Genomic DNA, 45,888 nt, shown 5'->3' on the forward strand with positions numbered 1-45,888 from the left:
TGGAGGCCAGCGTGGCGCGCATCAGTTCGGCGGTGTACGCCTCCTTGGTCGCGACCACCTCATAGATATAGGCCCGGCCGACCGGTTTGCGGCGGAGCAGACCCTTGGTGTGCAGCTTGTCCATCACCGTCATGACGGTGGTGTAGGCGATGGTCCGCTCGCGGCGCAGGTCTTCGAGGACGTCCCGCACCGAGGCGGGCCGACGATAGGACCACAGGCGGTCCATGATCGCGGACTCCAGATCTCCCAGAGGGCGCATCGTACGGAACTCCCAACTACCTGCGGAATACCGTGATACTACCGGCCGCCGTAGATGCTCAGCCATCGGTCAGCCCCACCCCATGCGATGACACAGGCATATGACCACAGGCGTGACGTCACAGCCCCCACCGCCGCATGACACATGCCACCCCCTTCAACGTGAAGCGCACTTCAAGTCAAGCGGGTGGCCGTGGCCGGGCGGAGCGGACGAAGCGCCAGAAGTCCGGGCAGTCCACCAGCGGGTCGTGCAGGCAGACGGAGGCATGCAGAAGACTGTCGCGCATGAGGGCGAGCTGGGCGATGCGCTCCTCCAGGTCGGCCGCCTTGGCTTGGAGGCGTTCACGCAGCGCGCTGTCGGCAGGCTTGGCGGAGAGGAGCTCGGCGATCTCCGCGAGAGTGAATCCGGCGTTGCGCGCGGAGGTGACCAGCGCCAGGCGGTCCACTGTCGCCGGGTCATACCTGCGACGCAGCCCGTTACGGCCTGCCGCGCTGATGAGCCCCTTCTGCTCGTAGAAGCGCAGCGCCGAGGGCGCCAGCCCCGAGCGCTCGGCCACTTCGGCGATGTCCAGCATGTCCTCGTCCACGATCCCCCCTTGACTTGAAGTGCGCTTCAAGTTGAAGGATACGTCGCATGATGAACAACACGCGCGACCGCGCCCGCACTCTGGGCCTCAACCACGTCAACCTGGTCGTCGCCGACGTCGACCGCTCGGTCCGCTTCTACACCGACAGCCTCGGCATGAAGATCGCCGGTGTCACCCCGGAGATCACCTTCCTTACCACCCCCGGCACCGGTGACCAGCTCGCGGTGCAACAGGCCGGCGGGGGCCTCGACCGCGCCACCGGCAAGGCCCGGACCGCGGGCGACTCTGGGGGCGTGGACCACATCGGCTTCGACGTCACCGACGCCGCGACGCTCCAGACGCTGATTGATCAGGTCCAGGGCGGCGGCGGCGCGCTGCTCATGCAGTTCCCCGACGAGAACGGCCTGCCCACCGCCTTCGTCACCGACCCCGACGGCTACGTGCTCCAGCTCACCGCCCGCCGCACCTGACCTGCCACCTCACCCCGGCAGACCCGGACGGGGTGCTCCTGTCACAGGCTCACGCCCCGTCCTCTCCTGGCCGCGCCTCCAGGTAGCCGCGCCGGCGGGCCGGCACGGATCCGGCCGGCGCGTCCGCCGGGACCTTCGGGCGCCGGCGGTGTTCAGCTCCCGCAGGATCGCCACCGCCTTCAGCGGGCCGGTGGCCGTGGACGACTTCTGAGCGGGCGAACTCAACCGGTAAGAAGACGCAGACGGAGGGTGAGGCGACCGGTTTCATTGTCCCGTCAACGATTCGACCATCAGACGGGGAAATCCACATGTCGTCCGTACACCGCCTTGTCGCCACCCTGGCGATCATCTCAGCCGGCCTCATGGCCGCCGCTGCCCTCACGATTCCCGCGCAGGCGGCGGCCGGCGCGTCCGTGCACGTCAGCGGGCGCACGCTGTTCATCGTCGGCACCTCCAGCGGCGAGACGGTCAACATCGGGGTGTTCCAGGGCAAGATCACCGTTGACTCCACGTCCGGGGTGAGCGCGGGAGCCGGCTGTACGCAGTCCGGCGCCAACGTGGCCCAGTGCGTGGGGGTCGGGAGCGGAATCCAGTTCATCGACGCGTCGCTGCTCGGGGGCAACGACACTGTCACCAACTCCACGTCGTTGCAGTCGTCGATCCTCGGCGGCGCGGGTCTGGACACCCTGAACGGCGGCTCGGGCCGGGACGGCCTCAACGGCGGCTCCGAGGACGACACCCTGATCGGCAACGGCGGTCTCGACGTCGCCAACGGCGTCGGCGGATTCGACGTCTGCAACGCCGAGACCGAGAACGGCTGCGAGGCCTGACGAGGAACGGCCACCCGGCACCGCGTGTGCCGGGTGGCCATCAGACCAGCTGTGGACCGGCCCGCCCTCTGCTGCCGCGCATCCGCGACCGGCAGGAACTGATCTTCTACCGGCCGGACGAGCGCACCCGTTTGGTTTCTGGATGAGTTTGGGTGTTCAGTGCGTAACAGGGCCTGAGAAGGTCAGGTAGGGATGTTCCGCATTCACCCACCTGCGGTCCAGCCGCACCCCTGTAGCCAACTCGATGCCCGTCAAGAAGCCCGCCTGCCAGTCCCAGTTGTCGTCTCCCCCAGTCCAGGCGGTGTCCTCGTAGTCGAGGAAGAAGCCGTTGATCGCCGTCAATTCCGGCCACCATGTCTCGATCCCGCAGCAGCGCCCGTGACGGCTCAGGGCTCCCGAAGACATCCCGCAGTGCTAAGCCGTCAGGCGAGCAGCCCCCTGCCGGCCGATCTCGGATGATCGGCCGCCGGGCTGTCATCGGTGCTGAGCAGGAAGCGCCCCTACGGGCGTGACGGTGTGCGCTCCGGAACCCGCGCAACGCCAGTCGGCCGCTCCGCGTTCCAGGTCGGCGTGCAGGCCCAGGCGGCGCATCTGGCACAACCGCCGCACCGGCCACCCGATCACTGATCGCCTGCGACCGCTGACTGAGCGTGCCAGAGGGCGGCAAGCTGCCGGGTGGCCAGCCGGGACGGTACGGCGCGCAGCAACGCGTCGCGTAGCCACGCGGCGACGCCGGTCCGGGAGGTCAGCCGCGATTGCCGGGACGCCGCCTGCATGATGCGGTTGGCGCGGGGCCTGCGCTCGGCGTCGTAGCGCTGGAGCCGCTGGGCGGCCTCCGCCGGCTCGGCGCCGCTCAGGTGGCGGGTCAGTGCGGCCGCGTCTTCGAAGGCCTGGCTGGCGCCCTGGCCGAGGTCGGGTGGCATGGCGTGCGCGGCGTCGCCGAGGAGCGCGATCCTGCCGGCCGCGAACGAGGGAAGGGGTTCGGCCAGGCGGGCGATCGGGTCGACGTAGATGTCGGAAGGCGGGGTGGCCTCGATCAGTGCCGTGACGAGGGGGTGCCAGTCGGCCATCAGGGACAGCATCTGTCGGCGCGCCTCGTCGGCGCCGGGCGGTGTCCCGTGCAGGACGGAGTCGGTGAACCAGTACAGGCGGTGCTCGCCGACGGGGAACAGGCCGAACATCGCCCCGCTGCGGCGGTCGACCAACTGGCTGGCGAGCAGGTCTGTCACCAGGCCGGGCGGGCGGGGCAGCATGCCGCGCAGGTCCATCCGGCCGGTCCGCCGTAGCCCAGGGTGGCCGGGAATGAGCTGTTCGCGCAGCTTGCTACCGATGCCGTCGGCCGCGATCACGGCGTCCGCTCTCGCGACGGGGTTGCCGCCGCTGATCACTGTCACCCCGGCGAGGTCGGGCTCCAGGCGCTCGACCGGGGTCGCGGTTCGCACCAGGTCGGCGGGCAGCGGGGCGCGCAGCGCCCGGTGCAGTTCCGCCCGGTCGATGATGGCGGGCGTCCCGACCTCCTGCTGCACCTGGACCGCATCGGTGACCAGCAGCGGCCGTCCGCGCCGGTCCCGCAATCCCGCGCGGGCGGCATGCATGACGTGCCCGCGGAAGCCTTCGGCCAGTCCCAGCGTCTCCAGCGCGCGGAGCCCGTTGGGCATGACCACGATCCCGGCGCCCACTTCCCGGAGCTCGGCTCCCCGCTCGAAGACTGTCACCTCGTGGCCCAGGCGATGCAGCCCCACAGCGGCCGCCACTCCCCCGAGCCCGGCGCCGACCACCACGATCCTCATGAGACCACCTCGCGATTCACTACGATCGTACTAGTACAGCTATTGGATATCATGGCCGCATGCCGCCCACCAATCCGGCCCGTCGCCGGGCCCTGATCGACACCGCTATCGAACTGCTGGCGTCATCGGGCGTGCACGGACTGACCCACCGCGCGGTGGAGAAAGAAAGCGGACTTCCGCCGGGAACGGCCTCGAACTACTTCCGCAGCCGGGAAGCGCTGTTGGTGGCCGCGGCCGAGCGCATCGCCGAGCTGCATCACGCCGACACCGACCGGGCCGTCGAGCAGCCCGCGACGCTGGTCGACCTGCTGACGGAATCGCTGCTCGCAGCGGCAACCACACTGCGCAACCGCTATCTGGCAGTCTTCGAACTTCAACTGGAGGCCGTGCGCCGGCCGGTGCTCGCCTCGACGCTCGCGGGCCTGCAGGACACGTCATTGCAGATCACCGCCGGGCACCACGACACACTCGGCCTCACCATCCCGCGCGAGAAAATCCCCACACTGATCGCGCTCTACGGGGGTGCGCTGTTCACCCTGGTCACCGCGCCACCAGGGAGCGTCAGCAGGGACGTGGTCCAGAACGTGGTCCAGGTCATCGTGTACGGCTGCGCCCTACACGATGACAGTCCTGAAACGGCGCAGCAGGACCGCTGAACCTACACCGCCCGGGCGTGATCCCCGTGTCACGCTCCGCCCTTCGGGGTACGGGGCAGGGTTCAGCAGTTCTTGTAAGCGGTGCCCCTGGTGCCATCTCGGCAAGCGCCGCTGGGAGCGCGCGCTCGCCGGATTCGAGCACCGCGAAGCCGTACACGTCCGCTGGCGCAGCTTCGAACTCGATCCCCACGCCTCCCGCGAGGCCCGGCCGACCATCCCGCAACGCATGCGGCAGGACCTCGGCCTCTCAGCCCGCCAAGCGGCCGAAGGGGCGGCCGGGCTGACCGCTCTCGCCGCCGGCCTGGGTCTGACGTATCGCCTGGAGCCGGCCCGGCCGGTCAACAGCTTGACGCGCACCGCCTGCCGCACGCGGCCGTCGAGCGGAGCCGAAGCGCGCCGCCGCGGCGTGAGCGGCGTGCCGTCCTTCGTCATCGCGGACGGAGATGTCGTCTCGGGCGCGCAGTCCCCACAGGCGCTCCTTGAAGAGCTCCGCCTGGCCTGGCGCCGAGCGACCGCGATCGTCCTGACCGGCCACCCCGCTCGCGCGGTCGTCGATGGGCGGGAGCTCTCGTTCTGCACCCCCACCGGCCTGAAGACGCTTCTGAAGGCCCGCGCCGCCGCGGCCGGAGTGAGCTTCCAGCTCTGCCATGCGCGGGGCCTGCGACGGGTGCCGACCATCACCGGCCTGGACGCCGCCTTCCCCGACTCCCCTTGACCGGGCCACGGTCCCACGAAAAGGAGACCGTGCCACAGCGCTGAAACGCCGGGCCCTTGACTTCTCGCCTGTCAGCAAGGCTGAGCGGTGTTGATGCCGTGGACAGCCGCAGCCTCAAGCGGCTTGTCGCGTCCTATCCGACCTTGAGGGCCAGCTTCCCGACATAGTGATCGTTCAGAGCGTGATGCGCGTCCTTGACTTGACCCAACGGGAAGGTCCGGGCGACGTGGACCTCGAAGGAGCTCGACGCGATGATCGCGTTCAGCCGATCGGTGGCGGCGCGGCTTCGATCCCCGTCATAGTAGGACACCGTCGCGCCCGGCGAGGATGCAGGCATGGGCAGGACGCCGTTCGGCCAGGCGATCCGCCCCGAACTCCTGATCGCGCGGAGGGACCGTTCCGCAGTCTCGCCTCCCGCGGTGACCAGAGCCGCATCGAGCCCGCCTGGCGCGAACTCGGATGCCGCGGCCAGCACATCGTCTTTGCGGCCGTCGATGGCCTCGTCGGCGCCCAGCCGCCGGGCCAAGGCGACACCGTCGTCACCAGAGGCCACGGCCAACACGCGGATACCGCTGTGCCGCGCCAGCTGTACGGCCAGGTGCCCGATACCCCCGCTGGCCCCGAAGACCATGAGCGTCTGGTCCGGCCGCAGGTCGAGCAGGTCGAGGCCGCTCAGTGCGGTCAGGGCATCCCAAGCCATCGCTCCGGCCTGCTCGGTCGGCATCCGGTCGGGTACGCGCGCCACGAACTCCGCCTCAACGAGGCCGTACTCGGCGTAGAAGCCACCCCGCGGCACCGGCATCGTCGCAGCGTAGACACGCTCGCCCACGTCGAACCGGGTGACGTTGCGGCCGACCGCGGCCACCGTGCCCGCCGCGTCCCAGCCGAGGACATAGGGGAAGGCCGACGCGACGCCGAAAGCGCCGTCGTAGTCCCCCTCCCGCTCGACCGCGTCCCAGGACCCGACCCCTGCGAATTCCACCCGGATGAGGACGTCGTCATCGCCGACCTCCGGGAGCGGTATCGGGCGTGACGAGAGTTCGTCGACGCCGCCGAACCGGTCAAGGACGACCGCGTTCATCTGCGGCACCACGATCGCGCCGTCCGCTGTGCGCTCAGCCCTGCTGTCCATCGACTCCCCTTCGTTACTTGAGTGAATCAAGGATTCATTGGACCACATTTGCTTGAGTGAATCAAGTAACTCCTCTAGACTGGCACCATGGCGCTGCCAAACGGACCCGTAACCACCTCCTCCAAGGCCGAGGCTGTTCTGTTCGACCTGGTCGACGTGTACGACCGCGCCTACGAGGCGGCGGCGGCGGAGCTGTCGCTCAGCTCGGCGCAGGCATGTGTGCTCGGGCGGCTCGACGAGCGACGCGGCATGGGCGCCTTGGCCGAGGAGCTCGGCTGCGACGCCTCCAACATCACCCAGATCGTGGCGCGGCTCGAAGGGCTCGGCCTCGTGGCCCGCGAACCGAATCCCCAGGACCGCCGGGCACGACTCGTCGCGCGGACCCCCCGAGGAGACGAGATCAACCACCGGTTCGCAGAAGCCTTCGCTTTCGCCCGCACGGCGGTCGGACGACTTTCACCCGACGAGCAGGACCAGTTGACGGCGCTGCTGCGAAAGGCGCTGGGCTGACACCGGAGCCGGTGACGGCCGACGGGAAGATCATCCAGCGTTACTCCAGGCTGGATCTCCGAGATTCCGCATCCCAGGGCCTCGGAGAGGCTCCAGCCTGCTCCCGCGATTACGAACATGATCGGCTCATGGCCGCTCCTGGCCGAATCTCGGCTGGACCCGGGGGTGAATACCGGTTGGAGGCGGGTCAGGCAATTGTTGCGGGCAGTCTGGTGCAGAGGCGTTGGGTGGTGTACGGGCGCCAGGTGGGCCGGCCGGCGAGGGCGAGACGGGGCAGGCGGGTGGCGAGGACGGTGAGGGCGGTGGCGAGCTCGATTCGGGCCAGTTGGTTGCCGATGCAGGAGTGGACGCCTTCGCCGAAGGCGATGTGTCGTGTCCGGCCGGTGCGCCCGGGGTCGAAGGTGTCGGCGTGGGGGAAGGCGGTCTCGTCGCGATCTGGGCCCAGTCGGTGGGGGTGGTCTTGGGGTAGAGCGGCGCGAAGATACGCGCCGGCATCGCGGCGAGCTGATCGAAGTCCTCGTCGGGGATCCCGAACACGGTGGCCGCAGCGCGCTGGGTGAAGGGCAGGGAGTACTCAGCGTGCAGGTCGGCGCTGCCCTCGGCGGCCAGCCTTGTGGCCAGTTGCTCGGCCAAGTTTTCGGCTGTCCGCCTCATCCGCTCACCGGCCCGGGCGAGCAGGCGTCGGTCGAACGCGACCCCGGCCACGCGCCGCAGCGCGCCGTGACGTGGGGCCACAGCCTTGACCATGGTCTGGTTGAAGGTGTGCAGGGCGAAGGAACGGGAGTCATCGACAGGCGCGGTCCGCAGATCCGGATCCCGCAGGTGCACCGCGTCCTCGTAACGGGAGAGGTAGACGGTGCCGTCCGGATCGGTGTGCACGGGCCGGTTGGAACGCAGCCAGGCGTAGAAGGGATACGGGTCCTGGAGGTTGTTCGGTTGCGCGAGGATGTCGAACAAGTCCAGATCCGACGATCCGAGTGTCCGGACCACCGACGCGGGTCCGGTGCTCTCCACCCCCGCGGCGGTGTTCCTGGACTCGGACGCTTCGCTGACCATGACAGACCTCCTCCAGATAAAGGTCGTTTACTCCGGCCGCCTTGCTACCGTCTTCCGGCTCGTCGTAGCGGGAGTACCTCCGGAAGGGCCGCGTCCATCCGAAGCGGAATCAAGGCCCGGTCAGGCAGCGACAAGACTCCTGGTCGGGGCATCGGATCTTGGTCGACCGCTGTCTCACCGGCAGCTTCCTCTCCGGCTGAACGTCGGTGTCGGCCCGCAGGCCAGCGAGAGGATCTCTAACCTGCGGTGTTCCGGCTGAAGCGGTACGACCGGCGCGTGACGGGCGCTGCTGCCGCAAGAGGTTCTCGAAAACAGGTGGCAGAGGATGTCGACAACGGCCTGGCGGCTCCGTCTTAGGGTGGATGCGGCCACCGTGGCCGTACGACACCGAGGAGACCCAGCATGACGATCCAGCGGATGGACAACGTCCTCATCGTTGTCGACGACCTCGACGCCGTTATTGCGTTCTTCGTCGAACTTGGCATGGAGCTGGAGGGCAAGGGGCCGATCGAGGGACGTTGGGTGGAGCGTGTCATCGGGCTCGACGACGTCCGACAGGACATCGCCATGCTGCGGACGCCGGACGGCCACGGCCGGATCGAGCTGGCGATGTTCCACACACCGAAGGCGATCAGTGCCGAGCCGAAGGACGCGCCGACGAACACGCTGGGCATCCGTCGCATCATGTTCGCCGTCGACGACATCGAGGACGTCGTTTCCCGCCTGCGCACTCACGGCGCCGAACTCGTCGGCGAGCTGGCGCAGTACGAGAACAGCTACCGGCTCTGCTACGTCCGCGGCCCCGAGGGCATCATCGTCGGACTGGCCGAGCAGCTCAGCTGAAGGCTGCCGAGGGGACCGCGCACGCAGGACCATCCGGGCACCCGCGCCCGGGAACTGCACCGGACGCCGCGTTTCCCGGGTCGCTCTGCCCGGTAGGACTCTTACGTCAACCCGGCCGGGAACTCCCGGTCACTCACAGCTCCCCAGCCTCTGATGACACGGACCCGAGCGCAGGGCCGGTGCGACTGCGCCCTTATCGTGAGATCATCCACTGCCATGGCAGGAGTGACGGGCGGCGGGCGTCAACGAAGTGACCCTGAACCAGGTGACACACACCCCAGGCACACCGGCATGGCACAGCGCTTGAAATGGGGCGTCCCTGTCGCCGTGAACCTCGTGCTGGGCTCCGTCGCTGTCATCCCGTTGTGGGGCCTGGGGCTCTTCGCGGTGAACTTCCCGCTCGCAGCGATAGGGCTTACGCAGAGAGAACCGACAGAGAATGACGGCGTTTTTCCTTGGCTGGTGCTCCTTGTGCCACTGCTGAGTGCACTCGTGGCCGTGTGGTGGCTGATCAACGTACTGGTGCGCCACAGGACCCGCCAGGCCGCACGCCCCTTCTGGCTGGTCAGTTCCGCGGTGGTCCTGCTGCCCACGATCACATCCATGGTGCTCGTGTCGATCCTGTGAGACACGCGGGCAGGCTCGACCTCGTCAGTGCGCCCGACGCCTACTGCCTCTTTCCTGCGCACTCGGTCTGCGCCCCATCAGGAACAGCCTCAACGATTGATGACGGATTTGGTCCCCCACGGAGCTCCCACCGAATAGCGATCTTGACCGACACTGTCCCAGCAGGAGCTCCGCGCATATTCCGGCGGTCTTGACGCGCTCACACCGTGTCTAACCACACGGCATTGGGTCTAGGGGTTGTAGACGGCAGAGCTGCCGTAGAGCTTGTTGGTGAACGCCGAGATGTAGGAGGCCGTGTTCGCCGCGGTGAGGTTGTAGGTGAGAAAGACGCCGTACCCCTCGTTGACCGTGCGCTGGGCGAGGCTCGCGGCGGTGGACGGACTGGTCGCGGTGAACGACACGGCGGCCGGGGAGAGACGGGACCTGGAGCTCGGACCGCTCGGCACGGCCCAGGTGCCGTAGTACGGGTTCCAGGCGTAGTCGAAGGTGTTGGCGATGCTCACCCCGTTGTAGGTCAGGCGGCCCGAGGCCGGGCCGATGTCGTACAGCGTGATGAGCTTGTCCGGCAGCTTCCGGCGCAGGGCCGAGACCAGGTAGACGAACGAGAAGTCGTTCGGCTGGCCGGTGCCGTTGTTGCCGTACTCGGCGTACTCGTCGTCGAAGTCGATGCCGTCGAGTCCGTACGTCGTCACCGCGTCGGCCAGCTCCTGGGCGAACGCGTCAGCGGCCTGCTGGGACGGGAAGTTCGCGAAGCCGGCGCCCTGATGGTTGCCGAGGACGGACAGCAGGACCTTGATGCCCTTCTGCTGCAGCGGGCGGACCTCGGTCGCCACGTTGTCGAGCACGTTCTGCACGTTCTCGTTGAAGTGCAGGTAGGCGTCCGTCCCGTTGTAGTTGATGTTGGCCGCAAAGATGACCGCGATGTCGAACACCTGCGCACCGCCCTTGGCGAGCGTGTACTTCGCGGCGTTCGTCATGCTCTCGTTGTTGACCTCGATGTAGACGACCGAGATCGGTCCGCTCTTCGCGCGTGGGCGCCGCTCGGCGTGCGCCGTGGCGGGCAACGCGACACCGGCGGTGGCCGCGGCCAGGACTGACAGCAGGGTCCTTCTCCGCATCAGCGGTGCACTCATCGATCGACTCCTCGTCACAGGGGGGCGGTCTGCTATAGCGGTTAAGTCCAGCTCGCCACCTGATAGAAAGCCAGGTGGGAAATGGAGATAAATCGGTATAGCGCATCGATCATCGGTAGCCCAGGGCCCGCTGTCAAGGTCTCGTCAGCGCAAGGCGACGATCCCGGTCCGGCCGGCCACCTCCTTCACTTCCACCTACATCTCGGCCTCGATGCCGGCCGGGACGGCGTTCTTGCGGCGGGCCTTGCCCATGATGAGCCGCAGCGGGACCTCGACCTCGCCGAGACCCCCAGCCATCTCGACAGAACCAATTTAAAATGAGCTACCCCGTTTACTGGACAATCCCCGCACGCTATGGCCAGCAGTCGAGCGAATATCCAGTGGCCGGAGAAATACAGGATGAAAATTGAGATGTCTATCTCGTTGCGCGAAGCGGCATTTCATGCCCTTGCCGGTGGAGTCGACCTGCTGCCGACCCTGCTGACCTGGGGTGGAACATCTTGGACGGCGGAGCGAGTGCGTGACTTCAGCCAGCGAAGGCGGCCGTTTCGACTTTTCCGGCGAATGCGGGCGACGCGTGTGGGGACAGACGTTTACGGCAGGCCGTTAGAGTCAACTCCATGGAATGGAATTTTCAGGCGGCCGAAGACCTCGCAGCTGCATTGCGTGCCGGTGAGGTGAGCTCGGCGGAACTGACCGACGAGGCGATCGCCCGTATCGAGCGGGACGACAAGGTGATCAACGCTATCTGCGTGCCGGACTTCGACCGTGCGCGGGCCGCCGCGCGCGGTGCTGACCAGGCACGCGCGCGCGGTGAGGACCGGCCGCTGCTCGGCATTCCGGTGACGGTCAAGGAGTCGTACAACATCGCCGGACTGCCCACCACCTGGGGCATGCCGCCGCACCGGAACTACATGCCGGCCGAGGACGCGGTACAGGTGTCACGACTCAAGGCCGCGGGCGCGGTGGTGCTCGGCAAGACCAATGTGCCGTTGGGGCTGCAAGATATACAGAGCTTCAACGAGATCTACGGCACCACCACCAACCCGTGGGATCACGGTCGCACGCCGGGCGGATCCTCCGGCGGGTCGGCGGCGGCCCTGGCGTCCGGGTTCGGCGCGCTGTCCATCGGCTCCGACATCGCCGGCTCGCTGCGCACCCCCGCGCATTTCTGCGGCGTCTACGCGCACAAACCGACGCTCGGACTGGCGGCGAACCGCGGTATGGTCCCGCCGTCCGAGCCGGCATTGCCGACCGACCTCGACCTCGCCGTCGTCGGTCCGATGGCGCGCACCGCCCGCGACCTCGCGCTCCTGCTCGACGTCATGGCCGGACCGGACCCGCTGACGCTCGGCATGGCGCACCGTTTGGCACTGCCGCCCGCCCGCCACGAGCGGCTCTGCGATTTCCGGGTCCTGGTCCTCGACGAGCATCCGCTCATTCCGACCGGGTCCGCCGTGCGGGCGGGCGTGAACCGGGTGGCCGCCGCGCTCGTCGACGGCGGCGCCCGCGTCGGACGGCACAGTCCGCTGCTGCCCGATCTGACCGAAGCCGCGACGCTCTACATGCAGTTGCTGATTTCGAGCTCCGTTGCGCGTTTTCCCATCGAATCGCACGAGCAGCTGCGGACCCGCGCCGCCGGCCTGAGCGCGGACGACCAGAGTCTTGACGCCGTGCGGCTGCGCGCCATGGTGTTCAGCCACCGCGACTGGATGGAGGCGAACAACCTCCGCGAGGTCCACCGCCACGGCTGGCGGCAGCTGTTCGCCGAGTTCGACGCCGTGGTGTGCCCGATCACACCGACGCCCGCGTTCCCGCACGACCACGACCCCAATCCGCTGGAACGGCGCATCGACATCGACGGCGTCGAGTATCCGTACTTCGACCAGCTAGTCTGGGCCGGCCTGGCCACCATGCCCGGCCTGCCCGCCACCGCCATACCAGCGGGTCGGTCCCCCGAGGGTCTGCCGGTGGGAGTGCAGCTCATCGGTCCGATGTTCGAGGACCGCACCCCGCTGCGGCTGGCCGAACTGCTCGAGCAGAAGATCGGCGGCTTCCACGCACCGAAATAGAGCGTATTGCCGGGTATCCGTCGAGGACGAGGTACGGATCAGTCTCCTCCCGGCACAGGAAATCCACGGCGCCGGCCATCCGGCGTCGGCACCCCCTCGATGATGCCGCCATCGCGCCCCGCGCCGGCCATCGGCAGCGGACGGGCCAGGTGAGGGGTGAGATCGCGTCGGCGCGCCGGCGGACCCAGGCCATCATTGCGGCCGCCCGTCTACTGAACGACACTTCCGGGCGGCCAAGCCTGCGCGAGGCCGCCTGGGAGATCAACATTCGTCCGTTGTAAATGATCTTGAGTATCGACCGGGCGCCTTTACAGTGTAGATCAATAACTCTGGGACATCGCCGCTCATGCGACCAGACGCTTGAAGCCCGTCCACGGAAACCAACGACATGTCGGCACATCGTGTCCCTACCGAGCGACTGGGGACACCATCGTCCGCGCGACCTGACGATCAACGAGAGGTTCACCCGATCACCACAGAGCCCACCACTTCTCAAAATCCCCTGTCATGCGTTCCCCCGGGTGACAGGAACGTCAAAAATCTCTTGGACGGTGACATCGAGGGCATCGGCGATCGGCCGGCCTCCGGCCTCCTGAGGCTCCCGGCCCAGCCGCCTGACCGGCTTGATCAGCAGCAGCGCCGCCACCACGCCGACCGTCACCAGGGCCGACCCCAGCATGAAGGCGCGCGGTTCGACCAGCGCGGTGACCGGACCGGCCAGCGCCTGCCCGACTGCCATGCCCGCGACCGACCCGGCCACCTGGTAGGCGTTGACCCGGTTCACCACGTCCGGCGCGACCTGCGTCTGCACGCTGGTCGACCACATCACCGACCAGAACGCCAACGCGCACCCCCCGAGCAGGTGCCCGGCCATCAGCAGCGGCAGCGGCAGCCCGAGCGCGACCGTCAGCGGCACCGCCACGTACCCGCTCAGCGCCACCGCCCCTGCCGCCAGCGGCCTGCGCGGCCTGAGCCTGATCGCCACCAGTCCGCCCAGCACAGTGCCGAGGCCGAGCGCCGCCATCACCCAGCCGTAGTCGGCCCCGATGACCTGCGACGACAGCGGCACGTACGGCCCGACCACCAGAACGCCCCAGAACACCCAGACCAGGATGACCGACCACATCCAGCTCCTGGCCTTGAACTCCTCCCAGCCCCTGCGCAGGTCGCTCAGCACGTTGGAGGGCTCCGGCCTGGGTACGGTGACCCGGACCAGCAGCAGGCACACCCCGCTGACCAGGAACGTCGCGGCGTCCACCGTGTAGACGAAGACCGGCCCGGCGACGACGATGAGGACTCCAGCCAGTGCGGGACCCGCCAGATGGGTGACCGCCTCGGCGATCTTCAGCGTCGCGTTGGCCCGCTGCCGATCTTTGGCGACCAGGGAGACCATGCCGTTGACGCCCGGTTCGAACATCCCGGCGCCCGTGCCCGACAAGAACGCCATCACCAGCAACAGGGCGTACGGCGGAGCACCGTCCAGGAATGCGACAGCCACGACCCCCTGGGTGACGACCCTGAGCATGTCCGCGCCGATCATCAAGCGCCGGGCGCCGATCCGGTCGGCGACAACCCCGCCGAACAACATGACCAGCACGGCCGACGCGGTCCAGAGCGCGAGCACGTAGCCGACGCCCGCGATCCCATAGAATTTCCCGATCGCCAGCGCCGAGGCGACGGGCATCATCGCGTCACCGAGCAGCGAGATCGTGCGGGCTCCGAAGTAGAGGGTGAAGTTTCTCGTCCACATGAGCCCCAATTCTGGATTTTTCCAGATCAGAGCACCGGTGTCCCAGATGACATCATTGGGTACATTTGCGCCATGCCCCTGGATTGCCCGGAAACGCCCCCGACGCCCCCCAGCCCGCACCGCGTGGTCGCCTTGGTCGCCCCGGACCAGGAGCTCTATCCGGTCACCTCCGCCTCAGCCGTCTTCGGCTACCACGGCCCCGACATCCCCCAGCACTACAGCTTCAGCCTGTGCGCCGAACATCCCGGCTCCCTCCCCGCCACCCTCGGCGTCCCCATCCAGGTCGACAGCGGCCTCGAAGCCCTCGACGACGCCGACACCGTGATCATCGCGGGCTGGACCCTCACCCCCTCGCCCGCCGTACTCCACGCGGTGTCCCGAGCCCATGCCCGAGGCGCCCGCATCGTCGCCGTCTGCGCCGGGATCTTCATCCCCGCCGCCCTGGGCCTCCTGGACGGCCGCCGCGCCTCCGTCCACTGGGAACTCTCCGGCGAACTCGCCGCCCGCCATCCCCGCGTCATCCCCGACGACACCGTCATCTACGTCGATCACGGCGACGTCGCCACCGCCGGAGCCTCGGCCGCCACCCTCGACCTCTGCCTTCACCAGGTCCTCCAGGAGCACGGCGCGGCCCACGCCATGCGCATCGGCCGCCAGCTCGCCGCCGGTCCGCACCGTGAGGGCTGCCAGCGCCAGTACCCTCCCCTCCCCACCGCAGGCCCCATGCCGGACTCCCTGGCCCCCCTGCTCGAATGGCTCCTCTCGCGCCTGCCCGACCAGATCACCGTCGAGGACATGGCCGCCTACTCGGGAGTCTCCCCCCGCACCCTCACCCGCCAGTTCGCCGACCAGCTCGGGGTCCCGCCCGCCCGCTGGCTGCTGGAACGCCGCCTGGCCGCCACCCGCGCCCTGCTGGAGGACACCGACCTGCCCGTCGAGACCATCGCCGCCCGCGTCGGCCTCTCCTCGGCGGTCAACCTCCGCCGCCGCTTCCACACCGCCCTGCGTACCACCCCGGCCGCCTACCGCCGCTCCTTCCGCTGAAGGTCCCGGGCGGTTCCGCCGCGATCACGACCAATGGACGGGCCCCCGCCGGCCGACCTCGACGCCCTCACCCACCTCCTGGAGCCGGTCTGGACGGGGCTGCGAGTTGATTGCCGAGGTGGCTTCGGCGGTACAGGACGTGCCGTCCGTCGCGGGTCCGGGTGACCAGGCCGGCGGCGTACAGCACGCGTAGGTGCTGGGAGACGGCGCTGGGGGTCACCTTCAGTCGGCGGGCGAGTTCCACCGTCGGCAGTGGCTCGCCGAGGAGGTCGAACAGCGCGGCTCGGGGCGCGCCGAGCAGCGCCACCAAGGCGGTGGCGTCCGGGGTCGGCGCCGGAGCCCACAAGGTGGCCACCCCGCGGCTGGGATAGGTCAGGCGCGGCGGCTCCTCGGCGTGGACCGGTGGGGCGGGTTTGTGAGCGAACACCGACGGCATGAGCAGCAGTCCCCGCCCGGACACCGCCACGTGGTGGCAGCCGATCATCTGCTCGATGAACAGCACCCCGTCGTGCCAGCGCAGGTTCGGGTGCATGTCGGCGAACAGCAGGCGCGCGCCGCCCACGGCCAGCCGGCGCGCCCGGTAGGTCATGTCGGCCTCCAGTACCAGCCGAATCTGCGGCCACAGCGGCTCGATCGTCAGCTGCCAGTGGCGTTGCAGCGCGTCGCAGGCCGCGTCGCGGAACCTGATGGCCGCGTCGTCGTCGGGGACGGGCTCGGGGACGAGGGCGGCCCGCAGATCCCTGCGGACAACCCCGGGAGGTGTGCGCCGTGCGATCGACAGCTGTTCCTCGAACGTGGGGGCGAAGGTCGCGGGCGGTGGTGTCAGGAAGTCGGGCAGGGCCCGTCTCCGCCCGACGAGGGATGTCAGCAGGCGGGTGTCGTGAGGATCGAGGCGGGCGAGCGCGGACCTGCGCCACGGCAGGTGCAGCGCGTACAGGCCGGGCTCGCGCAGCACGCGCAGGCTGAGCGCCGTCTCGTCCAAGGGTGCCAGGGCGAAGCGGGTGTCCGCGAGGTCCTCGACGCCGAGCTCGAAGCTGATCATTAAGCTGTACGCTACATCGTTTGGCCGCCGGGCTTGAATGGCGTGAACTTCACGACGTGACACATACGGCTTCTCCCTCTGCCAAGAGGACAGCGATCGTGACCGGGGCGGCCCGCGGCATCGGCGCCGCGGTGGCCAAGCGGCTGGCGCGGGACGGCCTGGCGGTGGCGGTCATCGATCTGGACGAGGCGGACTGCGCCGGAACCGTCGAGGCGATCAGGAGCGAGGGCGGGACGGCTCTGGCGCTGGCAGCCGATGTCGCCGACGACGGCCTGGTCGGCGATGCCGTCGCGCACACCGCTTCCTACCTGGTCAGCCCGGAGGCGGGGTTCGTCTCGGGACAGGTCGTCTACGTCGCCGGCGGACCGGTGGACTGAACCGCGCGCGGCGACGTCCCCGCTGCTCACGGTCCCGATGATGCCCACTGGTTCCGTGAGGCCCGTGCCGTGGTCGGCGCCGGCGTTCTCCACCGATGCCGCGTCATGCAGTCGGGCACAACGAGCGTCATGCAGTCGGGCACAACGGACGGAAGGAGAAGACATGGAGGGCTTCGCCCCCCGGACAAGCTTCGGGTACGAGGTGTCCAAGCGTTACGACGCCGAGGACACCCGAGGTGATGAGGAGCAGACGGTCGCGTTCCTCGCCAGGCTCGCGGGCGGCCGTGACGCGCTGGAATTCGCGGTGGGCACCGGCCGCGTCGCTCTACCGCTGAGGAGAACCGGCGTGCGGGTGGACGGCATCGAGCTGTCTCCGGACATGGTGGACCGGATGCGCGAGAAGCCGGACGGCGACAAGATCGAAGTCACCATGGGTGACATGTCCCGCGTCACCACCGGGCGCACCTACGGGCTGGTCTATCTGGTGTACAACACGATCGGCAATCTCCTCAGCCAGGACGACCAGGTCCGCTGCTTCGAGAACGCCGCTCGGCACCTGACCGACGAGGGGGTGTTCGTCGTCGAATGCCGGATACCGACCGCCCCTGCACGCCCCGGCCGCCAGTACGTCGACGCCGAGCACATCGGGGTGGACCATGTCGGCCTGGACGTCTGCCGCTACGATCCCGTGACGCAGATTCTCGACGAGAATCACGTCCGCATCAGCACCGAGGGCATCGTCTTCGGCCCCATCAGGCTCCGCCTGGCCCATCCGCCCGAGTTCGACCTCATGGCCCGTATCGCGGGCCTTCGCCTGCGCGAACGGTGGGGAGGCTGGGAGCGCGAGCCGTACACGGCCGCCAGCCGGCGCCACATCAGCGTCTACGGACGGCTGGCGGACACAGCTTGCTGACTGTTCTCCCAGGAACCTCCGATCCCGGGAGAAGATCACCAACGCACTGCATCGGACGGATGCTCGCCGGGATCTACCACCCGGCCGGGCCCGGCCGGGTGCCGTCCGGCGATGGAGAACCGGCCGCGGCCGCGGCCGCTGCCGCTACCCCCCGGACCGGTTCAGCAGCCAGGCGGGGAGCGGGCCCGGCGGGGCGAGGCCGAGGCCGGCGAACGCGGCCGCGCCCCGCTCGGCATGGTCGCCGCCGGCGAGCACCATGGTCCGCGCCGACTGGTACCGGCAACCGGCGGCGTCAAAGGCACCGGCTGTGGCGAGCAGCCGCTCCCGGTCGTCGTGGAACAGCGCTTCAGCCCGTTCCACGATGGCAGCGGCGACGGGGTTCCCGGACACGATGGTCCGGGCCTCGGCCAGACGGGCGCCGGCGTCAGGGCTGCCGGCGAGCACGGTGGCCTCGGCGCGCAGCGCCACATACCAGTGAAGCCAGATCCACGTGAGCCATTTCCACACATCGCCGGGCTCAGGCGCCATCCGTTCCAGCGCCTGCCCTGCCTGGCCACGGTGGAGCAGCTGTATCGCGTCGAAGACCGGCCCGTAAGCGTAGGTATGTTCCGGCATGGCGCCGAGCTGATTCAGGACCGTGTTCCATTCGCGCTGGGCGTCGTGGTCGTCGCGCAGGCCGTGGATCATCGCCACACCGGCCACCGCCGGACCGAGGTACGACCTGGTGGGGCTGCCGACCCGCTTCCACGCCTCGCGGAACCGGACGCTGAAAGTGAGCACTTCGTCGGTGTTGCCCGCCAACGTCTCGGCCACCAGCAGCAGGCTCGTGGCACGATGGCCGACTTCTGCCAGCAACGGATGGTCCGCGAGTTGCCGTGCCCACCGGCGGGCGCCCGGCAGGTCTCCCGCGCCGAGGGCGGCCTCCGTCGCCGTCCCGAGCGCGTCGATCAGCTCGTGGGTGCCGGCCGGATCGCCCGGCGTGGAGGAGAGCAGTACGATCCGACGCCGCGCGGTGGCCGCGACGGCGAACGTGTCGCCGGCCCAACTCTGGGCGCCGGTGAGCGCGTCGAGCGCGGCGGATTCGGCGAGCAGGTCGCCCGTGCGGTGAGCGAGTCCGACCGCCCGTTCGGCGAGCGCGACCGTCTTCGGTACGTCGTTGTCGGGCGGGCCCTGGGCGGCGCCGAACGTGTCGGCGAGCACGGCGGCCTCGGCCAGCGCCACCGCGGCCTGGGCGGCGGGGTCGTCGCCGGCCAGCGCCCCCGCCTCGGTGACGAGCGCGATCACCTCCTGCTGCGGCGGGATCCGCTCGAACTTGCCCGAGAACCGGTATGCGTTGGTGGCGGCGGTCGCCAGGTCGCAGGCGGCGCCGGCGGTGTCCTCGGACCGGCGGGCGGCGTCCGCGGCAGCGCGGTGGAAGCGGTACATGTCATCGCCTCGCATCCGGCATCCGGCCACGGCCGCGGCACGCCGGAGCATCGACGCGGTGGCGGCCGGGTCGTCGGCGAGGGCGGCGGCCTGCTCGTAGCGTTGCTGGGACTCGCCGATGAGGTTACGGGTGAAGGCCAGCTCCGCCAGGTGCTCGGCGAGGCGGTACGCATCCGCGCGCCGCTCCGGCTGGTCTGCCGCCCATGCGAGGGCGGCGCGAAGCTCGTCGGCCACCTGGTCGAACCGGGCCCGCCAATCCTGTCGTGCCACCGCCAGGTCGGCGGCGACGGCCAGGCACCAGCGAAGGTGCCCGGCTCGGGCGTCGGCCAGCTCACCTGCCTCGGTGAGCCGCTCGGTCCCGTACTGGCGGATGGTCTCCAGCGCCCGGTATCCGGTCCCGCCTGGGGACGCCCGCACCACCAGCAGGCTCTGTTCGGCGAGCCGGGCCAGGCCGTCGGCGGTGATCCATTCCTCGGCCCCGGTGACCGCCGCCGCCGCCGAGGCGGTGAACGGCGCCGCGAACACCGACACCCGGCGCAGGAGCGCCCGGTCGTCCGGCTCCAGCAGGGCGTGGCTCCAGTCCAGCGCCGCCCTCACCGAGCGGTGGCGGTCATCGGCACGGGAGCCGCCGGTGAGCATCCGGAGCGGGTGGGACAGGGCGGCGGTGAGGCCGTCCAGCCCGAGCGTGGGATACCGGGCGGCGGCCAGTTCGATCGCCAGCGGCATCCCGTCCAGCCGCTCGCAGATCGAGGTGACCTGGTCGCGCAGTGGAGGATCCAGCGGCCAGCCGACCGCCGCCGCCCGCTCCATGAACAACGCGACCGCGTCCGACTCGCCATCGTCGGGCAGCGACAGCGGTGGGACCGGATACACCCGTTCGAACGGCACCATCAACCGGGCCCGGCTGGTCGCCAGCACCGTCACTCGAGGGCACATCGCGAGCAGCCGCTCGACGAACGGCACCACCCCGTCCCGCACCTGCTCGCAGTTGTCCAGCACCAGCAAGGCATGGCGGTCGGCCAGCGCGGCGACCACGGACTCGGTCATGCCGCGGCCGGGCTGCTCGCCGATGCCGAGCGCGCCGGCGACCGAGGCCGCGACCGCGGCCGGGTCGGTGACCGGGACCAGATCGACGAACCACACCCCGTCGGAGTACTCGCCGGCCGCTTCCGCGGCCACCGCCAACGCGAGCCGGGTCTTGCCCACGCCCCCAGGGCCGACCGCGGTCACCTGCCGATACTTCTTGAACAGGTCGGTCAGCTCGCCCCGCTCCAGCGCTCGGCCGACGAACGAGGTCAGCGGGGCCGGCAGAACCTGCGCCAGGTGAGACCCGCCGGCTCGGGCCGGCTCGGCCGCGCGCTGGGCGAGCGCCCGCCGATCCGGCACCTCCAGCTTGCGCAGCAGCGAGGAGACGTGACTCTCCACGGTGCGCACCGAGATGCACAGCCGTGCCGCGATCTCGGCGTTGCTGAGATGGGCCCCGACCAGTTCCAGCACCTCGGCTTCCCGAGGCGAGATCTCCACTCCTGTCACCACTGTCACAGTTTGCCGCACTCCCTCCACTCCCCCTCCGCAGTGGCCACCATGCGAGATCCGTGCCGTCGATCCGTGGTCGGTTCCGTGGTCACCACGGATGTGGGCCGGCCAGGCCGGGAGGAAAGCTGTGCGTACGCAAACAACGGGTCGATGTGACCCACGACCGCAGGAGTGACCATGACCAGCTCTGCCACCCGGGGAATCAAGACCGTGCTGCACCCGGTGTCCGACCTGGCCAAAGCCAAGGCGGTGTACGCGGCCCTGCTCGGTATCCCGCCGCAGACCGACTCGTCCTACTACGTCGGCTTCGAGGCCGAGGGCCAGCACATCGGACTGGTGCCGGGCGGTGGGCCGCAGGGCATGATCTCGCCGGTGGCCTACTGGCACGTGCCGGACATCGAGGCGAAGCTGGCCGAGATGATCGCCGCGGGGGCCACCGTGAAGGAGGCCGCGCACGAGGTCGGTGGCGGCCGCCTGGTGGCCACCGTCATCGACCCCGACGGCAACGTCCTCGGGCTGCTGCAGAGCCGGTGAGCGCCGACCCGCCCCCGCCGTGTCCCGCGGCGTAACGGCCGCCGGCAAGACGACCGACCCACCTCACTAAGGACCCCTGCCATGACCTCCTTCGGACCCGTCACCCTGGAAGTTCCCGACCCCGCGGCCGCGGACGCCTTCTACGAAGCCTTCGGTCTGACCCCGTACCTGAACGTACGCGCCTCGGATGCGCCAACGACCGGCTTCCGTGGGTTCGCCCTGTCCCTCGTGGTGTCCCAGCCGGGCAACGTCGACGCCTTCATCGGCGCCGCCCTCGACGCCGGCGCCACGACGCTGAAGCCGGCCACGAAGGGGTTCTGGGGCTACGGCGGCGTCGTACGCACCCCGGACGGGACGATCTGCAAGATCGCGACCTCCAACAAGAAGGACACCGGTCCTGCCGCCCGGCACATCGACCAGATCGCGCTCCTGCTGGGAGTGGCGGACGTCAAGGCGAGCAAGCGGTTCTACGTCGACCGCGGCCTGGCCGTGGCGAAGAGCTTCGGCGGCAAGTACGTCGAGTTCGACACCCCGTCGTCGGCCGTCACGCTGGCGCTCTACCCGCGCCGCGCCCTCGCCAAGGACGCCGGCGTCTCCCAGGAGGGGACCGGGTCGCACCGGATCGTGATCGGCAGCGACGCCGGGCCCTTCACCGACCCCGACGGATTCGTGTGGGAGGCCGCATCCGTCTGAGGCAGGCGGCCGGCTCGCGCACGTTCCGGCCTCCGCGCGCGGCAGCGGCCCTTTCTCCCCGTTCATCGTCAATCGACCGGAAGTCGCTGGAACGGGAGGGCGGGAGCCCTGCCGCACTGGACGCCCTCATCACCGGCCACCAGGCGGAGCCGGAACTGTCCTCCTGGCCGGAAACAAGATCAAGCCCGGTCTGGGGCTCATGACAAGGTTCTCGCCGGTCCCCTTGAAAGGCGGACCGCTACGCGAACGCGACGACGGCGTATCTCTCGTCCTGAATGGTCCGCCCCCACAGGGTGGGGTCAGGCAGCGGCTCGACGTGGGCGGTCTCGACCAGCGGCCGCAGCGCCGCCAGGAGACGCTCCGCCTCGACCCCGCCCATCCACGGCATCGACTCCGACCCCGCCGCATAGGACTGGGCTTCACCCGGTTCGGCCGTCGCCCAGCGCCCCTCGATGAGGATCAGACGCCCGCCGGGACGCAGCAGGCCGATCCACCGGCGCAACGCCTCCTGCGGATCGGGCAGGGTCCACAGCAGGTGACGGGAGAGGATCACCTCGAAGGACGTCCCGGCCTGCGCGGGCGGGTTGCTCGCGTCGCCCACCATCATCGCGGCATCGAAGCCGGCCGCCGTGAGCTTGCGCCGGGCCTGCTCGATCATCAGCGGGGCCAGATCCACCCCGACCGGCCGGTGGCCCTGCTCGGCGAGCACCAAGGACAACGAGCCGGTGCCGCACCCCAGGTCCAGGACGTCGGCAGGCGAGGCGGGCATCCAGGAGCGCAGGCGTTCCGCCCAGGCGGCCTTGACGTCGGGGTCGCGAAGGCCGTGGTCGGCCTCCTCGTCGAAGGAGGGCGCGGAGGCGTCCCAGAAAGACGCGATCGAAGCACTGTTTTCGGACATCGGCGGATCATGCCACCCGCCACCGACAAAACCCGGCCGCCCCGCCCGGGGCGCTTTCACGCCCGCTCGCCGACGTCAGCACCCCGGCCGGGGGTGGAGGATGCCTGGAGTTTCCGCGGGCCCCGGCCCCCGCCGAGACCAGGTGACGGGCTGTCGGCGCTGCGCGGTGGATGAGGGGTTGGCGTGCTCCCGATCACCGAACGGCACGTCAGCTGTGCTTGTCGCCGTGATGATCGATGAGGCGGGTGAGCAGGTCGATCAGGTTCCGCCGGTCGGCCGCGGGCAGCGGGGCGAGGAACTCGTCCTGGGCGGTGGCGACCAGCCGGTCGAGGTGGGTGAGTTGCTCTCGGCCTGTCGCGGTGATGGTGATGATGTTGCGTCGGTGGTCTTCCGGGTCGGGTACGCGCTCGAGGAGTCGCCGTCGGACGAGGTCGTTGGCGATCGCCACCATGTCGCTGCGGTCGATGCCGGTGACGTGGCCGCCGCCGTCCGGTCCACGGCGGAGGCAGGACGCCCGGTTGCGGTGCAGTCGACCGGGCACGGCAAGTCGGTGCCAGCGGATGGAGCCGTGTTCATCGCCACCGGGGAGCTGCGCGAGCTGTCGGTGGACCCACGTGCCGGCACCGCAAGGATCGGAGCCGGGCTGCGGTTGGGTGAGGTGCTCACCGCGGCGGCCGAGCACGGCCTGGCGCCGCTGTGCGGCTCCTCCGGCGAGGTCGGGGTGATGGGCTACCTGACCGGTGGTGGGCTTCCGCTGGCCTGCCGCACGTACGGCTTCGCCGCCGACCACGTCGGCTCGCTCGACATCGTCACCGCCGATGGCCTGCTCCGCACCGTCTCACCCACCCGGGAACCTGACCTGTTCTGGGCGGTGCGGGGCGGCAAGGGCAACTTCGGTGTCGTGGTCGCGGCCGACATCGAGCTGCTGCCGCTGCGCACCGTCTACGGTGGTGAGCTCCACTACCCGGGCGAGGACCCCAGGCACGCCGCCCACGTGCTCGGCTCCTACCTGGCCTGGGTCAAGGAGCAGCCGGAGGAGATGTCGTCCTCTGTGTCGCTGCTGCGCCTGCCTGACGCGCCGCACCTGCCCGAGGAGTTCCGTGGCCGTTCGTTCGTGCAGGTCCGGGTGGTCTACACGGGTGACGAGGAGCGGGGCGCGCGGCTGGTGGAGCCGTTGCGTGCGCTCGGCCCGGAGAAGGACGCCTGCGGCGCCATGCCGTACACGCGGATCACCGAGATCTACACGGACCCCAAGAACCCGGTCATGGTGCACCTGCGCAGCGCGTTGTTGCACGGGCTGGATGACGAGGCCGTGGAGGAGCTGGTCTCGTTCATCGACCCGTCGACGCCCGAGGGGCCGTTCCCCGGCATCGAGCTACGTCACTTGGGCGGGGCGCTGAACCGGCCGCCCGGCCGCCCGCACGCGGTCAGCACCCAGGGCGCGGCCTTCCACCTGTGGATGCGGGCCGGCTCCGGCCGAGCAGGCCGCCGACGAGGTGCTGGGGCGGCTCCGGCGGTGGGACACCGGCGCGATGCTTCCGGGGTTCCTGTTCGACCACGACTCGGCTCCCGAGCGGGTCCGGCGGGCCTACACCGAGGCGGACTACCGGCGGCCGGCCGCCCTGAAGGCGGAGTACGACCCGGACCACCTTTTCCGCGTCAACCACAGCATCCCGCCGTTCGGCAGCGGTGAGCGCGCCCGATCCTGAACGGCGCAGGACTCTGTCCCGTGAGAACGGCCCCCGGACTGCACGGCACCGATTCGACAGGACAGGTGCAAAGTTCTGCAGGTGATTTAAGCTTTCCTACATGCTTGACGTGCGCCGGCTGCAGATCCTCCGCGCGGTGGTCACCAGCGGCTCGGTGACCGCCGCGGCCACCCATCTCGGCTACACCCCTTCCGCGATCAGCCAGCAGGTGGCCGTGCTGGAGAAGGAGGCGGGGACGGCACTGCTGGAGCGCGTCGGCCGGGGCGTGCAGCCCACGGCGGCCGGGCGGCTGCTCACCGAGCACGCGGCGGTCATCAGCAGGCAACTGGCCGAGGCCGAGACGGCGCTGGCCGACCTGCGCGCGGGGCGTACCGGACGGCTGACGATCCGCTACTTCGCCACCGCCGGCGCCACCCTGATGGCGCCGGCGCTCTCCTGGCTCCGCACGAGGCATCCGGGGGTGCGGATCGACCTGAAGATGACCGACCCGGACGACCCGCTCCCCGATGTGGCGCGGGGCCGGGCCGACCTGGCCATCGTGGTCGCTCCCCGCGACCACCGCCACGACGACGTCCGGCTCGTCCACCTGCTCGACGACCCCTACCGTGCCGTCCTGCCGAAGAACCACCGGCTGGCCGCCAAGCGGTTCCTCGATCTCACCGACCTGGCCGAGGAGCCATGGGTCCGCAGCGAGCGGCCCGGCCCCTGCCTCGACGCCGTTGTGGGCAGCTGTGCCGCGGCCGGCTTCAGCCCCGATTTCGTGGTGGAGAGCGAGGATTACCCCACCGCGCAGGGCTTCGTCGCCGCCGGCCTCGGGCTGAGCCTGGTCCCCGAGATGGGGCTGGGCAACCGCCACCCGGCCGTCGTCGTCCGCAAGATACGCAATCCCGATCCGGTCAGGACGATCCACGCGGCCGTACGGACGACCTCACTGGGCCAGCCCGCCCTCGACGGGCTGCTCACCGCCCTCCAGGAGGCGGCGGCCGGCCTGCGCAACGCCATCTGAGATCCGCTCCCATGCGCTGCCGCCGGCAACGGGACTCGCGCACCACCGACCAGGCCGGGTAGGTCCCGCCGACCACGCCCACGCACTTCCCCACACCCCTGTCCGACGATCTTCGAGGAGCCGTCCCCGGCTGTCACTTGATCTGCTCGTACCCGCCGCCGGAGTCGGCGGTCCTGGTGCCGCCGGAGAACTTCACCCAGGAGTTGGTCGGTGCGGCATGGTAGACGGGCACGGTATGCAGGGGCGTGATCTCCTCGTTCTTCACCACGCCCGCCCCCTTCACATCCACCGCGGACCAGACGAAGGTGCGCGCGCCCACATCCTTGGTCTTGAACGTCACCGCGCAGGCGTTCTGCTTGCCGGAGTTGTGGAGCAGGTAGGCGACACCCCCGGTGAACGAGGCCTGGCGCTCGACCGTGTAACCCGGGCCGCAGACCGTGGCGGGCGTTTCGACCGTCTGGCGGGAAGCCGTGGCGGTGGTGGCGGTGAGGACCACCGAGGTGCCGAGCGCGGCCGCAACAGCCGCGCCGATCATCATCCTGCTGAGACCCATGATCTTCATCTCCATGTGAAACGCCATACGCGACAGTTGTTCATGAGGTGACGCGCAGGCAATCTTGCGACGCCCGATGCCCCCTGTCGTTAGCGCGGAGCGCAGGATTGTTGGCGATGGGCGCAGGCCGTCCAGCGGGCCGGCGCGTACCCCGGCCGACGGCCGGGCCGTGCAGCTATCCTCGCGGTAACCGGCATGAGCTTTACCCTCCCGGCATGAACATCGATGTGATCATTGTCGGGGCCGGCCCCACCGGCCTCATGCTCGCCGCCGAGCTCGGCCTGGCAGGGGTGTCCGCGGTCGTGGTGGAGCGGTTGCCCGCGCGTAGCGGCCAGTCCAAAGCGCTCGGCCTGCAACCCCGCACGGCCGAGGTGTTCGAGGCGCGTGGCCTGCTGGGCCCGCTCATCGACCGGGCCGTCCAGCAGGTGCCCGGCGGGCACTTCGCCGGGCTCCGGCTGGACTTCAGCGCCTGGGACACTGCCCACCCATACATGATCGGCATCCCGCAGGCGCGCGTCGAGGAGCTCCTCGAGTCCCGGGTGGTGGAGCTGGGCGTCAAGGTGCTGCGCGGGCACGGACTGACCACGCTCACCCAGGACGACCACGGCGTCACCGCCACCGCCGGTCCGGCACGGCTGCACGGCCGCTACCTCGTCGGCTGCGACGGCGGACGGAGCACGGTGCGCGAACTGCTGGGAACCGGCTTCCCCGGGCTGGAGGGCCGGTTGAAGATGGCGGTCGCGGACCTCACCCTCACCGGGCCGGCCCCCACGTCGTGGAGCCTGCCGGTCATGACTCCCTCCGCCACCGGCAAGGGCTACCTGGCACCGCTCGGCGACGGCGTGCACCGCTTTCTCTTCTACGGCCCCGAGCAGCATGAACTGCCCAGGGACGCACCGATCACACCCGGTGAGGTGAGCAGGGCGCTGACCGGCGCATTTGGACCGGAGGTGAGGCTCGGCGAGATCCGCTGGGCCTCCCGCTTCACCGACGCCTCGCGGCAGGTCACGCACTACCGGCACGGCAGGGTGCTGCTCGCCGGAGATGCGGCGCACATCCACTCACCGATGGGCGGTCAGGGGCTCAACCTCGGCTTGCAGGACGCCTTCAACCTGGGCTGGAAGCTGGCCGCCGAACTCAGCGGCCAGGCCTCGGACGGGCTGCTGGACACCTACCACACCGAGCGGCATCCCGTGGCCGCGCGAGTGCTGGCCAACACCCGCGCCCAGGCCGTCCTGCTGGTGCCCGACGAGGAGAACATGGCCCTGCGCGCCATCGTCGAGGAACTGCTGACCGTGCCGGAAGCCAACAGGATGGTCGCCGGCATGATCTCCGGGCTGGACATCCGCTATGCCCTTCCGGGGGAGCCGCATCCCCTGCTCGGGCGGCATCTGCCGGGCCTCGACCTGCGCGACGGCCGGTCCGTGGTGCTCGCCGCCACGGACCGCCTGCGTGCGGCCGCCGCCCCGTGGTCGGCGCGGGTCGGCTACAAGGTGACCGCACGTGAGCTGGGCGCCGAGGCCGTACTGGTACGCCCTGACGGCTACATCGGCTGGACGGGATCAGAGGCCGCCTCCTTGACCGACGCCCTGTCCCGGTGGGCTGGATCACCGACAGGAAATCCCTGAGACCAAGGGCCAGGTTCTCCTGGATGCGCTGCCGAGTTCGTACGCCCGGCCGCCGGACCGCGGCACCGTCGCGAGAAGTGTGCGGGCATGCCGCGGGGCCGGTGGTCGAGGGTGCCGTCGGCCTTGCGGCCGGGACCGGGCTTGTGGACCCTTGGACGGTGCCTCAGAGCGTAGACGCAGTGTGCGATCACTCGTACGGGACCTCCTGGATCCACCGCACGGTCGGACCGGGCCCCGTGGTCTCCGTGTCCACCGACTCCGTGCCGAGGAAGACTCGCCTGGAATGGTGGGCGCACATGTCCGGGCATGAGATCGTGCCCACGTCGCTGTCCACCGAGCACGCTGACGACTTCCACGGCCGGGCGTACTCCGTCGACCTTGCGGGCGTGCGGGCGGCCGGGTTCGCGGTGTCGCCGATGACGGCCCGGCGCACACCGGCCCACATCAGGCGGCACGACCCCGACTGCTACCAGCTCTTCCTCGTCCACGGCAGTCCGGTACGGCTGGAGCAGCGGCGCAACGACTCCTACCTGGAGGCCGGGGACATCGCACTGTTCGACACCTCCCACCCCTTCGCCACCGACTTCCTCGACATCGGCCGGCTCACCCGGGTGACGTTCCTGTTCATGCCGCGGGACGCACTGCCGCTCCCCCGCGGCCAGGTGGAGCGGCTGCTGGCGCGCAAGCTCTCCGCGCGGACCGGTGCGGGGGCGATGCTGGCCCACTACCTGACCGGCCTGTGCGAGCATGCCGCCGGCTGCGATCCGGCTGAGCTGTCCCGGCTGGGCACGATCAGTCTCGACCTGGCCGCCGCGTTCCTCGCCGGCCGCCTCGACGCCGACCGCCGACTGCCGGTCGAGAGCCGTCATCGGGCACTGGCCGCGCGCATCGACGCCTTCATCGACCACCGTCTTGGCGACCCCGAACTGGGGCCGGCCGGCATCGCCGCGCACCACCACATCTCCGTACGGACCCTGCACGTGCTGTTTCAGCGGCAGCCGGAGACCGTGAGCGCCACGATCCGGCGGCGTCGGCTGGAACGCTGCCACGCGGACCTCGCCGACCCGCGACTGCGGGACCAGCCGATCGGCGAGATCGGCCTCCGGTGGGGGTTCAGGAGCGCCGCGGAGTTCAGCCGCGCCTACCGCGCCGCCTACGGCACGAGCCCGCGAGACCATCGCCGGCAGGCGCTCGCCGGAGGCGAGGACGGGGAAGGGCGTTCCACCCGGTCGCCGGGCGTATGAGCCGGCCATCGCCGGACTCCTCGACCGGCCCGCCGTAGGCGGTGACGGCTCCGGGAGCGGTCTGCGCCGACCGGCACGTTGCCCGCGCGTTGCTCGCGGCGGAGCCGGCCGGCGACGAACTGCCACACGGCGGCGAGGGTCTGTCCCCCGTCACTGATCATGGAGGGCACGAGCGGGTCTGGTTCCACGGCGATCAGACCACCGATCAGCGGGTTGCCCCGGATCGCGCGTAGCGAGCTCACAAAGCCCAGGACCACCCGGTCAGCGGCGGTGTCGGCCTGTTCTATGTCGATGAGGAACTGGTCGAAATACCGGCGGAACTCTCGGCGTACGACGTATTGGACCAGCGCGTCCTTCGTGACGAACCGCCGGTAGATCGTGATCCGCGAAACCTTCGCCCGCCGGGCCACGTCCTCCGCGGTGGGTGTGGGACGAGGAGGCCGACCCGCTGGTCGCCTCGGTGCTCGACCGGGGCGATGTGCCCAGGGTCAACGAGCTGTTACGGACCTGGACCAAGAACGGCCAGCCGTTGCCGGCCGGGCTGCCGGCAGACCTGCGGGACTTCATGGAGCGAGCCCGTCGACTGCCGCCATGGGCCGACCAGCGCAGACTGGCCACCGCGGTCGAGTTCAACAAGAAGCGGGGGCTCTACCTCGGCGTGCTGTACGGGCTGGCCAGCGGCATGATGAGCACGGTCATCCCCAAGGAGGCACGCGCGGTCTACTACTCCCAGGGCGGCGCGGACATGAAGGACCGCATCTCCAAAACCGCCAAACTCGGGTACGACATCGGGGCTCTCGATGCCTACCAGCCCGACGGCGGAATGATCGTGACCTGCGTCAAGACACGGCTGGTGCATGCGACAGCGATCGCCCGTCCTGATCAGGACCGTCCGAGCCGGATCCGCGGCCCGAAGCCGGAGGGAAGACGTCGGCCCTGGCTTGCTTCTCCACCGGCCGGGGCCTGGCCGCCGTGGCACCGGTCCGCCGCGTCGCCGCCGAAGGCCGCGGAATCACCGACGCCGACCTCGACGGCCTGCGCAACATCTACCGCTGCGGCGCCTACTTCCGTATCCGCGAAGCCGTCAGAGCAGGTGCCGAGCATCAGACCGGCAAGGATCGTCCGCTCCAGCGTCCGGCCCGCCGCGCCTCACACCGTTACGGACTGCCCGAGGGCGCTGAGGGTCCGCCACTGCGGGCCCGGGAGGGCGAAAGGCTGAGCGGGCAGCGCCTGAAGGCAGACGTGGTCAGCTCCGGCGGCCAGGTGGGCGGCGATCCGATCGGCCACTTGATCTTCCCCCGTGGCGACCATGGCGTCGATGAGCCTGTCGCTGCCGCCGCCGTCGAAGTCGGCGTCCGTGAAGCCGAGCCGCTGCCAGCTGGCCCGATAGGTCGGCAGGCCCAGATAGCCAGCGACATGGGCGCGGGCCCGGCTGCGGGCGTCATCTTGACTGGCACCGACGACCACGGCCTGCTCGACGACCAGCGTACGGTCGGGTCCGAGCGCCGCGCGGGCCTGGACGGTGTGCTCTGGAGGGACGAGGTAGGTGATCGCCCCGTCGGCCCGATCCCGGGCGAGATCCATCGCCCGTGGTCCGAGAGCCGCCAGCAGGCGGGGCAGCCGGTCGGCATCGGGGAGGCCGAGCATCGACCGCAGGCCGTCCGGCGCGTCGAGATCGTCGAGGTAGGCGCGCAGCGTGGCGATCGGCCGCCGGAAGTCCAGCCCGAGCACCTCCTCGACGACCCGCGGGTTGGACGTGCCCAGCCCGAACACGAACCGGTCGGGGTGGGTGTCGAGCACCGCCCGCGCCGAATTGCGCATCCAGTGCGCGTGGCGACCGTAGATCACCGCGATGCCGGTGCCGATCACCATCGACCGGGTCGCCGCCAGCAGCCGGGTGGCGTCGACGAACGGGTCGTGGACGAGCCCTTCGCTGAGCCAGAAGGCGCCGAGCCCCAGCTCCTCCAACTCGGCGACGAGATCGGCGCTCTCGCCCGGTGAGCTCAGGTCCAGGCCTGTGGCCCAGAGTCCGACGGCAGGCAAACGTACTGGCAGTGACATGGTGGCCGTCCTTGCGACTAGAATCCGGAATGGCGCTCCGAATATACGGAATGCCGTTCCATTTATGCAAGGAGTTCAGCGATGGATGACGTCGGCGCTCTGCCGCCCGGCGGCGTGCGGGCGGACGCACGGCGCAGCCGGGCACGCCTGCTGGCAGCCGCGCGCACCGCGTTCACCACCGGCGGGGTCGACGTGTCGTTCAACGAGATCGCCCGCAGCGCGGGAGTCGGCCCGGCCACCCTTTACCGGCACTTCCCACGTCGTGAAGACCTGATCGCCGCCGTGGTCGGCGACAGCCTCGCGGAAGTAACCGGGCTGGCCGGCGACCTGGCCGCCGAGCCCGACCCGGTCGCCGCGCTGCGGCAGTGGATCAGCGCGCTGGTGTCGCACATCCGCCGGATCCGGGGCCTGTCCGAGGAGATCGCACGGGCCGCCGCCGAGCCCGACAGCGCGTTGGGACGGCACTGCACCGCCGCCGCCGCGGCGGCCGACACACTGGTGACCAGGGTGACGCAGGCGGGGCGCCTGCGCACGCCCGTCACCCGCGACACCCTCATCACGCTGGCCACCGCGATTGCCTGGGCCGGCGACCAGGGCGCCTACGGACGGCCGGACATCGACACCGAGAGCCTCATCGATGTGCTGCTGCACGGCATCGTCAACTGAGGAGCCCCTGTCCGGCACGCGTCTGCCGGGCATGGGCGACGGCCCGGAGGACACCGTACGGAACACCGGACCAGCGCAGAGCCGACCACCGGTCCGTGCTCGGCCCAAGCCTCGGCTGACCGGGCTGCTCACCGGGGACACCTCCGGCGGACTCCGCATGTGACGGGCGGGACTCCGCATGTAACGGGCGGGGCTCCGCATGTGACGGACTGGCGGCGACCGGCCCGGCGACACCGACCGGAGCCGCGGCTCCGCCCCGGAGCACGCGGAGGGTTGCGGAGGGTTATGGGGCGGGGCCGAGGGCACCGCGGCGCTCTCGACACGGACTCGACTGATACAGACTCAACGTCACAGACCCGGACCGAAACGGATCACGACCACCACGCACCACGGAGGAAGACATATGAAGCGCATCGGCATCATCGGGGTAGGCGAGATCGGCCGAGCCATCGTGGTGGGCCTGTGCAACGGAGCCGACGAGTCCCCCGAGGTGTTCCTCTCCCCCCGGGGGGCCGGCACGGTCGCGGAGCTGTCCGAGCGCTACGAGAACGTACAGGTGTGCGCCGACAACCAGGAGGTGGTGGACCGCTCCGATCTGGTGATCATCGCCGTACGCCGCCAGGACCGGCACGGAGCGCTCGCCGGCCTGAGTGTGGACGACGGCAAGATCGTGATCAACGTGATGGCCGGCGTCGGCAACGACGACCTGCGACAGACACTCGCCACCGACGCCCCCCTGGTACGGGCCATCCCTCTGCCCGCCGTACGCGAGCGCCGCTCCGTCACGGTGACGTGCCCGTCGCACCCGGCGGTGAACGCCTTCTTCGAGCACCTGGGCGGGGTGCTCCCGGTCGAAGACGAGGCCGCCTTCAACGTCTTCTCCGCACTGACGGGGACGCTGACCACCCACTACTCGTACCTCGCCACGCTCACGTCGTGGGCCACCGGCCACGGCATCGACGCCGGTGACGCGGACCGCTACGTGCGCGACCTCTTCCAGGCCGTCGGCCGCGCCCTTGGCGACGGAACCCGCTCCCTGCACCAGCTCGCAGCCGATCATGAGACCCCGAACGGGAGCAACGAGCGGATCCGCACCACGTGGTTCGGCCCGGCCAACTCCGAAGCCCTCAACAAGGCCCTCGATGACCTCCTCGCCGATCTGAAGTAGCCCCGGGGAAGGGCTCGCGCCCGAAGCCGCCCCGTGAGCCGGCCGCGAACCCACGGATGCCCGCCCCCGGAATCAGGGCAACCCACCCTCGGGTTCAGGCTGAACAACCTTCGATCTCCACGGAATCGCGGGCCTCACCGGCCTTGGGGCCGGCAGGAACGGTGGTGAGCTGTAGTGCCGGCTCCGCTTCTCGTCACTCGCGGACAAGCGATTCCCAGGGAAGATCACCGGCACGCCTCACGGGACGGCCGACAGCCACGAATCCCTCTCACAACTCGTTCTCGCTCCACGTCCTTGACCGAGATTGTTCTGAGAAATGCTTGTGAGAGGGTTCGGGGCATGGTCGGCGTCCCCAGCCCCGCGAAAGCGCCGAAGCCGCCGCGCCGAAGGCGACTCTGCCGCCCGTCGCCGCACTCGCCGACGCCCGGCTCGCACCAAGACTGTGCTCAGCGCTCCAATGGCTGTGCCGATGCCCCTCCATCCCCGTCCTCGTTATCCGAACTGGCCGGGGCGCCTCAGACGGCCTCACCGGTCCGCAAGGCTTGGCCGCGGCCGGATGTTGTGGTTGCGGGCGAACAGATTGCCGGGGTCGTACTGACGCTTGACCGCCGCGAGCCGCTCGTAGGTGTGCGTTGGGTAGATCGCGGCGACATCCTCCTCGGCGGCCGAAGTGAGGAAGTTGGCGTAGGCGCCGTTGACGTGCGGTGCGAGTCTCGCCCAGATCGCCTCCAGAGCAGGACGCGCGGCCTCGACGAGCGGCTGCGGACCCGCGACGGTGGTCACGAACATCAACTCCGCCTGGCGATGCGCGTAGGCGGTGGCATCGTCGGGGACTCGGGACACCGCACCGCCGACGCTGCGAACGGCGATGAACGGCGGCCTCTCTGCTGCCCCGGCCTCAGTGAGGATCCGAAGGACCTCGGGCACCGATGCCATGTCGACGAACGCGCTCCGGGTGACCAGTCGGATGCCCGGTGGCGGGGTGGCGCCGTCCACGAGCGTGTCCGCATAGGGTTTCAACGCGACATCGTCGTCAATCACCGTGCCGAGCCGCCGGATCGGGTCGATGGCCTGCGCCGCGAGCTCCGGGTCATCGCCGTCGAAGGCGACGCGGATCTCGACCGGCGCCTCGGGCCCGCCCGCGAAGGGATTGGCGAACTCCGCGACGGAGGTGAGCTCTTCGGGGGCGGTGCGGAGGTGGTCCGCCCACCCCTGGAGCACGGCGGCCGCCTCCGACGCCGGGAAGACGATCCTGCCGTAGAAGACGTCCGTCGTCGGATGTGCCGCGAACTCGAAGGCGGTCACGATCCCGAAGTTGCCTCCGCCGCCGCGAATCGCCCAGAACAGCTCGGGGTTCTCCTCCGCGCTGGCCTGCACGACCTCTCCGCCGGCCGTGACCACCTCCACGGTGACCACGTTGTCCAGCGCGAGGCCGTACTTCCTGACCTTCCAGCCGATGCCCCCGGTCAACGTCAGCCCACCGACCCCGACGCTCTTGGTGTCGCCCGAGGAGATCGCCAGGCCGTGCGGGGCCAGGGCGGTCGCGACCTGGCCCCAGGTGGCGCCGCCGCCGATCCGTACGAGGTGACGTTCCTTGTCGATGACCTCGACGTTCGCGAGCTCGCTGAGGTCGATCACGACGCCGTCGTCGGTGGTGCCGAAGCCTGCAAAGCTGTGGCCGCCACCTCGCACGGCCGGCGAAAGCCCTGCGTCGGCGGCGAATCTGACAGCCGCTCGGACGTCCCCGACGCTCCTGGGCCGCAGAACACAGGCCGGACTACCCGAGGCCAATACCGAGCGACTGGCCGCTGTGTACTCCGCTGCGCCCGGTTCGATGATGTCGCCGCCGAAGTCACGGCGGAGGGTTTCAAGCGCTGAGCTCATGATGTTCCTTCCGAACATAAGAATCTTCGTTCTCCGAACTGGCCGAGCCGGTGGTCGCCGCCCGGCGGTCGGGCGGCGACGTCAAGGGTTTGGCCGGCGTTGGTGAGGGCGATGAGCGACACCGGCGCAGGCGAGCCGCTCCCCGTCGTGGTGCCTTGCGGCAGTCGCCCGCGCGTCGCTCCGGATGGCGGGTCGGTGGGGTGCGTGGGTCTGGCTCGGGTGGGTTGGCTTCCGGGCCGGGCCGGGTTGGCTTCCGGGCCGGACCGGGTCGGTCCGGCCCGACCGGGTGGGGGGGTTTGTTGGTTAGTTCGTCATGCTGGTGAACTGGCCGGGTTGGTAGGAGCCGCCGGGGTTGCGGACGATTACGTTGAGACGGTTGTTTGCGTTGATCATGGCGATCAGGGAGACCAGGGCGGCGATCTGGTCGTCGTTGTAGTGCTTGCGTATCTGGGCCCAGGTCTCGTCGTGGACGCCGTGGTGGGTGTCGGCGAGTCGGGTGCCTTCCTCGGTCAGTGCCAGGGCGGCCCGTTCGGCTTCGGTGAACACGGTGCTCTCGCGCCAGGCGGCGACCAGGTGGAGCCGGAGCGCGCTCTCGCCGGCGGCCGTGGCGTCCTTGGTGTGGCAGTCGACGCAGAAACCGCAGCCGTTGATCTGGCTGGCGCGCAGCATTACCAGGTCCTGGGTGGTCTGGGGCAGCGGTGAGTTCTGGATGGCCAGGGCGACGTTGTAGATCCTCTTGGCGATCTTGGCGCCGAGTTCGTTGGCCATCAGGTCGAAACGGGGTTCCATGAGGTGGTCCTCACTTGCGGGGTTGCCTGCCGCGCCGGTCGTCGGCGTGGCGTGCTGACGGACATCAGATGCCGGTGATCCGGTCTTTGTGACACCCGCGGCGGTGTGAGGTGTGTCACCGGTCGTGGGTGTCACACGGCGGGTGGGAGCGGCGTCTTGTGCGTGTGACACAGTGGAGAGCCGATAGGCGGGAGCCGGCGATGAACGGGCGCAGCGAGAGACCGACGGACACAGCCGGGCCACTCACCCGCGCCGACCCCGCTACGGGCTCCGTGGTGGATGCGGCCACTGAGGCGTTCGTCGGTCACCGCAATCTGTTGTTCACCGTCGCCTACGAGATGCTGGGCTCGGCGGCTGACGCCGAGGACGTTCTGCAGGAGACCTGGCTGCGGTGGGCGGGCGTCGACCTGAGCGCCGTGCGGGACCAGCGCGCCTACCTGGTCCGGATCACTACCCGGCAGGCGTTGAGCCGGCTGCGTACCCTTGGCCGGCGCAAGGAGTCCTACGTCGGTCCCTGGCTGCCCGAGCCGCTGCTCACCACGCCCGACGTGGCCGAGGACATCGAACTGGCCGACAGCGTCTCGATGGCGATGCTGCTGGTGCTGGAGACGCTCACGCCGACCGAGCGGGCGGTGTTCGTGCTGCACGAGGTGTTCGACCTGGCCTACGACGAGATCGCCGAAGCCGTCGACAAGAGTCCGGCCGCGGTCCGCCAGATCGCCCACCGGGCACGGGCGCACGTCGCCGCGCGCCGGCCACGGGGGACCGTTTCCCCGGCCCAGACCCGCGACGCGCTCGAGGCGTTCCAACAAGCGATCGAGACGGGCGACCTGCAACGCCTGCTCGACATGCTCGCCCCGGACATCGTCTTGCTGACCGACGGCGGCGGACTGAAACAGGCCGCGCTGGCGCCCGTCGTGGGGGCCGGCCAGGTGGCCCACGTGCTGGGCAGGATCGCCCCCACCGCGTCGCTGCAGCCGGTACAGGTCAACGGCCACCCGGCACTGATCGTCCGGCTCGACGGCGACATCGACACCGTCATAACGGTGCGTATCGACGACGGCCTCATCACCGGGCTCTACGCCCTGCGCAATCCCGAGAAGCTGTCGTATATGGAACGGGAGATCACGGTGAGCCGCTGAGTCCAGGGCTCTGCCAGCCCATCGACACTTCAGGACACTCCAACAGACCGACCACCCACCACCACCCCGCCAACGACATGGCCCGCACCAACCTGCCGGCCAGGTGCACCCGGGAGATGCTTCATAAGCGGCGCCGTATGGCTCATACCTCTGGAAGGGAGGGATCTGGTTTCCAGGGGTTTGGTGCGGTGATGGACCAGCGTTCATGGTCGCGCCAGGCCCCGTTGATGTAGAGGTAGGCGGGCGACAGCCCTTCGTAACGGAAGCCCAGGCGCTGGGCCAGGGCCAGGGACGCTCTGTTCGCCGGCTGAATGTTGGCCTCCAGCCGGTGGAGTCGCAGGTCGGTGAAGGCGTACTGCAGGGTGACGGTGAGCCCGTCGGTCATGTAACCCCGCCCTGCGGACGGGGCGAAGGCCGCATAGCCGAGGGACGCGCCCTGGTAGCGGCCCCGGATGATCGAGTTGATGTTGACCATCCCGGCGGCTGCGCCGGTCTCCCGGACACGGATCAGAAGACCCAGGTTGGCGCCGTCGTCGAAGCGGCGCATCCAGACCTGGAACTCCTCCGCGGTCGCGGGCAGCTGCATCCATGGCAGGTGCAGCTCCGTGCTGGCCTGCACGAGCGAGCAGAACTCGTCCTGGTCGGAGAGGGTGAGCGGGCGCAGTTCGACCCGTGATGGCATTTCGGACACGGACCAACGTTAGGCCCTGTCATGAGCAGTGGACCGCCCGAGTGATCCATCCGAGGTGATCTTGGTGTGGGTCGTGCTGATTTGACCGCCGCACAGCGGACGGTCCTGGAGCCGTTGCCGCCGGTGAGGGAGAAGTCGGATCGGCCGCTGAAGCTGTCGGCCAGTTCGATGTCCTCGGCCACGTCGGGCGTGGTGAGCAGTGGCTCGGGCAGCGGATCCATGCGACCGAGTACGGCCGGCTGGAGGCGTCCTTTTTTTCAGAGCCGTAGGCGAGAAGCCGATAATGGCCACAGAATGCCTTGAGTGCATTTTCAGGCAGCCAGTCATGCGCTTTTCGAACTCCCTGGACAGGGTAGTCAATCTTGCCTTTTGCGCCTCCTTCTCAGGTGCAGGAGAAGGGATATCCGCCGCACCGCAGCTCTGGGCAGCCGTATTTTACGTAGACATCCGAGGTGTAGCGCTTGACCCTGTAATGAAACTCCTCGCGGATCGGCTTTCCGGGCTGATCCTGATCACCGGATCTAGGGGTCCACGCGAATGGCCATACAGATGTCCTGACAGTTCAAACCGTTGATCACTTGCTGACCTGACGACGTCAGCACGCTGTCATTCGGCGGGGTTGCGGACGGCCGTGGATCGCCTGGCCCGACACGCACGGCATCTGCGTGCGCCCGCCGCGCGGACTTCACTCACCGGCACATCGCGTCGATGAACTCCGAGAAGCCCGGGAACTCCTCTCGCGCCCCCGCCACGATCTCCGCCGCGGAACGGCGCCTTCCCGGCGCGTACCGCTCCGCGATCGCCTGGAACGCCTCGTTCGGCTGCGTCTCACGACCTGGGTCGGCGAATGCCTCTGCCGGCCCCGAACCATCCGCAAACAACCGGAGCAGATCACCGAGATCGCGAGCTATCACGCCGCGTTCACCCTCGGAACCGAGGTAGACGACGGGCTGCTCGGTGATTGACATGCCAGGCCGAACCAGCCAGAAACCCACATAGTCACCTGCCCCGGTGGCGCCGAAAAAGCGGAATTCGCTGCCATCGACCTCTTCGTTACCGGTCCACAGGCGGAACCACCACGCTGTCTTCTCCGGCGCCTCGAACCGTTCGTACAGCTCGAAATCACAACCGCGGGCCTCGTCGGTTTCTTCGTCCCACTCCCACTCAAAGCCGACCTTGGCCACCTCGGCCAAGGCGATGGGTAGGGTCAGATGTTCAGGTGCCTCCGTCATCCTGAGAGGCTAAACCACTCCACATCCGGTAGCGATCTGAGTGCGTTGCCGCCATGGGGGATCATCGCGGTCAGCGGAGCGTGGGGTCAGGGTTCCGCGTGCCGGTCGAGGCCGAGCGTGGCGATGAGGTCTTCGTGGAGCTCGAACCAGACACGATGGCAGGAGTCGACGTCGGTGCGGTCGACCCAGGCGCCCTCCCCGGCTCGGGCGCGCGCCAGGGCCGTGGTGAATCGTGTGTCGTATCCGCGGAACCGTGCGAGAACGTCCCCGAGCCGGTCCGCGAGTGGCGGGAGTGCGCGGTCGATACCGGCGAGCTCGTAGAGGACTCTGGCGTCCCAGGCGGGATCGGAATGGTCGTTGACGGCGAGCCGGTCGCCGGCGGTGGGCCGGAGTTGCCAGTCGGTGCAGGCTCGTAGCAGGAGGGTGTTCAGCGGGAGGAACTCGCGGTAGACGTCACGGACCTCGTCGGCACCGCCGACGCGTGCGAGCTCGGCCGCGAGCCGGCGCTCGTTCTCGGCTCGGCCCAGCTCGGTCAACGACCAGCCTCCGGTGCCGGCGAAGGCGGTGTGCTCGACCCAACCCCACGCCTCGGCGTCGCGCAGCGCCTCTTCCGTCTCGGCCGCGTCGAGCCCGTACCGATGAGCGATCACCGGGGTGTCCGCGAAGCCGGTGATGCGCACGGAGTGCAGGACCAGGAGGCCGGGCGAGGAGTCCCGCGTCACGAGTCGGCGTCCTGTCGTGCTGCCAGGCGGGTGTAGTGCTGCTGGCACGCCTGCGGGGAGTTGAACCCCATCGCGTGCGCCATCTGTGCCCAGGTCAGTCCTGCGCTCCGGGCCATGAACAGCAGGGCGGTTTCGAGCCCTTCGACCTCGGCGCGCGCGGCGGGCAGGAGGGCGAGCGCGCTCAGGATGTCCTCCGGGTCCAGGTCGGCACAGCGCCAGACGGCGAACTGCGCGAGGTCGACCGCCGACGGCGGGACGGGCGGGGGTCGCCACGGACGGGCGTCGAGCGCATCTGCGCCCAGGCCCAGAAGACGCTCACGCGCGTCCTGCTCACGACGGGCCTGGACGTGGTCAGCGTGCATGGTGTGAGCGATGTCCTGCTTGCGTTGCATGCAACTCATGATCCACAATCAACGGAGCGTCGTCAACATTCTGTTGAAAGGTAGGGGTGGATGATCGTCCCCCTCATGGAGGCCGTCGCCGATACCTGCGGAGGCAAGGCCGGCACGCTCGGCACGCTGCTCCGCGCGGGTCTGCCGGTCCCTGACGGCTTCGTCGTCCCGTTCGCCGCTTACCTCGCGGCTGTCCGCGACCTGGACCTCGGGCGGTTCGCCGGCGAGTCGGACGATTTCGACGCGGCGCGGCAGGTGATCGAGGCCCGTCCGGTCCACGCCGCCGTGATCGACGCGTTGGGAGGCGCACTCGACGAGCTCGGCGATCCGCCCGTGGCCGTAAGGTCATCGGCAGCGAACGAGGACACCGGTCAGACATCGGCGGCCGGTCAGCACGAGAGCTTTCTCGCCGTGCACGGAGTCAGCGAGGTCGCCGATGCCGTACGCGCCTGCTGGGCCTCGCTGTTCTCTCCACGCGCCATCGACTATCGAGGGGCCCACGGCCTTGACGACCAGCCTTCCGGCGATCTCGTGATGGCCGTCATCGTCCAGCGCCATCTGGATGCCGAGGTGTCCGGGGTCATGTTCACACCCGCGGATCCGAACGACACGACCGAGATCGAGGCGTCCTGGGGCCTCGGCCCCAGCATCGTCGGAGGCATGGTCACCCCTGACACCTACCGCGTCGCCGAGGACGGGTCGGTCACACGCGCCGTCGCAGACAAACGGACCCGCCTTGACCGGCGCGGCACGCGGCTCGTCATCGGTGACGTGCCCACCCGCGCCCGGGAGCAACCGGCGATCGACGACGCGACCGCCACGCAGCTCGCCAAGCTGGGCAAGGAGATTGCCGCCGTACTCGGTGGACCGCAGGACATCGAGTGGGCGATCGTCGACGGCCGCACCTGGGTTCTGCAGGCACGGCCGGTCACCGCCGCGCCCCCACCGCCGGCATCGCCTTCCAGCGCCTCGGACACCCCAGCCGCCGCGCTCACCGGGACACCAGGCAGCCACGGGACCGTGACCGGCACCGCGAGAATCGTCCGCGGTCCCGGCGACTTCGCGCGCGTGCACCCGGGCGACATCCTCGTCTGCCCCTTCACCGACCCCGCCTGGACGCCGCTGCTGCGCATCGCCGCCGGCGTCATCACCGAAACCGGAGGCGTGCTCTCCCACGCCGCGATCGTCGCCCGCGAGCACGCCATCCCCGCCGTCCTCGGCGTCCCGAACGCGACGAGCAGACTCCGCGACGGCACCGTCATCACCATCGACGGCACCACCGGCACCGTCACGGCGACAGACACGTGAGCGATCACTTCCGTCCCTGGCCGGGAGTCATCGCCCGGATTCGCACGCCGCCGACGTAGCAAGAGCGCCGGCAACCGCAACGGCACGGCCCCGCCCCGTTCGCCGACGATGATCGCACCACCCGGCCGCGCACGGCCTCCTCGGTCTCCGCCGGACCAGGAACCGATCCCCCCCAGACATCCCACCGCCGAACCCACATCTACGGATCGAAAGGAGATGGGGAACGGGCCCGCACGGACACCGCGCCCCTGACCACCAATGGCAACACGACACCTCTATCTAGCACGCCACGGCGCGGCCGACGCGTTTGGGGAGCTCACCGGTATCGGGCACCGGCAGGCGGACCTGCTGGGCGAACGGCTCGCCGGCGTACCGGTCGACGCCATGTGGCACTCCCCGCTACCACGCGCCGTAGCAAGCGCGCACGGACTCGCCCGGCATCTGCCGGACGTGCCCGTGACCGAGGCCGCCGAACTCGTCGACCACGTGCCCTACGTTCCCAGCGCGGCCGAAACGCCCCCGTCCTGGGCCGGCTTCTTCGACGGCTACGACGAGGCCGAGGCGGCCTCGGGCCGAAGGCTCGCCGATGCCCTGGTCGCCCGGTTCGCGAAGGTGCCCGACACGACCACGGAAGGGGCCCAGCCCGACACACACGAGGTCCTGGTGACGCACGCCTATCAGATCGCGTGGCTGGTGCGGCACGCACTGGACGCGCCGCCGTCCCGGTGGCTCGGACTGAACAGCGCCAACACCGCGCTGACGGTCATCGAGTACCGCAACGGCCTGCCGCCCACGATCGTGATGTTCAACGACATGAGCCACCTCCCGACCGACCTGCGCTGGACCGGCTTCCCCGAAGGCATGAGGCCATGAGGTGACTCCTAGCGCCCCAGCGCGGTGCCCCCCCCTGCGGCGCGTAGGCGGCGACCGATCGAAACATCGGCACGAAATCCGCGATAGTGGGGTTTAGTGCCAATGTTTCCGAGGGCGCGCCGTCGTCAGACTGCTCTCCATGACCGACGCACCCCACGCCCGCACGGCCGCCGTCCATATCCTCGCCACCGGCTACACCACCTCCACAGGACTCGGCGTGGCCGCGACCGTGTCCTACGTCACCGAGGGCGACCTCAGAATCGTGGTGGACCCCGGCATGGTCGCGAGCCAGTCAGTGATCACCGACGCGCTCGCCGGCCTCGGCCTCACGACGGACGACATCACCGACGTGGTGCTCAGCCACCACCACCCCGACAACATCCTCAACGTCGGCCTGTTCGGCCAGGCGCGGGTCCACGACCACAAGGCGATCTACCGGGGACATGAGTGGATGGACCGGCACGCCGAGGGCTACGAGTTCTCCCCGTCGCTCAAACTGCTCGCCACCCCCGGCCACGGCGCCGAGGACATCACCCTCCTGGCCGGCACCGCCGAGGGGGTCGTGGCCTGCGCGGGCGACCTGTGGTGGCGGGCCGACGGCCCCGCCGACGACCCGGTCACCATCGACCGCCAGATCCTGCGGGCCAGCCGAGAGCGCGTGCTGGCCGTCGCCGACCTCATCGTCCCCGGCCACGGCACACCCTTCACCCCGACCGCGGCCACCCCTCGCTGACGCCCGGCAGCGCCCGAGGTCAGCGGCTGGACCAAGACCTCCACCGACCCCCGCCCCCGCGCCGTCGCCGTCGGCCGGCTCGCCTCCGGCGGCGACATCATCGAAGCCGGTACCCCGCCCTACCGCCTCGCCGGACAGAGGCTCGAATGTCCGTGACGTACAGGCAGGTCAGCACTCGGGCCGTCATCCACGGCAGACCCGCGCCGACCGTCATCGTGGTGAACCGTTCCTCCAGCTCGTGAACCGCCTCGGGGTCGAGCCCGTACGCGTCGACTTGCGGCAGGCGGGACCTCGGCCGAGGTCGGCCTGCGGCGGCGAGCGCACCCTCGGGCCGCCTGCTGCGCCCGGTCGGCCCGGTAGCCGCCCAGGCCGCCGTTGCGGGCCGCCTCCCGGGTGACGGTGGAGCCGGGCCTGTCCAGACCCCCGGCGACCTCGGTGCAGGTGAGTCCTTCCGCCGGCCCTCGGCGATCTTCCGCCGTTCCTGGTCGGTCGGTCTGCCTCCGGGCACCGGTCTTGCCTCCAGGCATCGGTGTTGCCTCCGTGCCACGTCTGCCAGGGTGGCCGGTATTGCGTTCGCAAGCATCTCATTGCAAACAGGTCGAGGTTGAACTTGCATTCATCCTCATTATCATTGCAAGAATTGACGGCTTTGACCTGCGAGTTTGCGGCTTTTACTGATTTCTAGATTGACGAATAAGTGAAAGCTAGTTAGCTTTTAGTCATTCGCAAACAGCGGTGTGATCGGAGCCGCCCGAACAGGGGCTGCTCGTCGCCGTGATCGGAGCCCTCATGACTTCCTTCCTCACCCCCTGGCGTACCTGGCACCGTCCACTGGTGGTCTGCGCGCTCCTCATGCTGGGTCTCGTGCCGGCCGCCGGCGTCGGGCTCGTGGTGGACGGCCGGACCCTGCTGGATGAGTCGGTGTGGGTCAAGCCGCTCAAGTTCGGCTTCGCCTTCGCCCTCTACGCCGCGACCCTGGCGTGGCTGCTGACCAAGCTGAGCAAGGGAAGGCGCCTGGGCTGGTGGGTCGGCACCGTTTTCGCGCTGGCCGCGATCACCGAGGTCGGCGCCATCACGATCCAGGCCGCGCGCGGCACTTTCAGCCACTTCAACGCCGACCAGACCGATGCGGTCACGCTGGCCCTGGTCCCCATCCTCACCTACGGCGTGATGACCATCCTCATCGCGCAACTGATCATCGCGATCGTCGTGCTGATCCAGCGGACCGGCGGCCCGGCCCTGAACCGGGCGATCCGCGCAGGGCTCGGGCTGGCCACCTTCGGCATGCTCGTGCCGATCTACTGGCTGGCCGCCGAGATCCACCCCCGCACGGTGACCGACGCCAACGGCGACCAGGTGCCGATGTACCAGGGCCACGGCATCGGCGACCCCGACGGCCACGGCATGCCCCTGACCGGCTGGAGCGTGACCGGCGGCGACTTCCGGGTGCCGCACTTCTTCGCCCTGCACGGCATCCAGGTGCTCCTCCTGCTCACCGCGGTGCTGGCCGCCCTGGCCGCCAAGCGTGCCTGGCTGCGCGCGGAGAAGGTCCGAGCCCGCCTGGTCGGCACCGCCGCCCTCGGCTACGGCGGCCTGGTCGCGATCGTGACCTGGCAGGCGGTGCGCGGCCAGTCCCTGATCCATCCCGACGCCCCGACTCTCATCGCCTTCGCCGCACTGACGCTGATCACCGCGCTGGCCGCCGTAGGGGTGATCGCCGCCGCCAAACGAGTCTCCGCGGCCACGTCCGAGCCTGCACGGCATCGCCAGATGGCGCGCTGAGAACCTCCGCCCGACCCGATCTGTGCTCGGGCCCATGTGGGCCCGAGCTTGCTGAAAGGAACTGAAATGACCGGAACTCCTTCTGTCAATGCAGGGCTGATCATCGCCGCGTTGGCCGTGACGGCGTCCACGATGGCGACCCCCACGGCATCCGCGGACACCGCTCCCGGTCACCCCGCGGTGCAGCGCGCCCTTGACGCTGCCGTGGCCAAGGGGGGCGCCCCCGGCATGATCGCCGAGGTCCGCGACCACAGGGGGACGTGGTTCGGCTCAGCGGGCGTGGCCGACACCAAGACCGGCCGCAAGCGACAGCAGCATGAGCGGTTCCGCATCGGGAGCACCACCAAGGCGTTCACCGCCACCGTGGTCCTGCAGCTGGTCGCGGAGCGGAAGCTGAAGCTCGACGACACGGTGGAGAAGTGGCTGCCCGGCCTTGTCCAGGGCAACGGGTACGACGGCCGCGAGATCACCATCCGGATGTTGCTCAACCACAGCAGCGGGATCTACAACTACGGCAACGACGAGGAGTTCTTCGGCAAGGGCGTAGGTGACGCCTGGTACGAGCACCGCCACGACTCCTACACCCCCGAGCAGCTGGTGAGGATCGGCCTGGCCAACGCCACCGGGCCCTACTTCGATCCGGGCAAGGGCTTCGGCTACTCCAACACCAACTACTACCTGGCCGCCATGATCATCGAAAAGGTGACGGGAAGGACCTACGGCCAGGAGCTCCACCAGCGCGTCATCCGCCCGCTCGGCTTGACCGGAACCTACCTGCCGGGAAGTGAGGCGAAGATCCGCGGTACTCACCCCCGGCACTACTCCGTCCTGTTCTCCCAGGCCCCCAACCCCAAGATCCACGACGCGACCGAGATGAACCAGTCCTTCTCCTGGGCGGCCGGCGGCATCGTCTCGACCACCGGTGACCTTCAGCGCTTCTTCCGCGCGCTGCTGGGCGGACGCCTGCTGCCGCCCGCCGAGCAGCACGAGATGTTCGACAACCCCGTCGACACCAGCGTGAACGGCAAGGCCTACCCGTGGATCCCCGACACCCGCTACGGACTGGGAGTCTTCACCCAGAAGCTGTCGTGCGGCGTCGCGGTCTGGGGCAACGGCGGCGCGACCTACGGGTCGTGGAGCTACGCCATGGGCTCCCGCGACGGCAAGCACCTGCTGGTCAGCCAGGTCAACGGCGACTGGAGCGGCCTGAGCGTCCTCACCGACGTGCTCGACGCCGAGTTCTGCCCGGCCACGTCCCGATAGCCGCCACCACGCCGTAGGACGCGGGGGCGGCCCAGGAAGGCGCCGCCCCCGCCGCCGAGATACTGGTAGGCGCCCGCATCGTCCGGGCCCCCTTCGCCGCGGGCCACCGGCCGACACGCCTTCTCCGCCGGCTCCTACCACGAGGTGCTGG

The 45,888-nt window shown here is 69.7% G+C and carries 46 protein-coding genes and 2 pseudogenes (1 of these 48 only partly in view); 27 read left to right on the forward strand and 21 right to left on the reverse strand.

Annotated features, from left to right (window positions below; all coding sequences use genetic code 11):
* A protein-coding gene (locus tag ACWDS7_RS01225; RefSeq protein WP_306873015.1) for a BlaI/MecI/CopY family transcriptional regulator crosses the window boundary here: on the reverse strand, window positions 1-259 show its 5' portion. The gene continues 110 nt to the left of window position 1, outside the view; 259 of the gene's 369 nt are visible here — the first part of the coding sequence; it begins with the start codon at window positions 257-259; its stop codon lies off the left edge, out of view.
* 178 nt (window positions 260-437) lie between these two features.
* Window positions 438-845: a MerR family transcriptional regulator gene (locus tag ACWDS7_RS01230; protein WP_306873018.1), complete on the reverse strand. Its 408-nt coding sequence runs from the start codon at window positions 843-845 to the stop codon at window positions 438-440.
* A 47-nt stretch (window positions 846-892) separates the two neighbouring features.
* Here ACWDS7_RS01230 and ACWDS7_RS01235 point away from each other — a divergent pair, with 47 nt between their 5' ends.
* Both ACWDS7_RS01235 and ACWDS7_RS01240 read left to right on the forward strand, forming a co-directional pair.
* Window positions 893-1,315, forward strand: coding sequence for a VOC family protein (locus ACWDS7_RS01235; protein WP_451927575.1), 423 nt, complete (start codon window positions 893-895; stop codon window positions 1,313-1,315).
* Window positions 1,316-1,623: 308 nt separating this feature from the next.
* Entirely contained in the window at window positions 1,624-2,145 is a 522-nt protein-coding gene (locus ACWDS7_RS01240; RefSeq protein ID WP_451927576.1) for a calcium-binding protein, read from the forward strand.
* A gap of 156 nt (window positions 2,146-2,301) precedes the next feature.
* Here the strand turns inward: ACWDS7_RS01240 and ACWDS7_RS01245 are convergent, their stop codons facing one another.
* Both ACWDS7_RS01245 and ACWDS7_RS01250 read right to left on the reverse strand, forming a co-directional pair.
* Window positions 2,302-2,487 carry a hypothetical protein gene (locus tag ACWDS7_RS01245; protein WP_451927577.1) on the reverse strand — a complete coding sequence of 62 codons (186 nt, stop codon included), beginning with the start codon at window positions 2,485-2,487 and terminating at the stop codon, window positions 2,302-2,304.
* Window positions 2,488-2,765: 278 nt separating this feature from the next.
* A complete protein-coding gene (locus ACWDS7_RS01250) occupies window positions 2,766-3,935 on the reverse strand; it encodes an FAD-dependent monooxygenase (protein ID WP_451927578.1) in 1,170 nt (389 codons plus the stop codon).
* Window positions 3,936-3,994: 59 nt separating this feature from the next.
* Between ACWDS7_RS01250 and ACWDS7_RS01255 the strand changes: the two genes are divergently transcribed.
* Window positions 3,995-4,591: a TetR/AcrR family transcriptional regulator gene (locus ACWDS7_RS01255; RefSeq protein WP_451927579.1), complete on the forward strand. Its 597-nt coding sequence runs from the start codon at window positions 3,995-3,997 to the stop codon at window positions 4,589-4,591.
* Window positions 4,557-5,306: a DsbA family protein gene (locus ACWDS7_RS01260; RefSeq protein WP_451927580.1), complete on the forward strand. Its 750-nt coding sequence runs from the start codon at window positions 4,557-4,559 to the stop codon at window positions 5,304-5,306. The genes ACWDS7_RS01255 and ACWDS7_RS01260 overlap by 35 nt, the downstream gene beginning before the upstream one ends.
* Window positions 5,307-5,439: 133 nt before the next feature.
* Here the strand turns inward: ACWDS7_RS01260 and ACWDS7_RS01265 are convergent, their stop codons facing one another.
* Window positions 5,440-6,438, reverse strand: coding sequence for a quinone oxidoreductase family protein (locus ACWDS7_RS01265; protein WP_451927581.1), 999 nt, complete (start codon window positions 6,436-6,438; stop codon window positions 5,440-5,442).
* Window positions 6,439-6,525: 87 nt separating this feature from the next.
* On the opposite strand from ACWDS7_RS01265, the gene ACWDS7_RS01270 reads away from it, so the two are divergent.
* Window positions 6,526-6,948 (forward strand): MarR family winged helix-turn-helix transcriptional regulator, encoded by a 423-nt coding sequence (locus tag ACWDS7_RS01270; protein ID WP_306873037.1) that lies wholly within the window; start codon window positions 6,526-6,528, stop codon window positions 6,946-6,948.
* A 126-nt stretch (window positions 6,949-7,074) separates the two neighbouring features.
* Here ACWDS7_RS01270 and ACWDS7_RS01275 read toward each other — a convergent pair whose 3' ends face one another.
* Window positions 7,075-8,004: a hypothetical protein gene (locus ACWDS7_RS01275; RefSeq protein WP_451927582.1), complete on the reverse strand. Its 930-nt coding sequence runs from the start codon at window positions 8,002-8,004 to the stop codon at window positions 7,075-7,077.
* A gap of 417 nt (window positions 8,005-8,421) precedes the next feature.
* Here ACWDS7_RS01275 and ACWDS7_RS01280 point away from each other — a divergent pair, with 417 nt between their 5' ends.
* On the forward strand, window positions 8,422-8,847 hold the full coding sequence (locus ACWDS7_RS01280) for a VOC family protein (RefSeq protein WP_442480500.1): 426 nt from the start codon (window positions 8,422-8,424) through the stop codon (window positions 8,845-8,847).
* A gap of 462 nt (window positions 8,848-9,309) precedes the next feature.
* The gene (locus ACWDS7_RS01285; RefSeq protein WP_451927583.1) at window positions 9,310-9,474 is read left to right on the forward strand and encodes a hypothetical protein; all 165 of its coding nucleotides are present in this window, start codon (window positions 9,310-9,312) and stop codon (window positions 9,472-9,474) included.
* Between the two features lie 230 nt (window positions 9,475-9,704).
* On the opposite strand, the gene ACWDS7_RS01290 is transcribed toward ACWDS7_RS01285, so the two are convergent.
* Window positions 9,705-10,607 carry an endo-beta-N-acetylglucosaminidase H gene (locus tag ACWDS7_RS01290; RefSeq protein WP_451927584.1) on the reverse strand — a complete coding sequence of 301 codons (903 nt, stop codon included), beginning with the start codon at window positions 10,605-10,607 and terminating at the stop codon, window positions 9,705-9,707.
* Between the two features lie 620 nt (window positions 10,608-11,227).
* Between ACWDS7_RS01290 and ACWDS7_RS01295 the strand changes: the two genes are divergently transcribed.
* Entirely contained in the window at window positions 11,228-12,679 is a 1,452-nt protein-coding gene (locus ACWDS7_RS01295; RefSeq protein ID WP_451927585.1) for an amidase, read from the forward strand.
* 505 nt (window positions 12,680-13,184) lie between these two features.
* Here the strand turns inward: ACWDS7_RS01295 and ACWDS7_RS01300 are convergent.
* Complete coding sequence (locus ACWDS7_RS01300; RefSeq protein WP_451927586.1) at window positions 13,185-14,429, reverse strand: MFS transporter; 1,245 nt, start codon at window positions 14,427-14,429, stop codon at window positions 13,185-13,187.
* Window positions 14,430-14,552: 123 nt separating this feature from the next.
* Here ACWDS7_RS01300 and ACWDS7_RS01305 point away from each other — a divergent pair, with 123 nt between their 5' ends.
* Entirely contained in the window at window positions 14,553-15,473 is a 921-nt protein-coding gene (locus ACWDS7_RS01305) for a GlxA family transcriptional regulator (RefSeq protein WP_451927587.1), read from the forward strand.
* A gap of 67 nt (window positions 15,474-15,540) precedes the next feature.
* On the opposite strand, the gene ACWDS7_RS01310 is transcribed toward ACWDS7_RS01305, so the two are convergent.
* Window positions 15,541-16,515, reverse strand: a complete 975-nt coding sequence (locus ACWDS7_RS01310) for an ArsR/SmtB family transcription factor (RefSeq protein WP_451927588.1) — start codon at window positions 16,513-16,515, stop codon at window positions 15,541-15,543.
* 98 nt (window positions 16,516-16,613) lie between these two features.
* Between ACWDS7_RS01310 and ACWDS7_RS01315 the strand changes: the two genes are divergently transcribed.
* Together ACWDS7_RS01315 and ACWDS7_RS01320 are read left to right on the forward strand one after the other, a co-directional pair.
* A complete protein-coding gene (locus tag ACWDS7_RS01315; RefSeq protein WP_451927589.1) occupies window positions 16,614-16,892 on the forward strand; it encodes an SDR family oxidoreductase in 279 nt (92 codons plus the stop codon).
* 163 nt (window positions 16,893-17,055) lie between these two features.
* On the forward strand, window positions 17,056-17,805 hold the full coding sequence (locus ACWDS7_RS01320; protein WP_451927590.1) for a class I SAM-dependent DNA methyltransferase: 750 nt from the start codon (window positions 17,056-17,058) through the stop codon (window positions 17,803-17,805).
* Window positions 17,806-17,949: 144 nt separating this feature from the next.
* Here the strand turns inward: ACWDS7_RS01320 and ACWDS7_RS01325 are convergent, their stop codons facing one another.
* Complete coding sequence (locus ACWDS7_RS01325) at window positions 17,950-20,772, reverse strand: ATP-binding protein (protein WP_451927591.1); 2,823 nt, start codon at window positions 20,770-20,772, stop codon at window positions 17,950-17,952.
* A gap of 171 nt (window positions 20,773-20,943) precedes the next feature.
* Between ACWDS7_RS01325 and ACWDS7_RS01330 the strand changes: the two genes are divergently transcribed.
* Both ACWDS7_RS01330 and ACWDS7_RS01335 read left to right on the forward strand, forming a co-directional pair.
* Window positions 20,944-21,300 carry a VOC family protein gene (locus ACWDS7_RS01330; RefSeq protein ID WP_451927592.1) on the forward strand — a complete coding sequence of 119 codons (357 nt, stop codon included), beginning with the start codon at window positions 20,944-20,946 and terminating at the stop codon, window positions 21,298-21,300.
* Between the two features lie 81 nt (window positions 21,301-21,381).
* A complete protein-coding gene (locus ACWDS7_RS01335) occupies window positions 21,382-21,993 on the forward strand; it encodes a glyoxalase (RefSeq protein WP_451927593.1) in 612 nt (203 codons plus the stop codon).
* 238 nt (window positions 21,994-22,231) lie between these two features.
* Here the strand turns inward: ACWDS7_RS01335 and ACWDS7_RS01340 are convergent, their stop codons facing one another.
* Window positions 22,232-22,891 (reverse strand): class I SAM-dependent methyltransferase, encoded by a 660-nt coding sequence (locus tag ACWDS7_RS01340; RefSeq protein WP_451927594.1) that lies wholly within the window; start codon window positions 22,889-22,891, stop codon window positions 22,232-22,234.
* A gap of 208 nt (window positions 22,892-23,099) precedes the next feature.
* Window positions 23,100-23,432 (reverse strand): MarR family winged helix-turn-helix transcriptional regulator, encoded by a 333-nt coding sequence (locus ACWDS7_RS01345; RefSeq protein ID WP_451927618.1) that lies wholly within the window; start codon window positions 23,430-23,432, stop codon window positions 23,100-23,102.
* On the opposite strand from ACWDS7_RS01345, the pseudogene ACWDS7_RS01350 reads away from it, so the two are divergent.
* From ACWDS7_RS01350 to ACWDS7_RS01360, 3 genes and pseudogenes are all read left to right on the forward strand, one after another.
* Window positions 23,367-23,669 (forward strand): annotated as a pseudogene (locus tag ACWDS7_RS01350) (FAD-binding protein); the annotation flags it as partial. The gene ACWDS7_RS01345 and the pseudogene ACWDS7_RS01350 overlap by 66 nt on opposite strands.
* Window positions 23,670-24,423: 754 nt before the next feature.
* Window positions 24,424-24,600 (forward strand): BBE domain-containing protein, encoded by a 177-nt coding sequence (locus ACWDS7_RS01355; RefSeq protein ID WP_451927595.1) that lies wholly within the window; start codon window positions 24,424-24,426, stop codon window positions 24,598-24,600.
* Window positions 24,601-24,700: 100 nt separating this feature from the next.
* The gene (locus ACWDS7_RS01360; protein ID WP_451927596.1) at window positions 24,701-25,606 is read left to right on the forward strand and encodes a LysR substrate-binding domain-containing protein; all 906 of its coding nucleotides are present in this window, start codon (window positions 24,701-24,703) and stop codon (window positions 25,604-25,606) included.
* Window positions 25,607-25,739: 133 nt separating this feature from the next.
* Here the strand turns inward: ACWDS7_RS01360 and ACWDS7_RS01365 are convergent, their stop codons facing one another.
* The gene (locus ACWDS7_RS01365) at window positions 25,740-26,174 is read right to left on the reverse strand and encodes a hypothetical protein (protein ID WP_451927597.1); all 435 of its coding nucleotides are present in this window, start codon (window positions 26,172-26,174) and stop codon (window positions 25,740-25,742) included.
* 200 nt (window positions 26,175-26,374) lie between these two features.
* Here ACWDS7_RS01365 and ACWDS7_RS01370 point away from each other — a divergent pair, with 200 nt between their 5' ends.
* Both ACWDS7_RS01370 and ACWDS7_RS01375 read left to right on the forward strand, forming a co-directional pair.
* Window positions 26,375-27,787 (forward strand): FAD-dependent monooxygenase, encoded by a 1,413-nt coding sequence (locus tag ACWDS7_RS01370; protein WP_451927598.1) that lies wholly within the window; start codon window positions 26,375-26,377, stop codon window positions 27,785-27,787.
* A 296-nt stretch (window positions 27,788-28,083) separates the two neighbouring features.
* On the forward strand, window positions 28,084-29,031 hold the full coding sequence (locus ACWDS7_RS01375) for an AraC-like ligand-binding domain-containing protein (RefSeq protein WP_451927599.1): 948 nt from the start codon (window positions 28,084-28,086) through the stop codon (window positions 29,029-29,031).
* 59 nt (window positions 29,032-29,090) lie between these two features.
* Here the strand turns inward: ACWDS7_RS01375 and ACWDS7_RS01380 are convergent.
* Window positions 29,091-29,453 (reverse strand): annotated as a pseudogene (locus ACWDS7_RS01380) (TetR/AcrR family transcriptional regulator); the annotation flags it as partial.
* A gap of 2 nt (window positions 29,454-29,455) precedes the next feature.
* Between ACWDS7_RS01380 and ACWDS7_RS01385 the strand changes: the two are divergent.
* On the forward strand, window positions 29,456-30,250 hold the full coding sequence (locus ACWDS7_RS01385) for a hypothetical protein (protein ID WP_451927600.1): 795 nt from the start codon (window positions 29,456-29,458) through the stop codon (window positions 30,248-30,250).
* Here ACWDS7_RS01385 and ACWDS7_RS01390 read toward each other — a convergent pair.
* The gene (locus ACWDS7_RS01390; protein ID WP_451927601.1) at window positions 30,181-31,092 is read right to left on the reverse strand and encodes a TIGR03620 family F420-dependent LLM class oxidoreductase; all 912 of its coding nucleotides are present in this window, start codon (window positions 31,090-31,092) and stop codon (window positions 30,181-30,183) included. The genes ACWDS7_RS01385 and ACWDS7_RS01390 overlap by 70 nt on opposite strands.
* Window positions 31,093-31,173: 81 nt before the next feature.
* On the opposite strand from ACWDS7_RS01390, the gene ACWDS7_RS01395 reads away from it, so the two are divergent.
* Window positions 31,174-31,758 carry a TetR/AcrR family transcriptional regulator gene (locus ACWDS7_RS01395; protein WP_451927602.1) on the forward strand — a complete coding sequence of 195 codons (585 nt, stop codon included), beginning with the start codon at window positions 31,174-31,176 and terminating at the stop codon, window positions 31,756-31,758.
* Window positions 31,759-32,161: 403 nt separating this feature from the next.
* Complete coding sequence (locus ACWDS7_RS01400) at window positions 32,162-32,926, forward strand: NAD(P)-binding domain-containing protein (protein WP_451927603.1); 765 nt, start codon at window positions 32,162-32,164, stop codon at window positions 32,924-32,926.
* Between the two features lie 525 nt (window positions 32,927-33,451).
* Here the strand turns inward: ACWDS7_RS01400 and ACWDS7_RS01405 are convergent.
* Together ACWDS7_RS01405 and ACWDS7_RS01410 are read right to left on the reverse strand one after the other, a co-directional pair.
* Entirely contained in the window at window positions 33,452-34,810 is a 1,359-nt protein-coding gene (locus ACWDS7_RS01405; RefSeq protein WP_451927604.1) for an FAD-binding oxidoreductase, read from the reverse strand.
* Window positions 34,811-35,113: 303 nt separating this feature from the next.
* Window positions 35,114-35,599 (reverse strand): carboxymuconolactone decarboxylase family protein, encoded by a 486-nt coding sequence (locus ACWDS7_RS01410; protein WP_306873101.1) that lies wholly within the window; start codon window positions 35,597-35,599, stop codon window positions 35,114-35,116.
* A gap of 275 nt (window positions 35,600-35,874) precedes the next feature.
* Here ACWDS7_RS01410 and ACWDS7_RS01415 point away from each other — a divergent pair, with 275 nt between their 5' ends.
* The gene (locus ACWDS7_RS01415) at window positions 35,875-36,741 is read left to right on the forward strand and encodes an RNA polymerase sigma-70 factor (RefSeq protein WP_451927605.1); all 867 of its coding nucleotides are present in this window, start codon (window positions 35,875-35,877) and stop codon (window positions 36,739-36,741) included.
* Between the two features lie 142 nt (window positions 36,742-36,883).
* Here ACWDS7_RS01415 and ACWDS7_RS01420 read toward each other — a convergent pair whose 3' ends face one another.
* From ACWDS7_RS01420 to ACWDS7_RS01435, 4 genes are all read right to left on the reverse strand, one after another.
* Window positions 36,884-37,423 carry a GNAT family N-acetyltransferase gene (locus ACWDS7_RS01420; RefSeq protein ID WP_451927617.1) on the reverse strand — a complete coding sequence of 180 codons (540 nt, stop codon included), beginning with the start codon at window positions 37,421-37,423 and terminating at the stop codon, window positions 36,884-36,886.
* A 698-nt stretch (window positions 37,424-38,121) separates the two neighbouring features.
* Window positions 38,122-38,664, reverse strand: a complete 543-nt coding sequence (locus tag ACWDS7_RS01425; protein WP_451927606.1) for an SMI1/KNR4 family protein — start codon at window positions 38,662-38,664, stop codon at window positions 38,122-38,124.
* An 86-nt stretch (window positions 38,665-38,750) separates the two neighbouring features.
* The gene (locus ACWDS7_RS01430) at window positions 38,751-39,386 is read right to left on the reverse strand and encodes a transcriptional regulator (RefSeq protein WP_451927607.1); all 636 of its coding nucleotides are present in this window, start codon (window positions 39,384-39,386) and stop codon (window positions 38,751-38,753) included.
* Complete coding sequence (locus ACWDS7_RS01435) at window positions 39,383-39,778, reverse strand: DNA-binding protein (RefSeq protein WP_451927608.1); 396 nt, start codon at window positions 39,776-39,778, stop codon at window positions 39,383-39,385. Before ACWDS7_RS01435 ends, ACWDS7_RS01430 begins: the two co-directional genes overlap by 4 nt.
* 60 nt (window positions 39,779-39,838) lie before the next feature.
* Between ACWDS7_RS01435 and ACWDS7_RS01440 the strand changes: the two genes are divergently transcribed.
* The 5 genes from ACWDS7_RS01440 to ACWDS7_RS01460 all read left to right on the forward strand — a co-directional run bounded on the left by ACWDS7_RS01440 (window position 39,839) and on the right by ACWDS7_RS01460 (window position 45,737).
* A complete protein-coding gene (locus tag ACWDS7_RS01440) occupies window positions 39,839-41,086 on the forward strand; it encodes a PEP/pyruvate-binding domain-containing protein (protein WP_451927609.1) in 1,248 nt (415 codons plus the stop codon).
* A 258-nt stretch (window positions 41,087-41,344) separates the two neighbouring features.
* Window positions 41,345-41,959, forward strand: a complete 615-nt coding sequence (locus ACWDS7_RS01445) for a histidine phosphatase family protein (RefSeq protein ID WP_451927610.1) — start codon at window positions 41,345-41,347, stop codon at window positions 41,957-41,959.
* A 139-nt stretch (window positions 41,960-42,098) separates the two neighbouring features.
* Window positions 42,099-42,692 carry an MBL fold metallo-hydrolase gene (locus ACWDS7_RS01450; RefSeq protein ID WP_451927611.1) on the forward strand — a complete coding sequence of 198 codons (594 nt, stop codon included), beginning with the start codon at window positions 42,099-42,101 and terminating at the stop codon, window positions 42,690-42,692.
* A gap of 789 nt (window positions 42,693-43,481) precedes the next feature.
* On the forward strand, window positions 43,482-44,474 hold the full coding sequence (locus tag ACWDS7_RS01455) for a hypothetical protein (RefSeq protein WP_451927612.1): 993 nt from the start codon (window positions 43,482-43,484) through the stop codon (window positions 44,472-44,474).
* Between the two features lie 66 nt (window positions 44,475-44,540).
* The gene (locus ACWDS7_RS01460; RefSeq protein ID WP_451927613.1) at window positions 44,541-45,737 is read left to right on the forward strand and encodes a serine hydrolase domain-containing protein; all 1,197 of its coding nucleotides are present in this window, start codon (window positions 44,541-44,543) and stop codon (window positions 45,735-45,737) included.
* Window positions 45,738-45,888 lie beyond the last annotated feature (151 nt).

This window comes from Streptosporangium sp. NPDC003464, assembly GCF_053588315.1.

Coding starts and splice junctions, on each gene's coding strand:
- ACWDS7_RS01300 (WP_451927586.1), bottom strand. CDS start 14,429: ATGTGGACGAGAAACTTCACCCTCTACTTCGGAGCCCGCACGATCTCG.
- ACWDS7_RS01445 (WP_451927610.1), top strand. CDS start 41,345: ATGGCAACACGACACCTCTATCTAGCACGCCACGGCGCGGCCGACGCG.
- ACWDS7_RS01370 (WP_451927598.1), top strand. CDS start 26,375: ATGAACATCGATGTGATCATTGTCGGGGCCGGCCCCACCGGCCTCATG.
- ACWDS7_RS01405 (WP_451927604.1), bottom strand. CDS start 34,810: ATGAGCTCAGCGCTTGAAACCCTCCGCCGTGACTTCGGCGGCGACATC.
- ACWDS7_RS01280 (WP_442480500.1), top strand. CDS start 8,422: ATGGACAACGTCCTCATCGTTGTCGACGACCTCGACGCCGTTATTGCG.
- ACWDS7_RS01390 (WP_451927601.1), bottom strand. CDS start 31,092: ATGTCACTGCCAGTACGTTTGCCTGCCGTCGGACTCTGGGCCACAGGC.
- ACWDS7_RS01260 (WP_451927580.1), top strand. CDS start 4,557: ATGACAGTCCTGAAACGGCGCAGCAGGACCGCTGAACCTACACCGCCC.
- ACWDS7_RS01235 (WP_451927575.1), top strand. CDS start 893: ATGATGAACAACACGCGCGACCGCGCCCGCACTCTGGGCCTCAACCAC.
- ACWDS7_RS01310 (WP_451927588.1), bottom strand. CDS start 16,515: ATGATCAGCTTCGAGCTCGGCGTCGAGGACCTCGCGGACACCCGCTTC.
- ACWDS7_RS01295 (WP_451927585.1), top strand. CDS start 11,228: ATGGAATGGAATTTTCAGGCGGCCGAAGACCTCGCAGCTGCATTGCGT.
- ACWDS7_RS01360 (WP_451927596.1), top strand. CDS start 24,701: ATGCTTGACGTGCGCCGGCTGCAGATCCTCCGCGCGGTGGTCACCAGC.
- ACWDS7_RS01420 (WP_451927617.1), bottom strand. CDS start 37,423: ATGCCATCACGGGTCGAACTGCGCCCGCTCACCCTCTCCGACCAGGAC.
- ACWDS7_RS01290 (WP_451927584.1), bottom strand. CDS start 10,607: ATGAGTGCACCGCTGATGCGGAGAAGGACCCTGCTGTCAGTCCTGGCC.
- ACWDS7_RS01340 (WP_451927594.1), bottom strand. CDS start 22,891: ATGTCCGAAAACAGTGCTTCGATCGCGTCTTTCTGGGACGCCTCCGCG.
- ACWDS7_RS01355 (WP_451927595.1), top strand. CDS start 24,424: ATGCTTCCGGGGTTCCTGTTCGACCACGACTCGGCTCCCGAGCGGGTC.
- ACWDS7_RS01255 (WP_451927579.1), top strand. CDS start 3,995: ATGCCGCCCACCAATCCGGCCCGTCGCCGGGCCCTGATCGACACCGCT.
- ACWDS7_RS01375 (WP_451927599.1), top strand. CDS start 28,084: ATGTCCGGGCATGAGATCGTGCCCACGTCGCTGTCCACCGAGCACGCT.
- ACWDS7_RS01450 (WP_451927611.1), top strand. CDS start 42,099: ATGACCGACGCACCCCACGCCCGCACGGCCGCCGTCCATATCCTCGCC.
- ACWDS7_RS01335 (WP_451927593.1), top strand. CDS start 21,382: ATGACCTCCTTCGGACCCGTCACCCTGGAAGTTCCCGACCCCGCGGCC.
- ACWDS7_RS01330 (WP_451927592.1), top strand. CDS start 20,944: ATGACCAGCTCTGCCACCCGGGGAATCAAGACCGTGCTGCACCCGGTG.
- ACWDS7_RS01270 (WP_306873037.1), top strand. CDS start 6,526: ATGGCGCTGCCAAACGGACCCGTAACCACCTCCTCCAAGGCCGAGGCT.
- ACWDS7_RS01455 (WP_451927612.1), top strand. CDS start 43,482: ATGACTTCCTTCCTCACCCCCTGGCGTACCTGGCACCGTCCACTGGTG.
- ACWDS7_RS01440 (WP_451927609.1), top strand. CDS start 39,839: ATGATCGTCCCCCTCATGGAGGCCGTCGCCGATACCTGCGGAGGCAAG.
- ACWDS7_RS01250 (WP_451927578.1), bottom strand. CDS start 3,935: ATGAGGATCGTGGTGGTCGGCGCCGGGCTCGGGGGAGTGGCGGCCGCT.
- ACWDS7_RS01425 (WP_451927606.1), bottom strand. CDS start 38,664: ATGACGGAGGCACCTGAACATCTGACCCTACCCATCGCCTTGGCCGAG.
- ACWDS7_RS01395 (WP_451927602.1), top strand. CDS start 31,174: ATGGATGACGTCGGCGCTCTGCCGCCCGGCGGCGTGCGGGCGGACGCA.
- ACWDS7_RS01365 (WP_451927597.1), bottom strand. CDS start 26,174: ATGGAGATGAAGATCATGGGTCTCAGCAGGATGATGATCGGCGCGGCT.
- ACWDS7_RS01400 (WP_451927603.1), top strand. CDS start 32,162: ATGAAGCGCATCGGCATCATCGGGGTAGGCGAGATCGGCCGAGCCATC.
- ACWDS7_RS01275 (WP_451927582.1), bottom strand. CDS start 8,004: ATGGTCAGCGAAGCGTCCGAGTCCAGGAACACCGCCGCGGGGGTGGAG.
- ACWDS7_RS01410 (WP_306873101.1), bottom strand. CDS start 35,599: ATGGAACCCCGTTTCGACCTGATGGCCAACGAACTCGGCGCCAAGATC.
- ACWDS7_RS01265 (WP_451927581.1), bottom strand. CDS start 6,438: ATGGACAGCAGGGCTGAGCGCACAGCGGACGGCGCGATCGTGGTGCCG.
- ACWDS7_RS01320 (WP_451927590.1), top strand. CDS start 17,056: ATGGAGGGCTTCGCCCCCCGGACAAGCTTCGGGTACGAGGTGTCCAAG.
- ACWDS7_RS01435 (WP_451927608.1), bottom strand. CDS start 39,778: ATGCAACGCAAGCAGGACATCGCTCACACCATGCACGCTGACCACGTC.
- ACWDS7_RS01460 (WP_451927613.1), top strand. CDS start 44,541: ATGACCGGAACTCCTTCTGTCAATGCAGGGCTGATCATCGCCGCGTTG.
- ACWDS7_RS01240 (WP_451927576.1), top strand. CDS start 1,624: ATGTCGTCCGTACACCGCCTTGTCGCCACCCTGGCGATCATCTCAGCC.